50 protein-coding genes and 2 pseudogenes (2 of these 52 only partly in view) are annotated in these 56,707 nt (G+C 71.1%); 25 read left to right on the forward strand and 27 right to left on the reverse strand.

The annotated features are described in order from the left end of the window. The 6 genes from ACFU95_RS05360 to ACFU95_RS05385 form a co-directional block, all read right to left on the reverse strand. Positions 1–774 carry the 5' portion of a ribokinase gene (locus ACFU95_RS05360; RefSeq protein WP_383821988.1) on the reverse strand. Its footprint begins 129 nt before the window's first position, so the window shows 774 of its 903 coding nt (coding positions 1–774); the start codon lies at positions 772–774; the stop codon falls past the left edge of the window. 94 nt (positions 775–868) lie between these two features. Next, a complete protein-coding gene (locus ACFU95_RS05365) occupies positions 869–2,821 on the reverse strand; it encodes a substrate-binding domain-containing protein (protein WP_383821991.1) in 1,953 nt (650 codons plus the stop codon). Continuing rightward, on the reverse strand, positions 2,811–4,337 hold the full coding sequence (locus tag ACFU95_RS05370) for a sugar ABC transporter ATP-binding protein (protein ID WP_383821995.1): 1,527 nt from the start codon (positions 4,335–4,337) through the stop codon (positions 2,811–2,813). The genes ACFU95_RS05365 and ACFU95_RS05370 overlap by 11 nt, the downstream gene beginning before the upstream one ends. Further along, on the reverse strand, positions 4,334–5,371 hold the full coding sequence (locus ACFU95_RS05375; protein ID WP_383821998.1) for a LacI family DNA-binding transcriptional regulator: 1,038 nt from the start codon (positions 5,369–5,371) through the stop codon (positions 4,334–4,336). Before ACFU95_RS05375 ends, ACFU95_RS05370 begins: the two co-directional genes overlap by 4 nt. 400 nt (positions 5,372–5,771) lie before the next feature. Beyond that, positions 5,772–7,121: a VanZ family protein gene (locus tag ACFU95_RS05380; protein ID WP_383822001.1), complete on the reverse strand. Its 1,350-nt coding sequence runs from the start codon at positions 7,119–7,121 to the stop codon at positions 5,772–5,774. An 85-nt stretch (positions 7,122–7,206) separates the two neighbouring features. After that, positions 7,207–7,677: a hypothetical protein gene (locus ACFU95_RS05385; RefSeq protein WP_383822004.1), complete on the reverse strand. Its 471-nt coding sequence runs from the start codon at positions 7,675–7,677 to the stop codon at positions 7,207–7,209. Between the two features lie 432 nt (positions 7,678–8,109). Between ACFU95_RS05385 and ACFU95_RS05390 the strand changes: the two genes are divergently transcribed. Together ACFU95_RS05390 and ACFU95_RS05395 are read left to right on the forward strand one after the other, a co-directional pair. Further along, complete coding sequence (locus ACFU95_RS05390; RefSeq protein ID WP_383822007.1) at positions 8,110–10,365, forward strand: ATP-dependent RecD-like DNA helicase; 2,256 nt, start codon at positions 8,110–8,112, stop codon at positions 10,363–10,365. A gap of 284 nt (positions 10,366–10,649) precedes the next feature. After that, a complete protein-coding gene (locus ACFU95_RS05395; RefSeq protein WP_383822010.1) occupies positions 10,650–11,939 on the forward strand; it encodes a citrate synthase in 1,290 nt (429 codons plus the stop codon). A 920-nt stretch (positions 11,940–12,859) separates the two neighbouring features. On the opposite strand, the gene ACFU95_RS05400 is transcribed toward ACFU95_RS05395, so the two are convergent. From ACFU95_RS05400 to ACFU95_RS05410, 3 genes are all read right to left on the reverse strand, one after another. Beyond that, the gene (locus ACFU95_RS05400) at positions 12,860–15,184 is read right to left on the reverse strand and encodes a heavy metal translocating P-type ATPase (protein ID WP_383822013.1); all 2,325 of its coding nucleotides are present in this window, start codon (positions 15,182–15,184) and stop codon (positions 12,860–12,862) included. Positions 15,185–15,192: 8 nt separating this feature from the next. Further along, a complete protein-coding gene (locus tag ACFU95_RS05405; protein WP_383822016.1) occupies positions 15,193–15,432 on the reverse strand; it encodes a heavy-metal-associated domain-containing protein in 240 nt (79 codons plus the stop codon). A 70-nt stretch (positions 15,433–15,502) separates the two neighbouring features. Further along, the gene (locus ACFU95_RS05410) at positions 15,503–16,186 is read right to left on the reverse strand and encodes a TetR family transcriptional regulator (protein WP_383822018.1); all 684 of its coding nucleotides are present in this window, start codon (positions 16,184–16,186) and stop codon (positions 15,503–15,505) included. Between the two features lie 233 nt (positions 16,187–16,419). On the opposite strand from ACFU95_RS05410, the gene ACFU95_RS05415 reads away from it, so the two are divergent. Continuing rightward, positions 16,420–18,660 carry an MMPL family transporter gene (locus ACFU95_RS05415; RefSeq protein ID WP_383822021.1) on the forward strand — a complete coding sequence of 747 codons (2,241 nt, stop codon included), beginning with the start codon at positions 16,420–16,422 and terminating at the stop codon, positions 18,658–18,660. Between the two features lie 137 nt (positions 18,661–18,797). Then, positions 18,798–19,841 carry a zinc-dependent alcohol dehydrogenase family protein gene (locus ACFU95_RS05420; RefSeq protein WP_383822024.1) on the forward strand — a complete coding sequence of 348 codons (1,044 nt, stop codon included), beginning with the start codon at positions 18,798–18,800 and terminating at the stop codon, positions 19,839–19,841. Here the strand turns inward: ACFU95_RS05420 and ACFU95_RS05425 are convergent. Then, positions 19,822–20,388, reverse strand: a complete 567-nt coding sequence (locus tag ACFU95_RS05425) for a GNAT family N-acetyltransferase (RefSeq protein WP_383822026.1) — start codon at positions 20,386–20,388, stop codon at positions 19,822–19,824. The genes ACFU95_RS05420 and ACFU95_RS05425 overlap by 20 nt on opposite strands. 88 nt (positions 20,389–20,476) lie before the next feature. Continuing rightward, positions 20,477–20,677 (reverse strand): helix-turn-helix transcriptional regulator, encoded by a 201-nt coding sequence (locus ACFU95_RS05430; RefSeq protein ID WP_383822029.1) that lies wholly within the window; start codon positions 20,675–20,677, stop codon positions 20,477–20,479. A 478-nt stretch (positions 20,678–21,155) separates the two neighbouring features. Here ACFU95_RS05430 and iolC point away from each other — a divergent pair, with 478 nt between their 5' ends. The 10 genes and pseudogenes from iolC to ACFU95_RS05480 all read left to right on the forward strand — a co-directional run bounded on the left by iolC (position 21,156) and on the right by ACFU95_RS05480 (position 33,708). Further along, complete coding sequence (iolC, locus tag ACFU95_RS05435) at positions 21,156–22,121, forward strand: 5-dehydro-2-deoxygluconokinase (protein WP_383822032.1); 966 nt, start codon at positions 21,156–21,158, stop codon at positions 22,119–22,121. Then, positions 22,118–22,999 carry a deoxyribose-phosphate aldolase gene (locus tag ACFU95_RS05440; RefSeq protein WP_383822035.1) on the forward strand — a complete coding sequence of 294 codons (882 nt, stop codon included), beginning with the start codon at positions 22,118–22,120 and terminating at the stop codon, positions 22,997–22,999. The genes iolC and ACFU95_RS05440 overlap by 4 nt, the downstream gene beginning before the upstream one ends. Positions 23,000–23,078: 79 nt before the next feature. Continuing rightward, positions 23,079–23,192: pseudogene (locus ACFU95_RS05445) on the forward strand (5-deoxy-glucuronate isomerase); the annotation flags it as partial. An 88-nt stretch (positions 23,193–23,280) separates the two neighbouring features. Continuing rightward, a pseudogene (locus tag ACFU95_RS05450) lies at positions 23,281–24,051 on the forward strand (thiamine pyrophosphate-binding protein). A gap of 102 nt (positions 24,052–24,153) precedes the next feature. Then, on the forward strand, positions 24,154–25,656 hold the full coding sequence (gene mmsA / locus ACFU95_RS05455) for a CoA-acylating methylmalonate-semialdehyde dehydrogenase (protein ID WP_383822039.1): 1,503 nt from the start codon (positions 24,154–24,156) through the stop codon (positions 25,654–25,656). A gap of 206 nt (positions 25,657–25,862) precedes the next feature. Beyond that, complete coding sequence (locus tag ACFU95_RS05460) at positions 25,863–27,362, forward strand: APC family permease (protein WP_383822042.1); 1,500 nt, start codon at positions 25,863–25,865, stop codon at positions 27,360–27,362. Between the two features lie 90 nt (positions 27,363–27,452). After that, on the forward strand, positions 27,453–30,110 hold the full coding sequence (locus tag ACFU95_RS05465; protein WP_383822044.1) for an alpha/beta fold hydrolase: 2,658 nt from the start codon (positions 27,453–27,455) through the stop codon (positions 30,108–30,110). Next, entirely contained in the window at positions 30,107–30,973 is an 867-nt protein-coding gene (locus tag ACFU95_RS05470) for an ABC transporter permease (RefSeq protein ID WP_383822046.1), read from the forward strand. Before ACFU95_RS05465 ends, ACFU95_RS05470 begins: the two co-directional genes overlap by 4 nt. A 147-nt stretch (positions 30,974–31,120) precedes the next feature. After that, positions 31,121–32,668, forward strand: a complete 1,548-nt coding sequence (locus tag ACFU95_RS05475) for a von Willebrand factor type A domain-containing protein (protein ID WP_383822048.1) — start codon at positions 31,121–31,123, stop codon at positions 32,666–32,668. Positions 32,669–32,778: 110 nt separating this feature from the next. Further along, a complete protein-coding gene (locus tag ACFU95_RS05480; protein ID WP_383822050.1) occupies positions 32,779–33,708 on the forward strand; it encodes a hypothetical protein in 930 nt (309 codons plus the stop codon). 140 nt (positions 33,709–33,848) lie between these two features. Here the strand turns inward: ACFU95_RS05480 and ACFU95_RS05485 are convergent, their stop codons facing one another. Together ACFU95_RS05485 and ACFU95_RS05490 are read right to left on the reverse strand one after the other, a co-directional pair. Beyond that, entirely contained in the window at positions 33,849–34,283 is a 435-nt protein-coding gene (locus ACFU95_RS05485) for an ATP-binding protein (protein ID WP_383822051.1), read from the reverse strand. 31 nt (positions 34,284–34,314) lie between these two features. Next, the gene (locus ACFU95_RS05490; RefSeq protein WP_383822053.1) at positions 34,315–34,656 is read right to left on the reverse strand and encodes a hypothetical protein; all 342 of its coding nucleotides are present in this window, start codon (positions 34,654–34,656) and stop codon (positions 34,315–34,317) included. 565 nt (positions 34,657–35,221) lie between these two features. Between ACFU95_RS05490 and ACFU95_RS05495 the strand changes: the two genes are divergently transcribed. Genes ACFU95_RS05495 through ACFU95_RS05505 form a run of 3 tightly spaced genes read left to right on the forward strand, consistent with a single transcriptional unit; the run spans position 35,222 to position 36,497 of the window. After that, the gene (locus tag ACFU95_RS05495) at positions 35,222–36,052 is read left to right on the forward strand and encodes a helix-turn-helix domain-containing protein (RefSeq protein ID WP_383822057.1); all 831 of its coding nucleotides are present in this window, start codon (positions 35,222–35,224) and stop codon (positions 36,050–36,052) included. Further along, on the forward strand, positions 36,049–36,258 hold the full coding sequence (locus ACFU95_RS05500) for a DUF397 domain-containing protein (protein WP_383822060.1): 210 nt from the start codon (positions 36,049–36,051) through the stop codon (positions 36,256–36,258). Before ACFU95_RS05495 ends, ACFU95_RS05500 begins: the two co-directional genes overlap by 4 nt. Positions 36,259–36,290: 32 nt before the next feature. Next, complete coding sequence (locus tag ACFU95_RS05505; protein ID WP_383822063.1) at positions 36,291–36,497, forward strand: DUF397 domain-containing protein; 207 nt, start codon at positions 36,291–36,293, stop codon at positions 36,495–36,497. A gap of 100 nt (positions 36,498–36,597) precedes the next feature. Here ACFU95_RS05505 and ACFU95_RS05510 read toward each other — a convergent pair whose 3' ends face one another. Beyond that, on the reverse strand, positions 36,598–37,896 hold the full coding sequence (locus ACFU95_RS05510) for a helix-turn-helix domain-containing protein (protein WP_383822066.1): 1,299 nt from the start codon (positions 37,894–37,896) through the stop codon (positions 36,598–36,600). Positions 37,897–38,078: 182 nt separating this feature from the next. Here ACFU95_RS05510 and ACFU95_RS05515 point away from each other — a divergent pair, with 182 nt between their 5' ends. Further along, complete coding sequence (locus ACFU95_RS05515) at positions 38,079–38,546, forward strand: hypothetical protein (RefSeq protein ID WP_383822068.1); 468 nt, start codon at positions 38,079–38,081, stop codon at positions 38,544–38,546. A gap of 101 nt (positions 38,547–38,647) precedes the next feature. Continuing rightward, positions 38,648–39,391, forward strand: a complete 744-nt coding sequence (locus ACFU95_RS05520; RefSeq protein WP_383822071.1) for a methyltransferase domain-containing protein — start codon at positions 38,648–38,650, stop codon at positions 39,389–39,391. Here the strand turns inward: ACFU95_RS05520 and ACFU95_RS05525 are convergent. After that, entirely contained in the window at positions 39,381–40,001 is a 621-nt protein-coding gene (locus ACFU95_RS05525) for a chorismate mutase (RefSeq protein ID WP_383822265.1), read from the reverse strand. The genes ACFU95_RS05520 and ACFU95_RS05525 overlap by 11 nt on opposite strands. A gap of 140 nt (positions 40,002–40,141) precedes the next feature. On the opposite strand from ACFU95_RS05525, the gene ACFU95_RS05530 reads away from it, so the two are divergent. Then, on the forward strand, positions 40,142–41,383 hold the full coding sequence (locus ACFU95_RS05530; RefSeq protein WP_383822073.1) for a glycoside hydrolase family 26 protein: 1,242 nt from the start codon (positions 40,142–40,144) through the stop codon (positions 41,381–41,383). On the opposite strand, the gene ACFU95_RS05535 is transcribed toward ACFU95_RS05530, so the two are convergent. The 8 genes from ACFU95_RS05535 to ACFU95_RS05570 are packed head-to-tail and all read right to left on the reverse strand — an operon-like array spanning position 41,380 to position 50,834. Continuing rightward, positions 41,380–42,513, reverse strand: a complete 1,134-nt coding sequence (locus ACFU95_RS05535) for a GNAT family N-acetyltransferase (RefSeq protein WP_383822076.1) — start codon at positions 42,511–42,513, stop codon at positions 41,380–41,382. The genes ACFU95_RS05530 and ACFU95_RS05535 overlap by 4 nt on opposite strands. Beyond that, positions 42,510–43,187, reverse strand: coding sequence for a lipopolysaccharide biosynthesis protein (locus ACFU95_RS05540; RefSeq protein WP_383822079.1), 678 nt, complete (start codon positions 43,185–43,187; stop codon positions 42,510–42,512). Before ACFU95_RS05540 ends, ACFU95_RS05535 begins: the two co-directional genes overlap by 4 nt. Next, positions 43,184–44,326, reverse strand: a complete 1,143-nt coding sequence (locus ACFU95_RS05545; protein WP_383822082.1) for a glycosyltransferase — start codon at positions 44,324–44,326, stop codon at positions 43,184–43,186. The genes ACFU95_RS05540 and ACFU95_RS05545 overlap by 4 nt, the downstream gene beginning before the upstream one ends. After that, entirely contained in the window at positions 44,323–45,111 is a 789-nt protein-coding gene (locus ACFU95_RS05550) for a polysaccharide deacetylase family protein (protein WP_383822084.1), read from the reverse strand. The genes ACFU95_RS05545 and ACFU95_RS05550 overlap by 4 nt, the downstream gene beginning before the upstream one ends. Then, positions 45,101–46,837 carry a murein biosynthesis integral membrane protein MurJ gene (murJ, locus tag ACFU95_RS05555; RefSeq protein WP_383822087.1) on the reverse strand — a complete coding sequence of 579 codons (1,737 nt, stop codon included), beginning with the start codon at positions 46,835–46,837 and terminating at the stop codon, positions 45,101–45,103. Before murJ ends, ACFU95_RS05550 begins: the two co-directional genes overlap by 11 nt. 11 nt (positions 46,838–46,848) lie before the next feature. Further along, complete coding sequence (locus tag ACFU95_RS05560; protein WP_383822090.1) at positions 46,849–48,228, reverse strand: O-antigen ligase family protein; 1,380 nt, start codon at positions 48,226–48,228, stop codon at positions 46,849–46,851. Positions 48,229–48,234: 6 nt separating this feature from the next. Further along, entirely contained in the window at positions 48,235–49,698 is a 1,464-nt protein-coding gene (locus tag ACFU95_RS05565; protein WP_383822103.1) for an exopolysaccharide biosynthesis polyprenyl glycosylphosphotransferase, read from the reverse strand. Beyond that, positions 49,695–50,834: a glycosyltransferase gene (locus ACFU95_RS05570; protein WP_383822106.1), complete on the reverse strand. Its 1,140-nt coding sequence runs from the start codon at positions 50,832–50,834 to the stop codon at positions 49,695–49,697. Before ACFU95_RS05570 ends, ACFU95_RS05565 begins: the two co-directional genes overlap by 4 nt. Positions 50,835–51,085: 251 nt before the next feature. On the opposite strand from ACFU95_RS05570, the gene ACFU95_RS05575 reads away from it, so the two are divergent. Further along, positions 51,086–51,391: a hypothetical protein gene (locus ACFU95_RS05575; RefSeq protein WP_383822268.1), complete on the forward strand. Its 306-nt coding sequence runs from the start codon at positions 51,086–51,088 to the stop codon at positions 51,389–51,391. A gap of 354 nt (positions 51,392–51,745) precedes the next feature. Here the strand turns inward: ACFU95_RS05575 and ACFU95_RS05580 are convergent, their stop codons facing one another. The 4 genes from ACFU95_RS05580 to ACFU95_RS05595 all read right to left on the reverse strand — a co-directional run bounded on the left by ACFU95_RS05580 (position 51,746) and on the right by ACFU95_RS05595 (position 53,684). Further along, positions 51,746–52,066, reverse strand: coding sequence for a hypothetical protein (locus tag ACFU95_RS05580; protein ID WP_383822109.1), 321 nt, complete (start codon positions 52,064–52,066; stop codon positions 51,746–51,748). Between the two features lie 61 nt (positions 52,067–52,127). After that, complete coding sequence (locus ACFU95_RS05585; RefSeq protein WP_383822112.1) at positions 52,128–52,448, reverse strand: hypothetical protein; 321 nt, start codon at positions 52,446–52,448, stop codon at positions 52,128–52,130. A 63-nt stretch (positions 52,449–52,511) separates the two neighbouring features. Further along, positions 52,512–52,847 (reverse strand): hypothetical protein, encoded by a 336-nt coding sequence (locus ACFU95_RS05590; protein WP_383822115.1) that lies wholly within the window; start codon positions 52,845–52,847, stop codon positions 52,512–52,514. A 444-nt stretch (positions 52,848–53,291) separates the two neighbouring features. After that, positions 53,292–53,684 carry a hypothetical protein gene (locus ACFU95_RS05595; RefSeq protein WP_383822117.1) on the reverse strand — a complete coding sequence of 131 codons (393 nt, stop codon included), beginning with the start codon at positions 53,682–53,684 and terminating at the stop codon, positions 53,292–53,294. Between the two features lie 292 nt (positions 53,685–53,976). Between ACFU95_RS05595 and ACFU95_RS05600 the strand changes: the two genes are divergently transcribed. The 4 genes from ACFU95_RS05600 to ACFU95_RS05615 all read left to right on the forward strand — a co-directional run. Further along, on the forward strand, positions 53,977–54,699 hold the full coding sequence (locus ACFU95_RS05600; protein WP_383822120.1) for a beta-glucanase: 723 nt from the start codon (positions 53,977–53,979) through the stop codon (positions 54,697–54,699). 106 nt (positions 54,700–54,805) lie between these two features. Continuing rightward, positions 54,806–55,423, forward strand: coding sequence for a vitamin K epoxide reductase family protein (locus ACFU95_RS05605; protein WP_383822123.1), 618 nt, complete (start codon positions 54,806–54,808; stop codon positions 55,421–55,423). 90 nt (positions 55,424–55,513) lie between these two features. Further along, positions 55,514–56,011, forward strand: coding sequence for a tyrosinase family oxidase copper chaperone (locus tag ACFU95_RS05610; RefSeq protein WP_383822127.1), 498 nt, complete (start codon positions 55,514–55,516; stop codon positions 56,009–56,011). Then, a protein-coding gene (locus ACFU95_RS05615) for a tyrosinase family protein (RefSeq protein ID WP_383822131.1) crosses the window boundary here: on the forward strand, positions 55,995–56,707 show its 5' portion. Its footprint extends 148 nt past the window's final position; only the first 713 of its 861 coding nucleotides appear in the window; its start codon is at positions 55,995–55,997; its stop codon lies beyond the right edge, outside the window. The genes ACFU95_RS05610 and ACFU95_RS05615 overlap by 17 nt, the downstream gene beginning before the upstream one ends.

The following is a 56,707-nucleotide window of genomic DNA, read 5'->3' on the forward strand; positions in this document are numbered from 1 at the left end:
GGCCAGCGCGGCCGTGAACGCGTCGCCCGCGCCCGTCGTGTCCACCGCGTCCACCCGCACGGACGGGACCCGGGTCACGCCCTCGGCGGAGGCCACCAGCGCGCCCTGCGCACCGAGGGTCACGACCACCGAGCGGGGGCCCTTGGCGAGCAGGATCCGCGCCCAGTCCTCGGGGGTGTCGCCGACCGCGGAGTCGCCGAGGATCACCTTCGCCTCGTGCTCGTTGACGATCAGCGGGTCGCAGGCCGCCAGCACCTCGGCCGGCAGCGGGCGCGGCGGCGAGGGGTTCAGGACGAAGCGGCTGCCCTCCGCGAGGCCGCGCACCACCTCGACGACCGTCTCCAGCGGGATCTCCAGCTGGACCGACACCACCCGCGACGCCTGGAAGAGGCTCGCGGCGGCCCGCACGTCCTGGGGGGTGAGCCTGCCGTTGGCCCCCGGCGAGACCACGATGCTGTTGTCCCCGGACGGGTCCACCGTGATCAGCGCGACGCCGGTCGGCGCGCCGCCGACCAGGACGCCCACCGTGTCGACGCCGGCCGCCCGCTGCGAGTCGAGCAGCAGCCGGCCGTGCGCGTCGTCGCCGACCCGGGCCAGCAGGACCGTACGGGCCCCGAGCCGGGCGGCGGCGACCGCCTGGTTGGCGCCCTTGCCGCCCGGGTGGACGGCCAGATCGGAGCCGAGCACGGTCTCGCCGGCCCCCGGCCGGCGCTCGACGCCGATCACCAGGTCGGCGTTGGCCGACCCTACGACCAGGAGGTCGTAGTCGTACATGAGGTTGCTCCCCTGATAGGTCCCCGTGGTGCGTCGAGGCGGGCGGCCCCGTGCTGGTGCAACGGCCGCCCACCCGTTCGCCGTTCCCCTTGTGTCAGCCGCCGAAGCCGGCCACGTTCTCCTTGGTGACCACCTTCACCGGCACCATCACCGACTTCTCGACCTTGTCGCCCGCGGCGGCCTTCACCGCGTTCTGTACGGCGATCCTGCCGAGCTCCGTCGGCTGCTGCGCCACCGACGCGTACAGCGTGCCCGCCTCGACGGCCTTGAGCCCGTCCGCGGTTCCGTCGAAGCCGATGACCTGGACGGACTTGCCGGCCTTGGAGCCGAGCGCCTTGAGCGCGCCGAGCGCCATCTCGTCGTTCTCCGCGAAGACGCCGTCGATGTCGGGGTGGGCCTGCATGAGGTTGGTCATGGCGTCCAGGCCCTTGGTGCGGTCCCAGTCGGCGGGCTGCTTGGCGACCACCTTGATGCCCGGGTAGGCCTTCAGCCCCTCGGCGAAGCCGGCGCCGCGCTCACGGCTGGCGGAGGTGCCGGCCTGGCCCTGGAGGATCACGATCCTGCCGGTGCCGCCGAGCTTCTCGGCGAGCGCCTTCGCGGCCAGCTTGCCGCCGGTGATGTTGTCGGAGGCGACGAACGACGCGCTGTCCGCGTTGTTCACCGAGCGGTCGACGGCGATCAGCGGGGTGCCGGTCTTGTTCACTGCCTTGGCCGCCGGAGTGACGGCGTCCGAGTCGACGGCGTTGACGATGACCACGTCGAGCGCCGAACTGGTGAAGTTCTGGAGCTGGTTGGCCTGCTGCGACGCGTCGTTCTGGGCGTCGGTGACGGTGAGGTCCACCCCCAGCTTCTTCGCCTCGGCCTGGGCACCCGCCCGCAGCGACACGTAGAAGGGGTTGTTCAGCGTGGAGATGGCGAGCCCCACCCGCGGGGTCGTCGAGGACGAGCCGCCGTTGTGCAGCAGCGAGGTCGCGCCGATCACGGCCACGGTCGCCACGGCCGCGAGCCCGTATGTCGCCGCCTGCCTGCCCTTGCCGCCACCACCGAGGCCCGAGGTCACCGGGGTCGCGCCCGCCTTGCGGCGCACCGTGTCCAGCAGCACGGCCAGCGCGATGACGACACCGATCACGACCTGCTGCCAGAAGGTGGACACGTTGAGCAGGTTGAGGCCGTTGCGCAGCACCGCGAGGATCAGCGCGCCGATCAGGGTGCCGGACGCCTTGCCGGTGCCGCCGGCGAGCGAGGCGCCGCCGATGACGACCGCGGCGATCGCGTCCAGCTCGTAGCCGTTGGCCGCCTGCGGCTGCGCCGAGGAGAGCCGGGAGGCCAGCACGATGCCCGCGACGGCCGCGAACAGACCCGACAGGGCGTAGATGGCGAGCTTCTGCCGCGACACCCGCAGCCCCGAAAGCCGCGCCGCCTCCTCGTTGCCGCCGATCGCGTACATGGACCGGCCGATGTACGTCCGGCCGAGGACGAAGGCCGCGACCAGGCCCATGACGATCATGACCAGCACCGGCACCGGAAGCCAGTTGCCGAGGGTGTCGCCGAGGTGGGAGACCGAGTCGGGGAAGGCGATCGGGTTGCCCTCGGAGATCACCAGGGACAGACCGCGGCCCACCGACAGCATGGCGAGCGTCGCGATGAACGGCGGCAGCTTGCCGTAGGCGATCAGGAAGCCGTTGACCAGCCCGGCCGCTATGCCGACGACGACCGCGAGGACCACCGCGAGGGCGACCGGGACGCCCTGTTCGGCGGCGCTCCAGGCCAGCACGGTCGCGGAGAGCGCGGCCACCGAGCCGACCGACAGGTCGATGCCCGCGGAGACGATCACGAAGGTGACGCCGAAGGCGAGGATGGCCGTCACGGCCGCCTGGACGCCGATGTTGAGGAGGTTGTCGGTCGTCAGGAAGTTCCCGGAAAGCGCCGACAGGGCGACGACGAGGATGATCAGCGCGGTCAGCGCGCCGTTGTCGAGCAGCAGTCGGCGCAGGCCGCCCGAGGCGCCACGCGCGCCCGTCGTGCTCTTGAGCGTGTCAGTGGCCACGGAGGGCCTCCTTCTCGGTCTGTGCTGTGTTCGTGCTGACGGCGAGGGACATCACCGCGTCCTGCGTGGCCTCGTCGGCGGAGAGTTCGCCCGCGATCCGGCCCTGCGCCATCACCAGGACCCGGTCGCTCATGCCGAGGACCTCGGGCAGATCGCTGGAGATCATCAGTACGGCGGCGCCCGCGGCCGTGAGTTCGTTGATGAGCTGGTAGATCTCGACCTTGGCGCCGACGTCGATGCCCCGCGTCGGCTCGTCGAGGATCAGCACCTTGGTGTCGGCGAGCAGCCACTTGCCGATGACGACCTTCTGCTGGTTGCCGCCCGACAGCGTCCGTACGTGCTGGCCGAGTCCGGCCATCCGCACGCCCAGCTGCTCGGCGATCCGCGCGGCTGCCGCCCGTTGCCCCTTGAGGTCGACGATCCCCGCGCGTGTGGCCGACCGCAGCGTCACCAGGCCCAGGTTCTCCTCCACGGACGCGTCCAGGACCAGCCCCTGGCCCTTGCGGTCCTCGGGGATGAGCCCGATCCCGGCGGCCATGGCGGAGTTGACGTCATGCCCCTTCAGGGGCGCCCCGGCGACCTTCACCGTGCCCTTGTCGTAGGGATCGGCCCCGAACACCGCGCGCACCACCTCGGTGCGGCCGGCCCCGACCAGTCCCGCGATGCCGACGACCTCACCGGCGCGCACCTCGAAGCTGACGTCGTGGAAGACGCCGTCACGGGTGAGCCCCTCGACGGTGAGCAACGGGGCACCCTTCTCGGGCACTTCGCGCGGGCACTGCTGCTCGATCGAGCGCCCGACCATGAGCCGTACGAGTTCGTCCTCGGGCGTGGCGGCGGGTACCCGCCCGACGCTCTTTCCGTCCCGGATGACCGTCACCCGGTCGCCCAGGGCGGCGATCTCCTCCAGGTGATGCGTGATGAAGACGATGCCCACACCGTCCTCGCGCAGCCTGCGCACGATCGCGAAGAGCTTGTCGACCTCCTCGGAGGTCAGCACGGCGGTCGGCTCGTCCATGATCAGCACGCGCGCGTCCAGGCTCAGCGCCTTCGCGATCTCGACCATCTGAAGGCGCGCGATGCCGAGTTCGCGGACCCGCGCGCGTGGCGACACCTTCACGCCCACGCGCGCGAGAAGGACCTCGGCGTCGGCTTCCATCTTCTTCCGGTCGATCATTCCGAAGCGGCGCGGCTGGCGCCCCAGGAAGATGTTCTCGGCGACCGTCAGATCGGGAACGAGGTTGAACTCCTGGTAGATCGTGGCGATCCCGAGGCGCTCGGAGTCCTGCGCACCATGGATGCGCGTCTCCTCACCGCCGACCAGGATCCGTCCGGCATCGGGCGTGTAGGCGCCGGAGAGCATCTTGATGAGGGTGCTCTTGCCCGCGCCGTTCTCACCGAGCAGCACATGCACCTCGCCGCGGCGCAGCTCGAAGTCGACGCCGTCCAGCGCGACCACGCCCGGGAAGGCCTTCCTTATGCCCTCGATGCGCAGCAACTCGTCCGCGTTGCTCACGACTGGCTCCTGTTCGTTACGGGGGACGGCTCCGTTGAAGCCGGTGGTTCGCCGCAGGAGCGGCGTACGACGAGACGGGCGGGGAGGGTGACGGACTCGCCGGGCCGTCCCTCGATGCGGTCGACCAGGGCCCGTACGGCGGCCCGGCCCAGCTCGCCCGTCGGCTGGGCGATCGCGGTGATCGGCGGATCGGTGTGCACGAACCACCGGATGTCGTCGAACGCGGCCAGCGCGAGGTCCTCCGGTACGCGCAGCCCACGCGCGCGTACGGCGTCCAGCGCGCCGAGCGCCATCAGGTTGTCGGCCGCGAACACGACCTCGGGCGGCTCGGGCAGGTCGAGGAAGCCGTCGGTGACCCGGCGCCCGCTGTCGGCCTGGAAGTCGCCCTGTCCGATGTAGGCGTCGGGGAGTTCGAGCCCGTACGCGCCGAGCGCCTCCCGGAACGCCTCGACACGTTCCCGTCCGGTGGTGGTCGCCGCCGGTCCCGCGATGATCGCGAGCCGCCGGTGCCCGAGCCCGTGCAGATGCGCGACGAGATCCCGTACGGCGCCCCGCCCGTCCGAGCGCACCACCGGCACGTCCATGCCCGGGATCCACCGGTCCACGAAGACCATCGGCGTCCCCGCGCGCGCGGCGTCCAGCATCAGCGGCGAGCCGCCGTCGGTGGGGGAGACGAGGAGTCCGTCGATGCGCCGGTCCAGCAGGTTGCGCACATGATGGTCCTGAAGATCCGGCCGCTCGTCGGCGTTGCCGATGATGACGCTGTAGCCGAGCGCGCGGGCCTCCTCCTCGACGGAGCGGGCCAGCTCGGTGAAGTAGGGGTTCAGCACGTCGCTGATGACCAGGCCGAGGGTGTGGGTCTGGTCGGTGCGCAGGGAGCGGGCGACGGCGTTCGGGCGGTAGCCCAGGCTCTCGACGGCGGCCAGCACGCGTGCGCGTGCCTCGGCGCTGACCGACGGATGGTCGTTCAGGACGCGCGAGACCGTGGCGACGGAGACGCCCGCCTCGGCAGCGACGTCCTTGATGCTCGCCATCGCCGCTCCACCTCCTTGTGGATCGTTCGTGCGATCGATGTTCGTGGAATCGATTACATCGATGTGTACGAAGGATTGGAATCGATTACACGGGCGGCTGGCAAGACCCCGAGACCGGATCGTGATGATGCTGTCGCCGGGGTGGAGCGACGGGCTGGGCGAGGGGCCGGGCGGCGAGTCGGGTGGCGGTCCCGGGTAAAAAGAAGATCATTACTGGGCGCCCGGTCATGCCCCCGTGGCCATGGAGGACTGCGAGTTCGTGGAGTTCGCGCCGACCGAGGACTTCCAGAAGGTGATCGACCACGTGAAGTCGCAGGCGGGGTGACCGCCGGGGAGCCCTTTGTCCACAGCCCGCCCGCGCTGTCCGGACCCGGGCGGTAGGCGTCGGGTCCCGCACGAGTCACTCGGCGTGGATCTCACCGGTACCAGCGTCGACCATCACCTGCGACGGTTCACAGCCGTCACCGTCCCGGTCGGGCGTGCACCGTACATCGCCGACGCTCACGGACCACATGACGCGCCAAGGACCTTGCCAGCCCTTGACGCGGTCGGCTTTCAGCACGTCTGCCTGGATCCGGAGCGCGCCAGGATCCACCCCGTTCTCGGCTTCGTCCCTCCTGACGATCTCCTCAGCCCGCTTGGCCGGGAGCAGGTCGGCAGGGAGTTTCACGTGCTGGGGGCCGAAGTCGACCAGCAGCTGGGAGACACGTCCGGCCCGGTTGATCTGCACGTCGAGGCTTCGCGGCATCACCACACCGCGCTCCTTGAACCGCCAGGAGGTGAGCCATCCGAACCCGGCCTTGGCACCCACGGGTACCGTCTCGTGCCAGGAGGCCGCCTCAGCCCATGGGTAGTGCGTCTTCATGTAGGTCTGGGCCACGCGGTACGCACTCTGGGTGTCGTGGGGCGTCGTGGAGCCTTGGACAGGGAAGCTCGCCTCTGTCGGGCGGCTGGAATCCTCAAGGCTCACGCTCAGTTGACGGCCGCCGGGCCACATCAACTGGCCGGTGTATCCGCCCGCCATCTGGATGGACAGCCAGCCGTTGTAGCCGTCGACACCCGGGCTTGCCTGCACGGTGTCGACCCGGTACCGGTCGCCGAACGCCTGGCGTATGGCGCGCTCGGCGGCTTCGCGCTCATCGTCGTGCACACCCCGGACGCTGGAACCGTCCACGCTGTAGGGCGTGATCGCGGTCTGGAAGACGGCCAACCCGGCCACACCCGATGCCCCGGCAACTGCCAGCGTGCGCTTGGCCCATGAACGCCACGCGACATGACCTCGCGTCAGCGCGACCCCACCGACGACGCCGAGCACACCGCCGCCGACGTTCATTGCCACATCCGCGCTGTCACAGAGTCCGCCCCCGAACGGTGACAGAGCCTGGGCGAGCTCGATCAGGCAGGGCAGAGCCAGGACACCAGCCAACACGGGAAGGGGACGCCGCAGAGCCAGAACGCCGAACAGCCCGAGCGGGACGAACATCGCCAGGTTCCACAGGCCCTGCGTGGTGTGCAGCGGCTCGGTGACCTGATGGCTGATCACACACTCGGCCCGCCCCGGTTCACCGGTCCGGAGTGCGAGGGTGACGCCGAGGACTCCGGTGAGGCAGAACCCGAGCGGCGACCACCAAAGAGCATGGGCGGTCCGGCGTCGACGAGCGACGGCCGACGCGATCAACCCTGCGACGGCGGCGGCGAGGGTGAGTCCGACCAGAAACCAGGTGTGATCGTCGAAGGCTGCGGCAAACACATCCTTGCTCTTTCTCCGCTAGTTGCCCGGAAAAGCGCCCCCGAGCAAATACTCAGGGGCGCCAGGAAATGCCTACAGGTTCAGGTCAGCACTTCTGAATGGGAGTCTGACGCTTGTCGCTCCCCCGCTCCTGAAGGAGACCGATGGACGACTTGCACTCCTGGTTGCGAGGGCCGAAGCGCCAGGACCTCGACTTCGTTTCGCCCTTCTTCTGCGTGAAGTAGGCGCTCCAGTGCTCGGAGCCGTTCTTGCTGTAGCCGAGCCGGAGTGTGACACTGCCGCCGGCGTTCTTCTCGTAGGAGGTGGTGGCCCTCGTTTCGGTGTCGTTGGTCTTCTTGCCGTGGACCAGCACGCCGTTGTCGAGCCTGGTGCACCGCGACCAGGGGAAGCCGGTAGATCCGCTGCCTGAGCAGTCGGTGGCGCGGACGGCAGCGGCACTCGACGGCTCGTCGGTGGACGTGTCGATGTCAGCGGCGTATCCGACGGCCGGGGTCAGAGCGAAAAGGAGCGCCACGCCGATGGTCGAGACCCGGCGGGTGTGGACAAGGGTACGCATAAGAGATCCCTCCCGTTTTCCATGGGGACACAGGACGCCCACGGACCCGAGCGATCGGGGCCGTCCGGAACGCAGGGAATGCTCAGGCGCGACGAGGCCGAGTCGGCGCACCAAAAATGCCGGAGTTCGGCATGTGAATTCCCCCTGTTGAGGCGCCGCCGCCTTCTGCGTCGGCGCATGTTCCGATGGCCTGGTCAGGGCCACGGACGTCGTGATCACTATACGACATGTCCACGACTTGTCTACTTGTAATCGAAAGCGGAAAGTGGTTCGCCGCATCGTAAGTTCGGGATCGGGATGTGCAACGGAGCTTTGAGGCCGATGGATTCCAACCCGCTGTGAGCTCTGGACGCCCTGGCTGTTGAGTCCTGGGACGAGGAGACCGCGTTGCTGTCTCCCCCCGTTGTCGGACCCGGGCGGTAGCGTCGGATCATGTCCAATCAGGCGGGGAGCTCCACGGGTGAGCGACGACTGGCCGTCCTCGAAGGCGTCCTGGAGCGGATCACCTATGCCAACGAGGAGAACGGCTACACGGTCGCCCGGGTCGACACCGGCAGAGGGGCGGGCGACCTCCTCACGGTCGTCGGCGCGCTGCTCGGCGCCCAGGTCGGCGAGTCCCTGCGGCTGGAGGGGCGTTGGGGCTCCCATCCGCAGTACGGCAAGCAGTTCACGGTGGAGAACTACACCACCGTCCTGCCGGCCACCGTCCAGGGCATCCGCCGCTACCTCGGCTCGGGGCTCGTCAAGGGCATCGGCCCGGTCTTCGCCGACCGCATCACCCAGCACTTCGGCCTGGACACCCTGACGATCATCGAGGAGGAGCCGAAGCGGCTCATCGAGGTCCCCGGCCTCGGCCCCAAGCGGACCAAGAAGATCGCCGACGCCTGGGAGGAGCAGAAGGCGATCAAGGAGGTCATGCTCTTCCTCCAGACGGTCGAGGTCTCGACGTCGATCGCGGTCCGCATCTACAAGAAGTACGGCGACGCCTCGATCTCCGTCGTGAAGAACCAGCCGTACCGGCTGGCGGCCGACGTCTGGGGCATCGGCTTCCTCACCGCCGACAAGATCGCCCAGTCCGTCGGCATCCCGCACGACAGCCCGGAGCGCGTGAAGGCGGGCCTGCAGTACGCGCTGTCGCAGGCCACCGACCAGGGCAACTGCTATCTCCCCGAGGAGCGGCTGATCGCGGACGCGGTGAAGCTGCTCCAGGTCGACACGGGGCTCGTCATCGAGTGCCTCGCGGAGCTGGCCCAGGTCCCCGAGGACGGCGGCGACCCCGGCGTCGTGCGGGAGAGGGTCCCCGGTCCCGACGGTGCCTCGGAGCCGGTGACGGCCATCTACCTCGTTCCCTTCCACCGGGCCGAACTCTCCCTCTCCGCCCAGCTGTTGCGCCTCCTGCGCACCGACGAGGACCGCATGCCGGGCTTCCGTGACGTGGCCTGGGACAAGGCACTGGCCTGGCTCAAGGGCCGTACGGGCACGGAGCTGGCCCCGGAGCAGGAGGCCGCCGTCAAGCTGGCGCTGACGCAGAAGGTCGCCGTGCTGACCGGTGGCCCCGGCTGCGGCAAGTCCTTCACGGTCCGCTCGATCGTGGAGCTGGCCCGCGCGAGGAAGGCCAGGGTCGTGCTGGCCGCCCCCACCGGCCGCGCCGCCAAGCGCCTCGCGGAGCTGACCGGAGCCGAAGCCTCCACCGTCCACCGCCTCCTGGAGCTCAAGCCCGGCGGTGACGCGGCGTACGACAGGGACCGCCCGCTCCAGGCCGACCTGGTGGTGGTCGACGAGGCGTCCATGCTGGACCTGCTGCTCGCCAACAAGCTGGTCAAGGCCGTACCGCCGGGCGCGCATCTGCTCTTCGTGGGCGATGTGGACCAGTTGCCCAGCGTCGGCGCGGGGGAGGTTCTCAGGGACCTGCTCGCCGACGGCAGCCCCATCCCCGCCGTCCGTCTCACGCGCGTGTTCCGCCAGGCCCAGCAGTCGGGTGTGGTGACCAACGCGCACCGGATCAACGCCGGGCAGCACCCCGTCACCGACGGCATGAAGGACTTCTTCCTCTTCGTCGAGGACGACACGGAGGAGGCCGGACGGCTCACCGTGGATGTCGCGGCCCGTCGCATCCCGGCAAAGTTCGGTCTCGATCCGCGCCGGGACGTCCAGGTCCTGGCACCCATGCACCGGGGGCCGGCCGGCGCGGGCACGCTGAACGGACTGCTTCAGCAGGCCGTCACCCCGGCCCGCCCCGACCTGGCGGAGAAGCGGTTCGGGGGCCGGGTGTTCCGTGTCGGCGACAAGGTCACCCAGATTCGCAACAATTACGAGAAGGGGGAGAACGGTGTCTTCAACGGCACCGTGGGCGTGGTCACCTCGCTCGACCCGGTCGACCAGCGCCTGACGGTGCTGACGGACGAGGACGAGGAGGTTCCGTACGAGTTCGACGAACTGGACGAACTGGCGCACGCGTACGCGGTGACGATCCACCGTTCACAGGGAAGTGAATATCCCGCAGTGGTGATCCCCGTCACCACCGGGGCATGGATGATGCTTCAGCGAAACCTGCTGTACACCGCGGTGACCCGCGCCAAACGGCTGGTCGTCCTCGTGGGTTCACGCAAGGCGATCGGCCAGGCGGTGCGCACGGTGTCGGCGGGGCGGCGCTGTACGGCGCTCGACTACCGGCTCGCGGGTGCCTGACCCGTTTTCCGGTCAGGCACCCGGTTTTCCGACCCGTCCCGGTACCCCCTTCTGACCTGGCGATTCGTGAGGCATCGAAAAAAATGATCGATCAAACGAGTCGTGAAGGTCACAGAGCACTTCCAGATGGGGAAAACAGGGGGCAGGATGACAGGTTGGCGGCACTGAGTGCCGCCAATAGGCCCAATGGTCGACCCCGAGTGCACTCTCCTGAGCCGAATGGGGGAGGGTAGAGACAGTCAGGGCAACCTCGAAGATGAGGCACAACGTCGGTGAGGGAAGACGTGAGCGACAACTCTGTAGTACTGCGGTACGGCGACGGCGAGTACACCTACCCGGTGATTGACAGCACCGTCGGCGACAAGGGCTTCGACATCGGCAAGCTCCGCGCCCAGACCGGTCTGGTGACGCTGGACAGCGGCTACGGCAACACCGCCGCCTATAAATCCGCCGTCACGTACCTCGACGGCGAGGCGGGCATCCTCCGCTACCGCGGCTACCCGATCGAACAGCTGGCCGAGCGCTCCACCTTCCTGGAGGTGGCCTACCTGCTGATCAACGGTGAGCTGCCGACCGTCGACGAGCTCTCGGTGTTCAAGAACGACATCACGCAGCACACCCTGCTGCATGAGGACGTCAAGAACTTCTACAAGGGCTTCCCGCGTGACGCCCACCCGATGGCCATGCTGTCGTCGGTCGTCTCCGCGCTGTCCACGTTCTACCAGGACAGCCACAACCCGTTCGACGAGACGCAGCGCAACCTCTCGACGATCCGTCTGCTCGCCAAGCTTCCGACGATCGCCGCCTACGCGTACAAGAAGTCGATCGGCCACCCGTTCGTCTACCCGCGCAACGACCTCGGCTACGTCGAGAACTTCCTGCGGATGACCTTCTCGGTGCCGGCGCAGGAGTTCGAGCTCGACCCGGTCGTCGTCGCCGCGCTCGACAAGCTGCTGATCCTGCACGCGGACCACGAGCAGAACTGTTCGACGTCGACGGTCCGCCTGGTCGGCTCGTCGCAGGCGAACATGTTCGCGTCGATCTCCGCCGGTATCTCCGCGCTCTGGGGCCCGCTGCACGGCGGCGCCAACCAGTCCGTCCTGGAGATGCTGGAGGGTATCCAGGCCTCCGGCGGCGACGTCGACTCCTTCATCCGCAAGGTGAAGAACAAGGAGGACGGCGTCCGCCTGATGGGCTTCGGCCACCGGGTCTACAAGAACTTCGACCCGCGCGCCAAGATCATCAAGGCCGCCGCGCACGACGTCCTCTCGGCCCTCGGCAAGTCCGACGAGCTGCTGGACATCGCGCTGAAGCTGGAGGAGCACGCGCTCTCCGACGACTACTTCGTCTCGCGCAGCCTCTACCCGAACGTCGACTTCTACACCGGCCTGATCTACCGGGCCATGGGCTTCCCGACCGAGATGTTCACGGTCCTCTTCGCCCTCGGCCGCCTCCCGGGCTGGATCGCCCAGTGGCACGAAATGATCAAGGAGCCGGGCTCCCGCATCGGCCGCCCGCGCCAGATCTACACCGGCGTGGTGGAGCGCGACTTCGTGCCCGTCGAGCAGCGCTGACACCTGCCGGTGGGGGCGCCGGGTTTGCCGGTGCCCCCGTTGTGGTGCCGCGGTTCCGGGGCTTGGGGTGCCTTGGCCGGGTCTGTCCGGCCGGGGTGCGGTCTCGGGGTCTGAGGCATGGGGTCCGGGGGTCGTTCCCCCGGTCCGCACGGGCGCGGATGTGACGGAGCTCGGCATGGTTTCCGTCGAGCGGCGCTGACACCTGCCGGTGGGGGGGCCGGGTTTGCCGGTGCCCCGGTTGGTTGTGGCTTCGGTGTTCTCTGGGAGCGCTGAGTCCGGTTTGTTTTCAGAGCCTCGTGCCCGGCTTCGGTCGGGTGCGGGGCTCTTGTGTTGGTGGGTGTGTTCGGGGGTTCGCGTCCGCGCGGGCGGCAGAGAGATGCGCGGATAGCAGAAGGCGCCCTGGCGGCGGTCCCCCCACGGGCCGACGTCCAGGGCGCCTTCCCATGTCCCGGTGCGGATTCCCCCCACGGGATCCGGCCGGGCGTCTGAGAGAGCAGCGCCTGAATCGCTGTCTTTCGGTGTTGCTGTTTGAGCAGAACGAGCAAACTCGTCGTACTCATGTACGGGGCTGTGCTGTGCGGTCTGCCGGGACAGCGCACGCTCGGGAGGGCCGCTCAAAGCTTCCCGAAGTGCCTGCCCCGGCAACGCAACTCTGAGGAAGTCCCCCAAGACATCCTCAGATGCCAGTTGGCGCCCCCCAAGACGCCGTCTGACATCGTCAACTTAGACCTTCGAACCCCTTCGATGGTTACCTTCACATCACTGTGATCTGCGTCTCTTGCATATGTCCGTTAGGTACGCAAGAGCCCCGATATGCCGATCGGGACCCAAGCGTAAGGATGATGCGCGAGCCTTGTGAAGAGCTTATGTGAGCCGGGCGTCGGACTCCAGAGGGGCCCAGCGGGGTTCTTACTACGAATTCACCGGAACGTCCGCAGCCGCAGGCTGTTCGTCACCACGAACACGGACGAGAAGGCCATCGCGGCCCCCGCGATCATCGGGTTCAACAACCCCGCCGCGGCCAGCGGCAACGCGGCGACGTTGTACCCGAAGGCCCACACGAGGTTGCCCTTGATCGTGCCGAGCGTCCGCCGCGACAGCCGGATGGCGTCCGCCGCCACCCGCAGATCGCCGCGCACCAGCGTCACATCGCTCGCCTCGATCGCCGCGTCCGTCCCCGTCCCCATGGCGAGACCCAGATCAGCGGTGGCAAGCGCGGCCGCGTCGTTGACGCCGTCGCCCACCATGGCCACGCACCGCCCCTCGCGCTGCAGCCGCCGTACCGCCTCGACCTTGTCCTCGGGCAGGACCTCCGCGATCACCTGGTCGATGCCGACCACGCCCGCCACCGCCTCGGCGACCGCCCGGTTGTCCCCGGTCAGCAGCACCGGAGTGAGCCCCAGCGCCCGCAGCTCGCGCACCGCCTCGGCGCTGGTCTCCTTCACCGCGTCCGCGACGGCGACGATCCCGCGCGCCGTTCCGTCCCACCCGACCACGACGGCCGTACGACCGTCCCTCTCGGCCTCGTCCTTGGCGCGGGCCAGCCCGGTGGGCAGCACGTCGTAGAGGCGCCCCACGGCCACGTCACGGCCCTCCACGCGGCCGCGTGCGCCGCGCCCGGGGACGTTCTCGAAGCCCGTGACCTCCGGCAGCCGCCCGACCTGCTCCTCCGCGCCCACGGCGACCGCCCGGGCGACGGGATGCTCGGAGGCGTGCTCGACGGCGCCCGCGAGCCTCAGCACCTCCTCCTCGTCGGCGCCGTCGGCGACGTACACCTTCTGGAGGGTCATCCGGCCCGTGGTGACTGTGCCGGTCTTGTCCAGGACGACGGTGTCGACCCGGCGCGTGGACTCCAGCACCTCGGGGCCCTTGATGAGGATGCCGAGCTGTGCCCCTCGCCCCGTGCCGACCATCAGGGCCGTGGGCGTGGCGAGGCCCAGCGCGCACGGGCAGGCGATGATCAGCACCGCGACCGCCGCGGTGAACGCGGCGACCGCGTCGTCGGTGATGCCGAGCCAGGCCCCGAAGGTCGCGACCGCGAGGACGACGACCGTCGGGACGAACACCGCGGAGATCCGGTCGGCGAGCCGCTGCACCTCGGCCTTGCCGTTCTGCGCGTCCTCCACCAGCCTCGCGATCCGCGCGAGCTGTGTCCCGGCGCCGACCCGGGTCGCCTCGACGACCAGCCGGCCCCCGGCGTTGACGGTCGCCCCGGTCACCGCGTCCCCGACCGTCACGTCCACCGGCACCGACTCGCCGGTCAGCAGGGCCGCGTCCACCGCCGACGCGCCCTCGACGACGGTGCCGTCGGTGGCGATCTTCTCGCCGGGCCGGACGACGAACCGGTCTCCTACGGCCAGTCCGTCCACGGGGACGCGGACCTCGCGGCCGTCCCGCAGTACCGACACGTCCTTCGCGCCCAGTTCCATCAGCGCCCGCAGCGCCGCTCCCGCGCGGCGCTTGGCCCGCGCCTCCAGGAAGCGGCCGAGGAGGATGAACGTGACGACCCCGGAGGCCACTTCGAGATAGATCTGCGAGGCGCCGTCCACGCGCGCGACCGTGAACTCGAAGGTGTCGTGCATGCCGCTCATGCCCGCGTCGCCGAGGAACAGCGCCCACAGCGACCAGCCGTACGCGGCCAGCGTGCCCATCGAGATCAGTGTGTCCATGGTCGCCGCGCCGTGCCGGGCGCCGGTGAACGCGGCCCGGTGGAAGGGCAGGCCGCCCCAGACGACGACCGGCGAGGCGAGGGTGAGCGCCAGCCACTGCCAGTTGTCGAACTGGAGGGCCGGGATCATCGACAGCAGGATGACCGGGGCGGTGAGCAGGGCGGAGACGGTGAGGCGCCGGCGGTAGCCGGTCGGGTCCGGGTCCTCCGGGTCCTCCGGGGCTTTCGTCGCCTCCTGCGGATCCTGCCGCGCGGGTTCCGGGGGAGCGGGTTCCGCCGCGGTGTAGCCCGTTTTCTCCACGGTGGCGATCAGGTCGGCGACCTGGATGCCCGCGGGGTAGCTGACCTTCGCCTTCTCCGTCGCGTAGTTCACCGTGGCGGTCACGCCGTCCATGCGGTTGAGCTTCTTCTCGACGCGGGCCGCGCAGGAGGCGCAGGTCATCCCGCCGATGAGCAACTCGACCGCGGAGGCGCCGGCGGCTGTGCCGGACGTGCCGGGGCCGCCGGCGGCCGGGTCGTTCGTGTCGACGGCACCGGTCGTCCCGGCTATCGGAGGCTCGTCGGTGGTGCGGGGCATGTCCTTGCTCAGATCTTGGCGACCAGCTCGAAGCCCGCCTCGTCGACGGCCGCGCGCACGGTCTCCTCGTCCAGCGCGGCCGCGGAGACGACGGTGACCTCGCCGGTCGAGGCGACGGCCTTCACCGAGCTCACGCCGGGGAGTTCGGAGATCTCACCGGAGACGGCTCCCTCGCAGTGTCCGCAGCTCATGCCGCTCACCTTGTAGACGGCGGTGACGGAACCCGGGGTGTCGGTCTGCGCGGTCATGTCGTTCTCCTCGTCGAGGCATGTGGGGTTGCCGGGACCCGCGGGGTCCCTCCCTTACCACGGTATACCCCTACGGGGTATTTCTCCAAGAGAGGTCGGTGCGGTCGGGAAGCGGGTCGGGCAGGCCGAGTCTGTCGCCCACCAGCGGGTCGAGGTAGCGGATCAGGGCGTACTTCAGCTCCTGGACGTAGGCGTCGCGTTCGGCGCCCTCGTGGGCGAGGACCAGCTCCAGGCCCGCCTTGTACAGGCCCAGGCACATGTGGGAGGTCCGGGTGAGGTCGGCCGGGGCGGCGTCGGGCAGGAAGGAGGAGAGCAGGGCCTCGATCCGGGACAGCAGGGTCGCGTGCAGGGCGTCGTGCTCCTCGGCCATGCGGCCGGGGATGTCGGGGCCGTGCATCAGCGCGAAGAACACCGGGTGGTCGCAGTTGAAGGCGATGAACCGGTCGACGGCCGAGCCGACGGCCTCCTCCAGCGGGGTCGCGGGATCGACCGGGGCGAGCGCCTCGCCGAACGTCTCGCGCATCTCGCGCATGAGCCGGTCGCCCAGCTCGATCGCGATCGCTTCCTTGTTCGGGAAGAACTGGTACAGCGTGCCCGGTGAGACGCCGGCCTCGCGGGCGATGGCGTTGGTGCTGGCGGCCGTGTAGCCGGTGGTGGTGAAGACGGCGGCCGCGGCCTCGAGCAGCTGGGCGATACGGCGCTCGCCGCGGGCCTGGCGGCGGCGCGGCTGTTCCTTCTCCTGGTTTGTGGGCACGCGTTATCCCCAGTTCTCCGAACGCGATTGACAAAGGCGAGTGGTCGCTCGCATTCTGGAGGAACGCGAGCGATGTCTCGTGTTTGCCAGTCTATGGCAGTGACGGCTCCATGCTGCCTTGCTGCGCACCGCAGGAATTCAGAGCGACGGCACGGATCAGGGCGACGGCGCGGATCGGGCGACGGCACGGATCGGGGCGTCGGAACGAATCAGGGTGAAGGGGACACCGCACAATGACCGAAGTCAAGAAGCCGCCGCGCGTCGGAGGCTGGACCCGCTTCGTGACGGCCCGGCCCCGGTTGTCGCTGCTCGTGGCCCTGGTGATCACCGCGCTCGCCGTGCTGGCCGGCAGCGGCGTCGCCGACCGGCTGGGCAGCGGCGGCTGGGAGGACCCGGACGCGGAGTCGACGTACGCGACCAAGGCGCTGGAGCGCGAGTTCCCCGCCTCCCAGCCCAACCTCCTGCTTCTCGTGGACGCGGGCGACGCCTCGGTGGACGACCCCGCGGTCGCCGCGGAGGCCCGGCGTATCACCGCGCGCCTGGCCGCCGAGAAGGGCGTCACGGGGGTCGGCTCCTACTGGCAGGCGGACCCCTCGGCGGCCCCCGCCCTGCGCGCCGAGGACGGCCACGAGGCGCTGATCACCGCCCGCATAACCGGCGAGGAGAAGGAGGCGGGGGAGACCCTGGACCGCATCGCGCCCGAGTTCCGGGGCGCGCACGGCCCGGTGGAGGTCGGCGTCGGCGGTCCGGTCGCGGTGCGGCACGAGATGCAGACGACCATCCAGGAGGACCTGGTCCGCGCCGAGGTGATCGCTCTGCCGGTCACCCTGGTGCTGCTGGTGATGGTCTTCGGCAGCGCCGTCGCGGCCCTGCTGCCGCTCGGCATCGGCATCGTCGCGATCCTCGGGACGAACGCCCTGCTGCGCGGCCTGACCGAGGTCACCGACGTGTCCGTCTTCGCCATGAACCTCACGACGGCGCTGGGCCTGGGCCTGGCCGTCGACTACGCCCTGTTCATCGTCCGCCGCTTCCGTGAGGAACTCGCCACCGGCGCCGAACCGCTGGCGGCGGTCGGCACGACCCTGCGCACGGCCGGCCGCACCGTCCTCTTCTCGGCCCTCACGGTCGCGGTGTCCCTCGCGGCGATGCTGCTCTTCCCGCAGTACTTCCTGCGGTCCTTCGCCTACGCCGGGATCGCGGTGGTGCTGCTGGCCGCGGCGGCCGCGCTGATCCTGCTCCCCGCCGCACTGGTCCTGCTCGGTCACCGGGTCAACTCCGCGGACCTGCGCCGCCTGTTCCGACGCGGCCGGCCGAAGCCGGCGGACCCGGCCCCCGCCGCGACGGACGGCAGGGCCTGGACCCGCACGGCGAACCTCGTCATGCGCCGCGCCCCCTTCTTCGCCCTGGGCACCACCGCCGTCCTGGTCCTGCTCGGACTGCCCTTCCTGGGCGTGAAGTTCGGCACCGCCGACGACCGTCAGCTGCCGTCGACCGCCGAGTCCCATGTCGTGCAGCAGCACATCCGCGACGGCTTCCCGGGCAGCCCCGGAGGCGGCCTCGAGGTACTCGCCGAGGGCCAGGCGACGCAGGCGCAGTACGTCGCCTACAAGGAGCGGATCGCCGCTCTCCCGGAGGTGCTGCGGGTCGACGGACCGCTGGTGAAGGGCGAGTCGGCGTACTTCACGGTGCTGCCGAAGGGCGAGGCCGTGGACGACCCGGCCCAGGGCCTGGTGGACGAGCTGCGCGCGACACCGGCGCCGTTCGACACCGAGGTGACCGGCGCTGCGGCGGTCCTGGTCGACTCCAAGGACGCGATAGCCGAACGCCTGCCCCTGGCGGCCGCCTTCATCACGATCGTCACCCTGCTGCTGGTGTTCCTGCTGACGGGCAGTGTCCTCATCCCGATCCAGGCCGTGGTGCTCAACGCGCTCAGCCTGACGGCGATGTTCGGCGCGGTGGTCTGGGTCTTCCAGGACGGCCATCTGTCCGGCCTGCTCGGCTTCACCAGCCCCGGTTCGATCGAGACGACCCTCCCGGTACTGATGTTCTGCGTCGCCTTCGGCCTGTCCATGGACTACGGCGTGTTCCTGCTCTCCCGCATCAAGGAGGAGTACGACACGAGCGGCGACCACGACCAGGCGGTCCGCCATGGCCTTCAGCGCACGGGCGGCCTGATCACCGCCGCCGCCGTGATCCTCGCGGTGGTGATGGTCGCGATAGGCACCTCCCGGGTGACCAACACCAAGATGCTCGGCCTCGGGATCGCCCTGGCGGTGCTGATGGACGCGATGATCGTCCGCAGCCTTCTGGTCCCGGCGGTCATGCGTCTCACGGGGCGGGCGACCTGGTGGGCCCCGGGTCCGTTGCGGCGGTTCCACACCCGCTTCGGCTTCAGCGAGGGCGAGTCGACAGCCTCGACGGCCTCGACAGCCGAGCCGGCACGGGAGCGGGACAAGGCGAGCACACGCGGCTGACTTTGTCGGCGGAACCTCGGAGGGCGCCCCAAAGGGGCGCGGGGAACTGCGCGACCAGCCACGATGTAGTCCGCAGACAATCGACGACCTCTCGCGGCCGATCCCGCGAAGCGTGTCGGCCGAAAGGAGACACAGGCATGCGGGCAGTGGTGTTCGAGCGTTTCGGGGAGACGGCCGAAGTGTGTGAGGTGCCCGACCCGCACCCCGCCCCCCACGGAGTGACCGTGCGGGTCGAGGCCACCGGGCTGTGCCGCAGCGACTGGCACGGCTGGCAGGGGCACGACCCGGACATCACGCTGCCGCATGTGCCGGGCCACGAACTCGCCGGTGTCGTCGAGGCGGTGGGCGACCGGGTGACCGGCTGGCGCCCCGGCGACCGGGTCACCGTGCCCTTCGTCTGCGCCTGCGGCGGCTGCGCCGCGTGTGCCGCGGGCGACCAGCAGGTGTGCGAACGGCAGACCCAGCCCGGCTTCACCCACTGGGGCTCCTTCGCCCAGTACGTCGCGCTGGACCACGCCGACGTCAACCTCGTCGCCGTGCCCGAGGAGATGTCCTTCGCGACGGCGGCCTCGCTGGGCTGCCGGTTCGCCACGGCGTTCCGGGCGGTCGTGCAGCAGGGCCGGGTGGCGGCGGGGGAGTGGGTCGCCGTGCACGGCTGCGGCGGGGTCGGCCTGTCGGCGGTGATGATCGCGGCGGCCTCGGGCGCGCGGGTCGTCGCGGTGGACGTCTCACCGCAGGCCCTGGACCTGGCGCGGAAGTTCGGGCCGGCGCAGTGCGTGGACGCGTCGAGCACGCCGGACACCGCGGCCGCCGTCCACGCCCTGACCGGCGGCGGCGCCCATCTCTCCCTCGACGCCCTCGGCTCGCCCGTCACCTGCGCCGCCTCCGTCAACGGCCTGCGCCGCAGGGGCCGGCACATCCAGGTGGGCCTGCTGCCCTCGGCCTCCGGCAGCTCCCCCGTCCCCATGGCCCGTGCGATCGCCCTGGAGCTCGAACTCCTGGGCAGCCACGGCATGGCGGCGCACACCTACCCGACGATGCTGGAGCTGGTTCGGGCGGGCGTGCTGCGGCCGGATCTGCTGGTGACGTCGACGATCGCGCTGGACGCGGTGCCGGCCGCGCTGACGGCGATCGGGACGGCACCGGGGGCGGGGGTGACGGTCATCGAGCCGTGGAGGTGAGGGCGGCCCACTCGTGGTCGAGGACGGCCATGAGCACCTCGTCCAGCCACTCGCCGTTCCTTGACTGGGCTTCGCGGCGGATCCCCTCCGTCACGAACCCGACCTTCTCGTACACGCGCAGGGCCCGGTGGTTGTGGCCGTAGGCGCCCAACTCGATCCGGTGCAGGTCGAGTTGCTCGAAGCCGTAGCCGACGATGAGCCGGGTGGCCTCGGTGCCGATGCCGCGGTCGCGGCCGCGCGGGCCGATCAGTGTGCGGAAGGTGCAGCTGCGGGCATGCGGGTCCCACTCGTGCAGGACGACCTCGCCGAGGAGTTCGCCCGTGGCGCGGTCGGTGACGGCGAGGTCGAGGCGGTCGGGCTGCTCGGACAGTGAGCGGTACCAGGAACGCACCCGCTCCAGGGTGAGTTCGTTGCCCGGCGAGAAGGTGAAGCGCTCGACCTCGGGATCCTCGATGATCTCCCACATGGTGTCGGCGTCGGCCCCGGTGAACGGCCGGAGCACGGTCTTGTCGCCGGTGAGAGTGGGTTTGACGGAGAAGCTGCTCATGCGAGGACTGTGCCCCACGGGTCAGGTGGGGCACAGCTTGATTTCCGGAAGGCCGCGGGGGCCGGGGGGCGGGGAGGCGGCCGGGAGGTCAGTCCACCTTTCTGCCCCGGTTGCCCGGGCGGGACTCCACCCAGGCCCGCACCGTGTCCGGGTACCAGAAGGGCTTGCCGCCCTCCACATGGTCCGGCGGTGGCAGCAACCCGTGCTTGCGGTATGACCGCACGGTGTCCGGCTGCACCTTGATGTGCGCCGCGATCTCCTTGTAGGACCAGAGCATTCGGTCGGTCATCGGTTGCACCTCCCTGCGCGCGCCGCGGCGGCGACCGGGGGCGGTCGTCGGGGGTACCGTGCGCTGCGCTGGTGATCACAAAGCCTGTGCCCCCTCAACGACGCGCACTGAGAAGGAGACAGGGGCTGTGCACCGGGTGTGACGCAGGTCCTGCGTACATGCGACATGTGTGACAGGGAAGACGCCTTTGTGACACAGGTGACGCAAAGGCGCACGCGAGAGCAAGGGCGCGGCGCGTTGACAGGGGCTCCTGTCGCAGGCCGCGACACGACAATGGGCCGGAACGCGACGGTGGTCCGCAACGCGCGAGAACTGAGCGACCCGGCGGCTGCCCGGGCGCCCGGCTTCCCTCGGGCCGTCTTCGTTCGAATGTCTGGACAAAACATTGACAGGCCTCCCCTCGCAGGGCTACAAAACCGTGGAGGGCCGATCCGCGCAGTCGGCACCGGAGCCGCGACGAGGAGACCGAGGGACACCGATGGCGTACGACCTGATCACCATGGGCCGGATCGGCGTGGACCTCTATCCGCTCCAGACCGGCGTCCCGCTGCCGCAGGTCACCTCCTTCGGCAAGTTCCTCGGCGGCTCGGCGACGAACGTCGCCGTCGCCGCCGCGCGCCTGGGACGGCGGACCGCGGTGATCACCCGCACCGGCGACGACCCCTTCGGCACCTACCTCCACGAAGCCCTGAAGGGATTCGGCGTCGACGACCGCTGGGTCACCCCGGTCACCGGCCTGCCCACCCCGGTCACCTTCTGCGAGGTCTTCCCGCCGGACGACTTCCCGCTGTACTTCTACCGGCAGCCCAAGGCCCCGGACCTGGAGATCGACGCCCATGAGCTCGACCTCGACGCCATCCGCGACGCCCGGATCTTCTGGATCACCGGCACCGGCCTGAGCGAGGAGCCCAGCCGTACGGCGACGCTCGCGGCCCTCGCCCATCGCGCCAAGTCCGGTACGACGGTCTTCGACCTCGACTGGCGCCCCATGTTCTGGAAGGACACGGCAAGGGGCGGCGCCGACGCGGCCCGCTCCTTCTACGCCGAGGCCCTGAAGCACACCACCGTCGCCGTCGGCAACCTCGACGAGGTGGAGGTCGCGACCGGCGTCCGCGAGCCGCACGCCGCCGCCCGTGCCCTGCTCGACGCCGGAGTCGAGGTCGCCGTCGTCAAGCAGGGCCCCAAGGGTGTCCTCGCCGTCAACAGCAAGGGCGACCAGGCCGAGGTGCCGCCGCTGCCCGTGAACGTGCTCAACGGACTCGGCGCCGGTGACGCCTTCGGCGGCTCCCTCTGCCACGGGCTGCTCGAAGGCTGGGACCTGGAGAAGATCATGCGGCACGCCAACGCCGCGGGTGCCATCGTCGCCTCCCGCCTGGAGTGCTCCTCCGCGATGCCCACGCCGGACGAGATCGAGGACGCCCTCGCCGCCGGGGCCGTCAAGTGACCGTCGACATCGCGGAACTCGTCCGCACCCGCACCCGGCATCCCGAGCGAATCGCGGAGGCCGCCGCCGGCCGTGTACGGCGTCCCCTGCTCGGCGACTCCGGCCGGCTGATGATCGTCGCCGCCGACCACCCGGCCCGCGGCGCGCTCGGCGTCGGCGGCCGCGGCCTGGCCATGGCCAACCGTGCCGACCTGCTGGAACGCCTCTGCCTCGCACTGTCCCGCCCCGGCGTGGACGGCGTCCTCGCCACCGCCGACATCCTCGACGACCTGCTGCTCCTCGGTGCGCTGGACGACAAGGTCGTCATGGGCTCCATGAACCGCGGCGGCCTCCAGGGCGCCAGCTTCGAACTCGACGACCGCTTCACCGGCCACCGCCCCGAGGACATCGAACGCTTGCGTTTCGACGCCGGCAAGCTGCTCCTGCGCGTCGACTACGACGACCCGGGCTCCCTCACCACGTTGGAGTCCACCGCCCGTGCCGTCGACGAGATGGCGGCGCGCCGGCTCCCGGTCTTCGTCGAGCCGTTCATCAGCGGCCGCACCCCCGAGGGCAAGGTCGCCAACGACCTGTCCGCCGAGGCCGTCACCAAGTCCATCGCCATCGCCTCCGGCCTGGGCGGCACCTCGGCCTACACCTGGCTGAAGGTGCCGGTCACCGACAACCCCGACGACATGGCCGAGGTCATGGCGACCTCGACGCTGCCCGCCGTACTCCTCGGCGGTGAGGTCGGCGAGGACCAGGACGGGGCATACGAGAAGTGGCGGGGCGCCCTCCAACTGCCCACCGTGCAGGGCCTGGTGGTGGGCCGGTCGCTGCTCTACCCGGCGGACGGGGACGTCGCCGCCGCGGTGGACACCGCCGTAGGACTGTTGTGAGACCCCATGACCAGGAGCCGTCGTACGTTCCGAACGACCTGTACCCGAACGACCCGTGATTCCCCGTCGGTTCTCCCAGCGGAGCGCCGACGCACAGAACGCCTCCGGCGCGGGTGGCCGCTTTGCTTTGGCAGGAGCGAAGTGCGAGCGAAGACTCCCCGCCCGCTACGGCCCCGCGCCGGAGGTCCAGCTCGCTGACCCGCGCCGTCGAGTCGGACGGGGCGACTGAGCCGTACGGAAGTGGCGGATCTGCTTCCATCCGGACCACACGGAGGTAACCGATGACCTCGACGACGAGGCTCACGGTCGCACAGGCGCTCGTCCGCTTCCTGTCCGCCCAGTACACCGAGCGTGACGGCGTACGGCACCGTCTGATCGGCGCCACCTGGGGCATCCTCGGCCATGGAAACGTCGCCGGGATCGGCCAGGCGCTCCTTGAGTACGGCGATGTCATGCCGTACCACCAGGGCCGCAACGAACAGGCGATGGTGCACGCGGCGGTCGGCTACGCCCGCCAGTCGAACCGCCTCTCCACGCACGCGGTGACCACGTCCATCGGCCCCGGTGCGACCAACCTCGTCACCGGCGCCGCCCTCGCGACCGTCAACCACCTCCCGGTCCTGCTCCTCGGAAGGGATCGCGATCAAGGTGCTGCTCGTGCAGAACCACGGGTACGCGTCCATCGGCAACCTGTCGCAGGAGACGGGCGCCGAGCGCTTCGGCACGGCGTACCGGTATCGCGCGGAGGACGGCACCTTCACCGGCGCCCCGCTCCCCGTCGACCGGCCGCCAACGCCGCCAGCCTGGGTATGCGCGTGCTGCGCGCGAAGACCGTACGTGACCTGCGCGAGGCGCTCGCCGAGGCACGCGCGGCCGACACTCCCACATGTGTCTACGTCGAGACCCAAACGGCAGACACAGTGTCGGGCGCGCCGCCCGCGCAGGCCTGGTGGGATGTTCCCGTGGCCGAGACCGCGACCAGAGCGTCGGCGGTCAAGGCACGTGAGCTGTACGAACGGCACGTCTCGACCCGTCGCCGCCATCTGTGCTGAATCTCCCGGGGGACAACCCCCGGACCCCCGGCAGAAAAGCAGGTCGGCCCGCATGACCGGCGGGACATCGTGAGGCGGACCTGAGCGAAGGAGTAACCGGTCATGACGAAGATCGTCAACCACTGGATCGGCGGCAGGACCGCCGAAGGCGCGTCGGGCACGTTCGGGCCGGTCACCGACCCGGCCACCGGCGCGGTCACCACGAAGGTCGCCTTCGCCTCGGTCGACGAGGTGGACGCGGCGGTCGCCGCCGCCAAGGAGGCGTACCTGACCTGGGGCCAGTCCTCGCTGGCCCAGCGCACCTCGATCCTGTTCAGGTTCCGCGCGCTGCTGGACGCCCACCGCGACGAGATCGCCGAGCTGATCACCGCCGAGCACGGCAAGGTGCACTCCGACGCCCTCGGTGAGGTGGCGCGCGGCCTGGAGATCGTCGACCTGGCCTGTGGCATCAGCGTGCAGCTGAAGGGCGAGCTGTCGACGCAGGTCGCCAGCCGGGTGGACGTCTCCTCGATCCGTCAGCCGCTGGGTGTCGTCGCGGGCATCACGCCGTTCAACTTCCCGGCGATGGTCCCGTTGTGGATGTTCCCCATCGCCGTCGCGTGCGGCAACACCTTCGTGCTGAAGCCGAGCGAGAAGGACCCGTCGGCGGCGGTCAGGATCGCCGAGCTGCTGACGGAGGCCGGTCTCCCCGACGGTGTCTTCAACGTCGTCCACGGCGACAAGGTGGCCGTCGACCGCCTCCTGGAGCACCCGGACGTCAAGGCGGTGTCCTTCGTCGGCTCGACCCCGATCGCCCGCTACATCCACACCACCGCCTCCGCCAACCACAAGCGCGTCCAGGCCCTCGGCGGCGCCAAGAACCACATGCTGGTCCTGCCGGACGCCGACCTGGACGCGGCCGCCGACGCCGCCGTGTCGGCCGCCTACGGCTCCGCGGGCGAGCGCTGCATGGCCATCTCGGCCGTCGTGGCCGTCGGTGCCATCGGCGACGAGCTGGTGGAGAAGATCCGCGAGCGCGCCGAGAAGATCAAGATCGGCCCCGGCAACGACCCGACGAGTGAGATGGGCCCGCTGATCACGGCCGTCCACCGCGACAAGGTGGCGTCCTACGTGGCGGGCGCCGCGGCCGAGGGCTGCGAGGTCGTCCTCGACGGCACCGGCTACACGGTCGACGGCTTCGAGGACGGCCACTGGATCGGCATCTCGCTGCTCGACAAGGTGCCGACCACCGCCAAGGCGTACCAGGACGAGATCTTCGGCCCCGTCCTGTGCGTGCTGCGCGCCGAGACGTACGAGGACGGCGTGGCGCTGATCAACAGCTCGCCGTTCGGCAACGGCACCGCGATCTTCACCCGGGACGGCGGCGCCGCCCGCCGCTTCCAGCTGGAGATCGAGGCCGGCATGGTCGGCGTGAACGTCCCGATCCCGGTCCCCGTCGGCTACCACAGCTTCGGCGGCTGGAAGGACTCGCTCTTCGGCGACCACCACATCTACGGCAACGACGGCACGCACTTCTACACCCGCGGCAAGGTCGTCACCACCCGCTGGCCGGACCCGGCGGACGCCCCGTCCGGCGTCGACCTCGGGTTCCCGCGCAACCACTGACGCGCCGACCTGAGCGTCTGGGGCCGTCCGGATCGCGGACGGCCCCATTTTTCTGCGGGGCCGCGCTGCGGTTCCCGCATGCTCGAAAGCCGCGCTGTACACGGCTTTGACGCAACGTTAACACGCGTCAAGAGGCCATTCGGCAACGAATTCCGTAGGTTGCGAGCCATTGACGTGACGGTTTCCGTCAATGTTGCATCCCCCTCGTGACCGACACCCTCACCCCTGTCGAGGGCGCCGTCGTCGAGGCGTCGGACGGCCCCCAGAACAGCCCCCAGAACAGCCCCCAGGACAGCCCCCGCAAGCTCAAGCGCTCGATCGGCGTGGTCGGCGGCACGCTGCTCACGCTCTCCTGCGTGGCCCCGGCGTCCACCCTCTTCGTGGTCGTCCCCGACCTGTTCGGCTCGCTCGGCACCGCCACCGCCCTGACGATCGCCATCGGCTCCCTGCTCTGTGTCGCCGTGGCGTTCTGCTACTCCGAGCTGGGCACCCTCGTCCCCAGCGCGGGCGGCGAGTACGCGATGGTGTCCACGATGACCGGACGGCTCGCGGGCTGGCTGGTCTTCGTGCTCTCCCTGCTGGTCGTCATGATCGTCCCGCCGGTGATCGCGATGGGCACGGCCGACTACCTCGCACCGGTCGTCCACCTCGACCCGTCCCTGGCCGGCGCCGGCGTCATGCTGCTCGCCACCCTCGCCGGCCTGCTCGACCTGCGCGCCAACGCCTGGATCACCGGCGTCTTCCTGGTACTGGAGGTCATCGCCGCGGCCGTGGTGGCGGTGCTCGGGTTCACGCACGCCGAGCGCGGCCCCGGCAGCCTGGTCTCGATGGAGGTGGCCGGCGCGGACGGCCGTACGGACACCGTGACGGCTCTGCTGGTCGTCTCCGGACTCGCCATCGCCCTCTACGTCACCCAGGGCTTCTCGACCGCCGTCTACCTGTCCGAGGAGATGGAGAACCCGCGCCGCAACGTCGCCCGCACCGTCCTCGCCACCCTCGCCATCTCCGCCGTGATCATCCTGGTCCCGGTCGCCGCCATCACCCTGGGCGCGTCGGACCTCGGCGAACTCACCGGCGGCGACATCGGCGCCATGGTCACCGCCTGGTCCAACTCCGCGGTCGGCACCTTCGTCAGCCTCTGCGTGGCCCTCGCGATCATCAACGCGGGCATCGTCATGGTCATCCAGAACTCCCGCGTGCTGTTCGCCTCGGCCCGCGACAAGGCCTGGCCCGAGCCGGTGAACCACGTCCTCGCCAGGCTCGGCCGATTCGGCTCCCCCTGGGTCGCCACCCTCGCGGTCGGCGTGCCCGGCGCCGCCCTGTGCTTCGTCGACCTCGACACCCTGTACGGGGTGACGGGGGTCTCGGTGACGGGGATGTACCTGCTCGTCGCCGTCGCAGCCCTGGCGGCCCGCCGCGACCCGCACAAGCACACACCGGCATGGCGGATGCCGCTGTGGCCGGCGATGCCGGTCCTGCTGATCGCGGTCCTGGTGTACGTCCTGAGCCAGCAGGAGATGGCATACCTGCTGTGGACGGGTGGCACGACGACGGTGGCCACCCTGTACTGGGCGCTGTACCTGCGCCCGCGCCGGGACACACGCTGGCTGGTCTCGATACCGGCGGATGAGCAGACGCCCCTCCAGGGGCGCGGGGCTGTATCCATGGGGCCCGGGCCCTCACCCGCCGTACCACGAACGCGGTAGACAAATCCCCCGCCGTACCCCCACGGAAGGGGCCGGGATTCAGCCCTCGGTCGATAACTGACCGACAGCTTCACCCCGTACCGTTGAAACATGGATCTTCGACTGCCCGGCCTGCGAGGGCGCGTACGGAGGCCGCGCCGGTGGATCGCCGGCGCGGCCTCCGTCGTCGTCCTCGCCGGTGCCGGTACATGGACGGCCGTCGCCGACGACGGCGCGCCGCCGGTGCGCGGCACCGACCGGGTCATGGACATGGGCGACGGGGTACGGATCGACACCTCGTACTTCACGACCGCCGGGAGCGGCCGCCGCCCCGCCGTCCTCCTCGCGCACGGCTTCGGCGGCAGCAAGGACGACGTACGGCAGCAGGCCGAGGACCTCGCCCGGGACGGGTACGCCGTCCTGACCTGGTCGGCCCGCAGCTTCGGCAAGTCGACCGGCAAGGTCGGGCTGAACGACCCGAAGGGCGAGGTCGCCGACGTCTCCAAGCTGCTCGACTGGCTGGCGAAGCAGCCCCAGGTCGAACTCGACAAGGCCGGCGACCCGCGGGTGGGCATGGCGGGCGGCTCCTACGGCGGTGCGATCTCGCTGCTGGCCGCCGGGTACGACGACCGGGTGGACGCCATCGCCCCGGCGATCACGTACTGGAACCTCTCGGACGCCCTGTTCCCGAACGGTGTCTTCAAGAAGCTCTGGGCGGGCATCTTCGTCAACTCGGCCGGCGGCTGCGAGAAGTTCGAGAAGCAGATCTGCGAGATGTACGAGCGGGTCGCGGAGTCCGGAACCCCGGACGCGCGGGCCGAGCGGATGCTTCAGGAGCGCTCGCCGTCCGCCGTCGGCGACCGCATCAAGGTCCCCACCCTGCTGATGCAGGGCCAGACCGACTCCCTCTTCCCGCTGGACCAGGCCGACGCCGCCGCGAAGGCGATCCGCGCCAACGGCGCCCCCGTGGACGTCGACTGGATCGCCGGCGGCCACGACGGCGGCGACATGGAGACGGGCCGGGTCCAGGAGCGGGTGCGGTCCTGGTTCGACCGCTACCTCAAGGACGACAAGGGCGTCGACACCGGCCCCGCCTTCCGCGTCACCCGCACCCTCGGCACCGGCAGCGGAGACGGCGAGCCCCGGCTGAACGGGGTCAGCGCCGACAAGTACCCCGGCCTGGAGAGCGGCCCGCGCTCCATCGCCCTCACCGGGCGGGAGCAGAGCTTCGAGAACCCGGCCGGCGCCAGCCCGCCCGCCGTGTCGGCCCTGCCCGGACTCGGCAGCGCCGGCGGCCTGTCCCAGCTGTCCTCCCTCGGCATCGGGGTGTCGCTCGACTTCCCGGGCCAGTTCGCCTCCTTCGAGTCGGCGCCCGTCCGGGAGGACCTCCAGATCACCGGGTCGCCGACGGCCACCGTCCGGGTGAAGTCCACGAGCGACGACGCCGTGCTCTTCGCCAAGCTCTACGACGTCGGCCCGGGCGGTCAGGCCAGTCAGGTGCTGCCCTCGCAGCTCGTCGAGCCTCTCAGGGTCGAGGGCGCGAAGGCCGGCAAGGACGTCAGGATCACCCTCCCCGCCATCGACCACGAGGTCGACGACGGCCACCGCCTGCGACTGGTCCTCGCCTCCACGGACCTCGGCTACGCCTCCCCGGCGGCCCCCGCGACCTACACCGTCTCCCTGAAGGGCGACCTCAAGGTCCCGGCGGCGCTCGGTGACACGAACTCGCCCGCGTCGCTGCCCGCCTGGGTGTGGTGGCTGCCACTGGCCGGCGCGGCGATCGCGCTGGCCCTGCTGGCGACCGGACGGCGCCGCACCGCGGCACCCGCCGCCCCCGAACCCGCACTGGCCGAAGTGCCGCTCCAGATCACGGACCTGAGCAAGCGCTACGCGAAGTCCGCCGACCGTTACGCGGTCAAGGACCTGTCCTTCCGGGTGGAGAAGGGCCAGGTACTGGGCCTGCTCGGCCCGAACGGCGCGGGCAAGACGACGACCCTGCGCATGCTGATGGGCCTGATCAAGCCGGACGGCGGCGAGATCCGCGTCTTCGGCCACGCGATCGCGCCGGGCGCCCCCGTGCTCTCCCGCGTCGGCGCCTTCGTCGAGGGCGCGGGCTTCCTCCCGCACCTGTCCGGCCGCGCGAACCTGGAGCTGTACTGGCAGGCCACCGGCCGCCCGCCGCAGGACGCCCACCTGGACGAGGCCCTGGAGATCGCCGGCCTCGGCGACGCCCTCGCCCGAGCCGTCCGCACCTACTCCCAGGGCATGCGCCAGCGCCTCGCCATCGCCCAGGCCATGCTCGGCCTGCCCGACCTGCTGATACTCGACGAGCCGACGAACGGCCTCGACCCGCCACAGATCCGCGAGATGCGCGAGGTCATGATCCGCTACGCGGCCGCGGGCCGCACGGTCATCGTCTCCAGCCACCTGCTGGCCGAGGTCGAGCAGACCTGCACCCACCTCGTGGTGATGGACCACGGCCAACTCGTCCAGGCGGGCCCGGTCGGGGAGATCGTCGGTTCCGGCGACACCCTCCTCGTGGGCACGACCGAGCCCGTGGACGAGCCCCTCGTCGAGAAGGTAGCCGCGCTGCCGGGCGTGGCCTCGGCGGTGCGCGCGGACGGCGGCCTGGTCGTCCGGCTCGACGCGGACGGCAGCGCGCGGCGCCTGGTCGCCGAACTCGTCCGGCTGGAAGTCCCCGTCGAGTCGGTGGGCCCGCACCGCCGCCTCGAAGATGCCTTCCTCACCCTGATCGGAGACTCCGCATGAGCAGCACGACGACCGAGCGCGCGGAGGTCGCCGACGGCTACCGCGCGGGCCGCACGCTGCCGATCCGGGTCGAGCTGGTCCGGCAGCTGAAGCGGCGCCGCACCCTGGTCATGGGCGGCATCCTGTTCGCCCTGCCGTTCGTCCTGCTGATCGCCTTCCAGGTGGGCGGCGAACCGGGATCGGGCAACAGCCAGGCCGGTCTGATGGACACGGCCACGCTGTCCGGGGCGAACTTCGCCGCGGTCAACCTGTTCGCCTCCGCGGGCTTCCTGCTCGTCGTGCCCGTCGCCCTCTTCTGCGGGGACACGGTCGCCTCGGAGGCCAGCTGGTCCTCCCTGCGCTATCTGCTGGCCGCGCCCGTGCCCCGGGCCCGGCTGCTGTGGTCCAAGCTCGTCGTCGGCCTGAGCCTCAGCCTGGCCGCGATGATCCTGCTCCCGCTGGTGGCCCTCGCGGTCGGCACGGCGGCGTACGGCTGGGGCCCGCTCCAGCTCCCCACCGGCGCTTCGCTGGCCCCCGGAACCGCCGCGCAGCGCCTGCTGATCACGGTGGCGTACATCTTCATCTCCCAACTCGTCACCGCCGCCCTGGCGTTCTGGCTGTCCACGAGGACCGACGCCCCGCTGGGCGCGGTCGGCGGCGCGGTCGGCCTGACCATCATCGGCAACGTCCTCGACGAGGTGACGGCCCTCGGGGACTGGCGCCACTTCCTGCCCGCGCACTGGCAGTACGCCTGGCTCGACGCCGTACGTCCCCAACTCGACTGGTCCGACATGATCCAGGGCACGTCCCTGTCGGTAACGTACGCGCTCGTGCTGTTCGCGCTGGCCTTCCGGGGTTTCGCCCGCAAGGACGTGGTGTCGTAGGTCACCGGAAGATCACCCACCGGTCTCGACGGACGGCCCTCGTGCCCTCTTCGAGACGCATCCGCAACGCTCCGTAACGCACGTTCCGGCCCCCTGGCCCGTCACAGTCACAGAAGTCGACGTCAACGGACCAAGGGGGAACGGCCGATGGAGCGGTACCGCACACGACGGCTGCACGGAGCACTCCTGGCACTCACCACCGCGGGCGCCCTGCTGCTCACGGGATGCAGTGCGGGCGACAGCGGCAGTTACGCGGAGGACAGCAGCAAGGGAGGCGGCAAGGGCTTCCCGGCCCCGGCGTACAGCGGAGGTCAGGGCGACCGGCGCGAGCGAGCGGAGGGCGAAGGGGAGGACTCCCGCGAGTTCGCCCCCGAGCCCGACTACCTCTCCACCTTCGCCCTCGACGTCGACACCGCCTCCTACGGCTACGCGCGCCGGTCCCTCGCCGACGGCCGGCTGCCCGACCCGTCGACGGTCCGCCCCGAGGAGTTCGTCAACAGCTTCCGCCAGGACTACGACCGCCCCGACGGCAACGGCTTCACGGTCACCGTCGACGGCGCCCGCACCGCCCGCGAGGACTGGTCCCTGGTCCGCGTGGGCCTGGCCACCCGCCCCGCCTCGGACCCCGGCGAACGCCCGCCCGCCGCCCTCACCTTCGTCATCGACATCTCCGGCTCCATGGCCGAACCGGGCCGCCTGGACCTCGCCAAGGACTCCCTGGGCGTCATGACGGACCGGCTCCGCGACGACGACTCGGTCGCGATCGTCACCTTCAGCGACGAGGCCGAGCGGGTGCTGCCGATGACGCGCCTGGACGGCAACCGGGACGAGATCCACGACGCGATCGACAGCCTGGAACCCACCGACTCCACCAACCTCGGCGCGGGCATGGAGACGGGCTACGAGACGGCGGAGGACGGCCTGCGCGAGGGCGCCACCAACCGCGTCGTCCTGGTGTCCGACGCCCTCGCCAACACCGGCGACACCGACGCGGACACCATCCTCGAACGCATCGCCTCCGAGCGCCGCGAACACGGCATCACCCTCTTCGGCGTGGGCGTCGGCAGCGACTACGGCGACGCCCTGATGGAACGCCTCGCCGACAAGGGCGACGGCCACACGACGTACGTCTCCTCCGAGGACGAGGCCCGCGAGGTCTTCTGCGAGGAACTCCCGAAGAACATCGACCTCACGGCCCGCGACGCCAAGGCCCAGGTCGCCTTCGACGAGACGACGGTCTCCGAGTTCCGCCTCATCGGCTACGACAACCGGCAGGTCGCCGACGAGGACTTCCGTGACGACAGCGTCGACGGCGGCGAGGTCGGCCCCGGCCACACGGTGACCGCCCTCTACGCCGTCCACACCCGCCCCGGCACGGAGGGCCACCTCGCCACGGCGACCGTCCGCTGGCTGGACCCCGACTCCCGCGCCCCGCACGAGAAGTCGGGCCAACTGGAGACCGGTTCCTTGGAGGACTCCGTCCGGAGCGCGCCCCCTCGCTTCCAGGTCACGGCGACGGCGGCGTACTTCGCCGACGCGTTGCGCCGCGGCGACGACCGCTGGAGCTCCCTCCCTGCCGCTCCGTCCCTCCGCGACCTGGAGGAACACGCCGAGGAGCTGGCGGGGGAGACGGAGGACGGGGAGGTGCGGGAGCTGGCGGAAGCGATCGGCCGGGCGGGCGGGTTGATGGACTGAGGGGCCGGCCGGTGCCCCGAGCCGCGCTGATCACGGCCTGATTATGATCAGTCGGCTGACGCCCGGCGGGTGATCTCGCGTCCGCCGGTGAGAGAAAGTGAGCGGCCCCTGTGAAACTCCCGATATCGCGACGCGTGGCCTGGCTGGCCGCGGCTGCCGCGCTGCTGACGATCCCCGGCATCACCCCGGCCGGGGCGGCCGACGACTGGCACAAGGTGGGCGACGACGCCCGCGCCGGTGTCAGCGGCATCGCGTTCGAAGGCCCCACCGCCGATGGAGCCGGGGTGCAGGCACTGGCCGTGCACGACAACAAGCAGACCGGGCAGCGGCGCCTGTCCCGGATCACCCACCGGGCAGGTTCCGACGAGGTCTCCCCGATCACCTGGGACGGACCGGAACCCGTCGACCTGGAGGCCGTCGAGGCCATCCCCGCGATGCCAGGGGAGTTCCTGGCGCTCGCCTCGCGCGGCATCGTCTACCGGCTGAAGGTCACCGGCTCCGCGGCGACGGTCGTCGACTACTCGCCGCTGCCGGCCATCAACCAGGGCGCCGACTTCGAGAGCTTCGCGCTCGTGGCTCGCGGCGGGCACCTCGCCGCCCTGTGGGCGGACCGCGGTGCGGGCGCGGACCGCCCCGCCACGCTCTACGCGGCCCCCCTCACCTTCGCCCCGTGGGGCCAGCCGCAGTTCGGGAGCGTGACCCGCCGGGCCTACCGGGCGACGAACCCCACCGCCGACGGCACCCGGCACATCTCCGACATCTCGGTGACCGCCTCCGGCCGGATCCTCGTCAGCTCGGCGGCGGACGGCGGCGACGACGGTCCGTTCGACTCGGCGGTCAGCGACGCCGGCCGGGTGACCGTGTCGGCGGCCGGCCGGGTACGGGTCAGGCTCACCCGGACCCCCTACGTGCTGGCCGCGTTCCCCCAGCACAAGGTCGAGGCTGTGGAATGCCTGCCGGGATCCACCCGCGCCCTGCTCGGCACCGACGACGAGAACCTCGGCGGATACGTGCGGACCATGCGCGTGTGCGGGGCCTGACCCCGGGCGGTCGGCATGCCGACGGAGTGCCATGGTGCCAGGCTGAGATCAGGATCGAGTCGGTCCGGGAACCTCGGCCGGCCCGATGGCGCTCCGCCCCGAGGCAGCCCCGTCGTTCGCCCGCTTGAAGGCCGGTGTCATCAGGCGTCCCCCTCCGGCGGTACCAGGAGGATCAGGGCCCATACGACTTTGCCGACGACCTTGCGTTGTTCGACTCCCCACGCGTCGGCAAGCGCGGCTACCAGCGCCAGCCCTCGCCCGGACTCGTCGTCGTCGCTCGCCCGCCTCCTCACCGGCTGCTCGTCGCTCGCGTCCGCCACCTCGACGCGCAGCTCCCGGCCGGACAGCACGAACCGGACCCGGACCTCCCGTCCGGGCGTCGTCTTCGCGTTGACGGCGTTGGCGGTCAGCTCCGAGAGCAACAGCGTTGCGCGGTCGATGAGTTCGCCCGCGACGTGCCATATGGCGAGCTGCTCCCGAAGAGCCGCGCGGGCCCGGCGGACGCTGCGGCGGTGCCGGGGGAACTGATGCGTCGCCATCTGCGCGGTGGCCGGCGGTACGGCTCTTGTGGGCATGGCTCATCCCCTTGGAGCGAGTGAGGGCACGTCAAGCTGACTGATTCGTCACGGCTCGGGTCCGACTGCCGTCCCGCTGCGCCTCCGCGGGCGATGCCGCCCTGGACAGCCGGACCGGCCGGACGGACAGGGCGTAGGTGCAGTCCGGGTCGGAAACCCTGACGAAGAGTGCGTGTCCGCCCTTGATGTGTACGCGGGCTTCGCGGTCGTTCCGGAGGTCGGTGGCCCACGCGCGTAACTCGGTGGGGGCGTCGGGGCCGGGCGGGAACGGCTGCACATCCGGTCGGTGCAGCCACGGTGAGCGTGCCGGGTCGGGGTCGAGCCGGTCCGCGATGCGCAGCGCCTCGCCTCTGAGCCAACGGAGCGCCAGCATGGGGGAGATGGTCTGGAAGGTGCCCAACACGTACGGCGCTGTCCCGCCCGTGCCGTAGCCCGGTCCTTCGGCGCGTACCTCTGCCCGGTAGCCCGCTGGCTCCGGTCCGCGGGGCACCTCGACCACCGGCGTTCGATCACGTTGTCGTCCCCTTCTCGGCGGCAACGTCCGCCAGGCGCGACGGAACAGGCGGCGGGCCGCCGTGATCACAGGAGTTCGCCCCGGCTTCGCGCGTTCGCGCGGGCGGTCCGGGCGCGCAGACGCTGCTCGGGGCTGGTCGGCGTCAAGTCCGCGGGATTCACGGTCCATTCGGGCCCGCCGCAGAGGGGACTCAGGGACCACAGGCCGCACGACGTGCCACGGAACACGCCGACCCGGCCCCGCGCGTCGACGATGAGTGTGCCGGGGGCCGGGGTGTGTGGGGAGTTCCGCGGTTCCTGGGGAACGCTCTTTCCGGGCACGGCTGTTCCTCTCCGTAGCGGTTTCACTACCAAGCGGGTTCAGCGTGACCTACAGTCGGGGTGTCATCAACTTTTACGGTTTGAGCGGAGAGTTGGGCGCCTAGATGGTGAACCGCAAGGAACTGGACCCTGATAAGTCACCTGGCGAGCGCTTCGGTCAGCGTTTACGCACGTTGCGGGACGAACGCGGCTGGACGCAGGACGAGTTGGGGGAGCGCATGGGGTGCTCAGGCACACATATTTCAGCCGTGGAAACTGGTCGCCGCCCTCCAACTCCCCGCTTCGCGCACAGTGCTGACAGGGCGCTTGGCACTGGCGATCTGTTCGAGCGCCAAGGGCGTGCCGCACGGCATACAGCGCTACTGGAGGGGTTCCCGGAATTCGTCGCCCATGAGGTACGCGCGGCAGAGATCAGGCTCTTTGAGTTGGGCATCATTCCGGGGTTGCTCCAGACCCCGGAGTACGCCGCCGCCATCACGATGGGCGCCGTGCGGCGAGGAGCGATCACGGAGCACCAGGCAGAAGAACGGCTGTCTCTGCTCGCAGAGCGGCAAGCATCCCTGGAGCGCACGCCAGCCCCCATGGTTTACGCGGTTCTGGACGAGAGCTGCATACGGCGCCCTGTGGGTGGCCCTGGGGTGATGGCGGCGCAACTGGACCGGATCGTGGCGTTCGCTGAACTGCCCTCTACGGTCCTCCAAGTGGCGCCATACGATCTCGGCGAACGGCGAGCATTCGACCTGCCCGTAACGCTCTTGGCCCTTGCCGATCGGTCCCACATCGCGTACGCCGAGTCCGCGCAACAAGGACGACTGGAGCGAGATATGAGGTTCGTACAACCCCTGTTGACGGCCTACCATCAGCTACAGGCCGAGGCGCTGTCGCAAGTGGCATCCGTGGCCATGATCGAACAGCTTCGAAAGGGTTCCCCGTGACGACCGAAAACCCGCGTTGGTTCACGTCTTCGTACAGCAGCAATGGCGGCCAGTGCATCGAGGTCGCCACCAACCTCGTCGTCTCACGCGGCGTGGTCCCCATCCGTGACTCCAAGGACCAGCGCGGCCCGGTGCTGGACTTTCCCGCCGACGCGTTCTCGTCCTTCGTGACGGGTGTCAAGGCCGGACAGTTCGGGGCCGTCTGACCTCCCGGTCCGCACACACCGAAGGGCACCCCGTGACGACCGAATCCCCCCGTTGGTTCAAGTCCTCGTACAGCGACAACGGCGGCGCCTGCGTCGAGGTCGCCGCGAACCTCGTCGTCTCGCGCGGCGTGGTCCCCGTCCGTGACTCCAAGAAGCAGGACGGCCCGGCCCTCGGCTTCGAGACGGCCGCTTGGTCGTCGTTCGTCGGCGCCGTCAAGGGCGGGGACCTCACCGCCTGAGCCGCGAGCAGACACCCGAGCAACCCGGCCCTCGCCATCGCGGCGGGGGCCGTAGCCGTCCTGGTCTCCGACGCCTCGCGTGACGGTGCTCTGCCGGTTCTCAGCCCACTGATCTCTGCGGGTATACAGCCGCATGCAACTCGCGAACCCCGGCGACACGCGGGTGATGTGACGCCAGATCGCCCACGATGCTGCGGATGGTGGGCCGATCCCGAACCTCTCCCGGACTGGCCCGATACGCGGACAGCAGGGCCTGGGCGGTCTGTTCGGGGCGCTGCCACGCCCACCAGGCACGCGCCATGTCGGTGCCCAGGCGGGCCTTGCGCTCGGCGGTCGGGAACTGCGCGGGACGCAGGTTCTTCCCAGCCTCCAGCGCGGCGCCCGCGTCCCCGAGAGCCCAGTGCACGCCGACGGCGTACAGGTCGACGGCGGCCGGGCTGATCGGGAAGAGACGGCCTGCGGGTGCCGCCGCCGGCAGCTGCCTGGCGGCACGGCGGGCTTCCTCGGTCATCGCCAGGGCCCCGGCGCGGTGTCCGCCGCGGGCCGCCGTGTAGGCCAGGGTGCAGAGCATCTGCGCGTACGCCGAGGCCGAAGCGTCGGTACGGAGGCCCGTCGCCTCCACGTTGACCGCTGCCGCCGTCATGATGCGCTGCGCCTCATCGCCGCGGTTCTGGTGGCGCAGCACGATCGCCAACTCACGGACGGCGGCTGCCGAGGCCAATGGCGAACCGGAGACCTCTGCCCAGGTACGGGCACGGTCCGCAGTGAGCCGGGCCTGCTCGTACGAGCCGAGTTTGCTCAGCACCGCAGCGGCCAGGCTGTAGACAGAGGAGAGACGGGCCTGATCAAGTTCGCGACGCGAGGACGCAGCGGCGTGACCGTCGGCGATGAGGCCGGGCAGCACGGTGAGCAGGCGTCCGTGCGTACCTTTGTCGTAGAACTCGCGGGCGGAGGCCAACCGGGCGTCGAGCGGGCCACCACCGGTCGGCGCGGGGGTGTCGGCCAGGGCCTCGTCCAGTCCCATCAGCAGGGCGACAGGTCCCGCGGCCGCCGTTGCGGTGAGCAGTGTGCGGCGGCGCATCGGGTCCTCCTCGGCGTGCGGACTGGCCGTCACTCTAGTGGCCGCCGGTGCCCTGGAGGTCGGTGGCGCCAGAGAACTCACCAAGATTTGTCGCGGAACGCCGACCTCGTCTGCGGCACGGTGAATCAGCGTCAGGTCGACAACCCTGTTGCGGCGTTCCAACCGGGAAACCGTAGCCGGTGAACAGCCGATGCGGTCACCGAGGGCGGCGAGCGTCCAGGATCGGTGCTCGCGGCCGAGACGGATGAGGGCACCAGGGCGCCGTTGCTCGGTTAATTCGCGTGCTTTGGTGGTGTTCCAGAGCGGGTCAACGGGCACAGGCCCCTCCCACGCCACATGAACGGGAACTCCACGGTAGGGACGCTTCGGGCACCTGTCGAGATCGCTTGCACAACGTGCAAACCGCTTGCGCGGCAAGACAGTTGATCACCAGACGCAGGGGCGACGCGGTGTGCTGGGCGCACCGCCCCGAACCGCGGGGCACATCGATCGGAGGCACCATGGCAACGGCTGTTGCACTCCAACCGCCCACCGACCCGACAACTGGCCGCCCGATTCGCTCCGTGCGGGAGGTCGTGCCGACCGACCTGTGGGACAAGCAGGTCGGGCTGCTCATGCGGGACTACCCGTACGACTCGATCATGGCGGCCCGAATCCTCGGCCAGGGCTACGCCTACCTGCTGACCGCGATGCAGCATCGGCAGGAGTCCCTGGGACTCGCCCCCAGCAGGCTTGTGGACATCGGTGTCCACACGATCATCCTCGACACCGTGGCCTACGCCGAGTTGTGCGACCGCTTCAACGACGGGCGCTTCCTCCATCACGTTCCCAAGGTCGCGATGAAGAATGACGGGTCGGTCATGAAGACGGCCCACCGGATCGCAGGCGACGGCTGGGAGGTCGACCTGTCGCTCTGGGCGGACGCCGCCGAATGCGGCCCCTGCCACCCCGGCAACGACTCCCACTGACCGAAGGGGAGGCCGGGCCCGCGCAGACTCCGGCCGGGGCCCGGCCATCTCCTGGGTGAGATTCCCAGGAACCAGCCCGGCCCCGGGGGGCGCCCGTCAGGATGGTGCGGGTGACACTCCCCCCAGACCTCTGGCACCACTACGGCCGGGCACGCGCCGAGCACGACCGCGCCATCCCCGGCGCTTTCCACTGGATCTGGAGCCAAGACAGCGGCCCCGGCCCTGAAGCCCTGGGCGACCTCACGGGCAAGGTCGTCTGCGACCTCGGCGCCGGAGCCGCACGACATGCGGCTCACCTGGCCGCCCACTATCAGCCCGCCCGGATCGTTGCCGTCGATGCCTCTCCCGCACAATGCGAGATGGCCACCGACCTCTACGGTCACCTGGCGCCAGGTCTGCGCATCGTCCCGTGCGATGCTGTGTCGCATCTGCGCACGGCGGCCGGCGCATACGACGTGATCTACAGCGTCTTCGGGGCGGTCGACTTCACCGCCCCGCACGAGCTCCTGCCCGCCGCGGCGGCAGCACTCAGACCTGGCGGGCGGCTGGTGTTCTCCACCCTGGCCCACTACCTGAACGGCGCCCCCGCCCAACCTGACCCGGTGGCAGTAGACCTCCCCGTGAAGACCCCAGCCGGCGAGGCGGCCACCATGCGGCGCTGGGTACTCCAGGAGCATGTCTGGGTGAAGGCTCTCGACGAGGCGGGGTTCTCCAGCATCGTCACAGAGATGTTGCCGTCGGCCGTCGATGGACCACGGATGGCAGACACCCTGCTGGTGACCGCTGCCCGACAGGCCCGAACCCAGCCCACGCCGACGAGCCCAGTGAGATCGCTCAGTACCTGAAGGTCTCTTGAGGAGCCGCGGAGCACACCGAGGGCACCGCCCGCTGAAGCCCCTTCAGATGCAGGACGTCCAGGTTATGGCCGTACGCCGACCGCGCCGCGGCGACGACCAGCCGCGGCTCGCACGACGGCGGCATACGCAGCCGCTCCGTGTCCTTCAGAGCGGTCAGCAGCTCGGTGGTGATGCGGTCGAGCACCGGGCGCACCTCCTTGACCAGGTCGGGGCGCTCCATGGGCTGCTCCTCGGGGTGCGCGTCCCAGCGCGCGTACAGCCCTCGCTGCACCAGCTTGTTGGCCTCGATCTGGTCCCGGAAGACGGCCTTCACCCCGTCCGGATCCAGGCCGAGCCCGGTCGCCCGCGCGGCCACGTCGTCCAGGATCTGCCGCTCACGCACCGGGTCGTCGATCGGCTTGTCGGTGCCGTACTTGGCGGCGGCGACCTTGTCGGCGAGCAGCAGCCGTTCGGCGAACAGGTCAGTCAGCGGGGTGAGTCCGGGGGCGGACGCGAAGGCGGAAGGGTGTGCCGGGGCCTTGCCCTGGGCGACGGCGGGCACGGAGCCGGCACCGGAGAACAGCACCGCCGCGGAGACGGCGGCCACCACGTACCGCATACGTCGGATTCGCACTGGGTCTGACCTTTCGGAGGGGGCGGCTGAGGGCCCGTTCAGACGCATTGGGTTGGTGCGAGCCGGGCGCATATGACTATGTATCACTTACGGAAGGAGCTGCGAAGCCGCACCAAGGAGGACGCATGGCCCCTGCCCCGCGCCGGACCGCTCGCCGGGGACCGGCGTTCCTCACGGCCGCGGTGGTCGCCTCGGCGACGCTCGCTCCGCCCACGGCCTTCGCGGCCTCCTCCCCGCCCCCGCCGCCCCCGGGCGGCGCGCACGCACCGCCGGGCGTGGTCGCGCGTGGCCCCGCGTTCGGCGCGTTCCTCCACTACGGGCCCACCGGAGTGCGGCGCATGAAGGAGCTCAGCCGCTGGCTGGACGGCCGGGAACCGCGCGTCGGGCACACCTATCTGCCGGGGGACGTGTGGCACAACATCGAGGGCGCGCCCGGCTTCCTCGACAGCTGGGCCACATGGCGGCGGGCCAAGGCCGACCGGATGCTCGTGCTCAACGTGCCGATGATGGAGCGCAACGAGGGGAACGTCCCCGACACCGAGGTGCGCGAGCTGCTGCGGCGCGGCGCTGACGGCGCGTTCGACGCCCACTTCGAGGTGCTGGCCGAGCGGCTGGTCGGCCTGGGCGTGCCGGACACGGTCATCGTGCTCGGCTGGGAGATGAACGGCGTCACCTACACCCATCGCTGCGGCCCCGACCCGGACAGCTGGAAGCGGTACTGGAAGCGCGTCGTCACCGTCATGCGCTCGGTCGAGGGCCAGAGGTTCACCTTCGACTTCGCCCCGAGCCGCGGCATGGACGCGATCCCCTGGCCGGAGTGCTACCCCGGCGACGACGTCGTCGACATCATCGGCATGGACTCCTACGACCAGCCGCGCGGGGTCGGTTTCGACGAGCAGGTGTCCGAGCCCTACGGCCTGCGGCACCACGTGGACTTCGCGCGCCGGCACGGCAAACCGATCTCGTATCCGGAGTGGGGCCTGTTCCACAACGGCGACAACATCACGTACATGCTGCGCATGCTCGCCTGGATGGACGAGCACAAGCCGCTGTACAACACCATCACCGACTACTGCCCGCACGGCGTGTGGCTGTGCTCCGACAACCCCCGTGCCGCCGCCCTGTACCGCGTGCTGCTGTCCACCCCGCTCACACCGAGGCCGGAGCCGGGGCCGGAACCGGGGCCGTCGGCCCCCGTCCCGGCCCCGGGCAACGCCGCGGCCGGAGTGGCGGGGCCGGAACCGGACCCGACTCCGCAGGCCATGCCGTCCAGGCTGCCGCGGTGCACCCCGCTGGAGCTCGCGAAGTGGCTCAAGCACCAGGTCGGCGGCAAGCTCCGCGTCTGCCTGAAATGGGAGGAGCGCTAGCGCTGATCCTCGGAACCGGAACCGGAACCGGCCTCTCGGCGCAGGGCGTTCTTGATCCGTTGCCGCGCGGTCGCCTCGGTGACGGCGGCCGCCAGCAGCGGTGCGGTGCGGCGCCGGGCCAGCAGCAGGCGCTGGTTGACGACCGTCTCGGGATGCCACCGGTACTTGTACGGTTCGGCGCCGCGCAGCAGGCTCAGCACCCGGTGTCCGACGCCGGACATGAGGTGCTCGGTGGACGCGTGCAGCAGCATCGCCGCCACGTCCACCTTCCGCTCCCGCAACCGCGGATGAAAGCCGTACAGATACGTCCCCGCCAGTCCTCCCGGGCCGCCCGACAGCAGATTCAGATTGACCGCCACCACCGCCCCGTCGAGCAGGAACTCCATCACCGCCGCCTGGCCGGACCGGGTCATGGGCGCCGCCGACCGGACCAGGTGCTCAAGGAACCGCGGCCGCGCGTGCTCCGACGACATCCTCCTGCCCTGCCACTGGAGCCGGTGCAGCGCGAGGAGCCGGCCCAGCGCGGCCTCGGTCTCGTCCTCGCCCACCACGCGCCACTCGACGCCGAGCCGCGCCAGCCGGTTCACCTTGTTGCGGACCCGCTGGGCGTGCCGCGACGACAGCCGGCCGACCAGCTCGTCCATGGGCACAGCGGGCAACTCCAGGCACACGGAGTCGGGCAGCCGGTGCCGCGGGCCCCGCCAGCACAGGTAGACCCGCTCCATCGCGCCGCCCGGCCGCACCTCACGGAAGTCGACCAGGGCGGTGCGCGCCAGCTCGGCCAGGCCCTCCGCCAGCGCCCCGGCACCCTGGGCGGCCACCTCCTCGTCGATGAGCACATCGCAGATGTCGGTGATGGCACCGCCGATCGGCACGAGCGCCGGCAGCGGACGGTGCACCCGCATCAGCGGTGCCGCCGCCACCAGTTCACCGTGCCGGCGCACCAGGACGAGCCGCAGCCGGCCCCGCCTGCCGTACGACTGCCACCACGAGTGCAGCCAGGGGTGACTCTGGAACGCCGTCGCGGACGGGCACGCCCCGTGCAGGCGTGCCCATTGCGGGGCCAGCTCCGCGAAGGCGCGCTCGTCGGTGCACACCTCCACCGACAGCGCGCGCCCGGACGCGGTCACCCAAGAGTCCCGCGGGCGTCGGCGGCGCCGGCCGGACCGGGGACCGAGGCGCGGCTCTGCTCGTCCTCGTCGTCGTCCCCGGTCCGCCGCGGCCTGGCCAGCAGCGCGAGGCCGCCCAGCAGACCGCCGGCACTCGCCCCCACGAGCGAGGTCAGCGCCGGAGACGCGGACGACGGCTCGACCGGCTTCAGGGCACGGGAGAGGCGCTCCAGCCGGATGCCGGTGCGCTCCCTGGTGTGCTCCGCCTCGGTGATCAGCGCGCGGGACACGGCGTTGGCGATGTCGACGGCCTGGGAGGGCTTCGACGAGGTCGCCGACACCGCGACCATCGGCGCGTCCGGCGACGTCGCCACCTCCACGCTCTCGCGCAGCGTCGAGACCGGCACGCCCGCCCACACCTGCGCGTCCCCGAGCACCGCGAGCTGCGTGGCCACCCGGCCGTACGCCTGCGCGAAGCCGAGCGCGTCGGTGCAGTCGGCCTCGGTTCCGCCGTTCGGTACGGCGACGACGGAACTGGTCGCCGTGTACTGCGGCGGTCTCAGCTGGCCGTAGGCGCCACCGGCCGCGGCACCGACCAGGGCGGCGGCCGGCAGCCACCACCACGAGATCAGCCGCGCCGCGCGTGCGCGCGTACGGTCGACCACTCGTGCACCCTCAGTGGGGTTGTCTGTCATGAGGAACTCACTTCCAGGTTCGAGCCGGACAGAGCGGCCGTGTACAGATCCATCAGCTGCCGGGCGGTGCCCGCGATGTCGTAGCGGTGTACGACGTCCGGGACGGACCGCTCGCCCGGTCCCGCATCCCGCAGCCGCAGCAGTTCCCGCGCGTACGCCTCGGCACCGCCCCTGACCCGCCGGGCCCCGGGGGCCGCGTCCGCCGGCAGGTCGTCGACGGCGGGGCAGCTCGCGTACAGCACGGGGAGCCCCGCCGCCAGCGCCTCCACCACCGCCAGGCCGAAGGACTCCTCCGGCGAGGGCGAGGCGAGCACGTCCATCGCGGACAGCAGGGCGACCAGGCCCGGGGCGTCGTCGCCGGGGACGGGCAGATACGGGCGCTCGCCCGTCAGCACCACCCGGTCCGCGACCCCCAGCCGGTGGGCGGTGCGCCGCAGCGCCGCCTCCTCGGGTCCGGCGCCCACCAGCAACAGCCGTACCCGGCCCGGCAGTTGGTGCAGTGCCCGGACGAGCAGGTCGAAGCGCTTGCCCGGGATGAGACGCCCCACCCCGCCGACGACGTAGGCGTCCTCCGGCAGCCCGTGGAACGCCCGGGCCTCCTTGCGGCGGACCTCGTCGAAGCCGAACAGGGGCGCGTCGATGCCGTTCGGGATGACCCGGATGCGCGGCCCGGGCACGCCCCAGTGCCGCAGCCGTTGGGCCACCGTCGGCGAGACGGCGACCGTGGCGCGGCCGAGGCGCTCGCCGGCCAGGTACAGCGCACGCACGCCCGCCGTCAGCGGCCGGCCCTCCAGCCGGCTGTCGCCGATCGAGTGCTCGGTGGCGACGACGGCCGCGACTCCCGCGAGCCGCGCCGCGATCCGGCCGTACAGACAGGCCCGGTACAGGTGGGTGTGCACCAGGTCGTAGCGACCGGCCCGGATCAGCCGGGAGAGGCGGGGCAGCGCGTCGAGGTCGCGGTTGCCGTTCATCCCGAGGTGGGCGACGCGCACCCCGTCGGCGGCCAGACCCGCGGCGACACGGCCGGGGTTGGTCAGCGTCACCACGTCGCACTGCGCGGGGAGGTGCCGCAGCAGCAGCCGCAGCTGCTGTTCGGCGCCGCCGACGCCGAGGCCGGTGATGATGTGCAGGGCCCTCACACGGCCCCCAGGGCACGACCGTAGACCCGGGCCAGGCGGCGCTTCAGCTCCAGCCGCAGCGAGTTGTCCGCCTCCCCGAGGTGGATGCGGGGCAGCGCGAAGTCGCCGGAGCCGACCGGGCCGGGGCCGATCGAGCAGGCGTAGCGGTAGCCGGCGAGGCGCACGGCGTCGACGACACGCTCGTCGAGATAGCCGTACGGGTAGCAGAAGCCGTCGATGTCGCCGCCGGTGAGGGCGGCGAGCCGCTGCCGGCTCTCGTCGACCTCGGCGTGCAGCACCCGGTCCGTGGCCGCGGTCAGATCGAGGTGGGTCAGACCGTGCGAGGCGATCTCCATCCCCGCGGCCGCGGCGTCGTGGATGTCCGCCGCGTCGAACAGCGGCTTGCGCGGGCCGGTCGGCTCCCAGGAGTTCTCGCCGCCGAGCCGTCCGGGCAGGACGAACACCGTGGCCGAGAAACCCCAGCGGTGCAGCACGGGCACCGCGGTGGTGACGAAGTCGGTGTACCCGTCGTCGAAGGTGAGCCCGACCAGGCCGCGCTCCGCGCCCCGGGCCCGCGCCGCGAGCAGCTCCCGCACGCTCACCCCGCGCAGTCCGCGGTCGGCCAGCCAGGCGAGTTGCCGGTTCAGGCGCGCGGGCGTGACGGTGACGTTGTACGGGTCGTCCCGGCAGTCCGAGACGGAGTGGTACATGGCCACCCAGGCGGCCGGGCCCCGTCTCGGGCGTCCCGCGACCGGCTCGGGACCGGGTTCGGCCGTGTGCGGGGCGGCGGTGATGTCAGCGACCATGGCGAAGCCTTCGGGTGAGGGAGCTACGGACGGAGTGCGTGACGGGAAGCAGGAGCGACCGGGCGTCGGCCACGTCGAGGAGCCAGGCCAGCAGCAGGAAGACGGCGGCCACGCAGGAGCAGCCGGCGGCGACGGCGGCCGCGGGGGAGTCGAACTGCCCCGCGCACAGCAGCCCGGCCCCGGCGGCGCACACGGCGGCACGCACCGCCCGGGACAGTCCGCCGACCACCGCCCGGACGCACACGGGCACGCTGCGCCGCCCAGGGGCCCCGGCAGGCGACGTTCGCCCCGTCGCCGGCCGGGGCCCCAGCCCGTGCAGCAGGAGCAGCGCCGTGAGGGTGATGCCGACGGCGTTGGCCGCGGCGAGGCCGCGCGCACCCCACGGATCCACGGCCCAGGCGCTGAGGACGGCGGTGGCGAGTGCCCCCAGGGCCATCGCGCCCAGCGGGAACCACGTGGTGCGGCCGGTCGAGAAGTACGACCGCACCAGCGCCCCCACCAGGGTGTGCCCGAGCAGCCCGACCGCGTACACCCGCATCACGGCGCCGGTCGCCGCGGTGTCCTGTGCTGTGAACGCGCCCCGCTGGAAAAGGAGTTGGATGATCTGCGGCGCGCAGGCCACGACCATGGCGGCACCGAGCAGGACGAGGCAGCCCATCAGGGCCAGGTCCCGCTCGACCCGGTCCCGGGCCCGCCGCAGGTCGCCCTCGGCGATGGCCCGCGCCACCACCGGGAAGGTGACGACGCACACCATCAGCGACAGCGACATCGGCAACTGGGCGACCTTCTGGGCGTAGTTGAGGTGCGAGATGGCGCCGGCGGGCAGCCCGGAGGCGAAGTAGCGCTCGATGAGGACCTGCGACTGCCGGCACAGGGTGAAGAGCAGGACCGCGCAGACGAGGGCCGCAGCCAGCGGCGGCGCGAGCGGCGGGCCGTCGCACCCGTCGTCCCCGGACGCCGTCGCGAGACCGGCGGGGGCCCGGCCCCCGGTGATCCGCCGCCACACGGACGGTGCCTGTACGGCGGCCATGACGCACCCGCCGAGCGCGACACCGAGAGCGGCGGCCCGTACCCCCCAGCGTCCGGCGAGGACGAACATCGTCGCGATGATCGCGATGTTGTAGGCGATGTAGATCGCGCCCGGCGCGAGATAGCTCCGGTGGGCCCGCAGCGCCGCGCTGAAGTACCCGGCCAGCCCGAAGCTCAGCACACAGGTCGCGGTCAGCCGGGTGCAGGACACGGCGAGGGACGGGTCGGGCAGGCCGGGCGCGAGCACGGAGACCAGCAGCGGCGCCGTCGCCACGAGCACGGCGGCCGTACCGGCGAGGACGAGGCACAGCCGGGGCAGCGAGGCGGCGACCAGGCCGCGCACCGGGTCGGGGCCGCTGCCCCCGCGCGCCCGCCGCGCCAGCGCCGCACTGAACGCGGGCACGAGCAGGAACGCCATCCCGTCCTCGATGAGCAGCGTCGACGCCATCTCGGGCAGCGTCCAGGCCACCAGGAACGCGTCGCTGTCCACCCCGGCCCCGAAGAGATGCGCGAGCGTCTGGTCCCGCCCGAGCCCGAGCACCGCCCCGGCCATCGACAGCGCGGCGGAGAGCAGCGTCGCCTGGGCGAGGAACCGCCGCGAGGGACCGCTTCCGGCGGCGGGCCGACCACCACCGGCACGCCGCCGTGGCAGGCCGGCGAGGCCGGGCGGGTGCTCGGGAGGCTTCCCGGTCGTCACCGAGCGGGGGCTCACCGCGGAGCCGGTTCCGTGGTCGGCGGCGCGGCGGCGTCGCGGGCCAGCGCCCACCAGGCGGCCAGGCCGAAGCAGATCGCCGCCAGGATGGTGGAGGGCCCGCCGATGTCGGCGTACAGGAAGTTGACGAGCTGCCACAGCAGCAGCCCGCACGCCGGGAGCGCGCAGTCCCGGACATGGCGTCCGCTGCGCCGCAGCCGGCGCAGCGCGCACACCAGCAGGGCGAGCCAGCTGCCCGCCACCGTGAGCAGGCCCAGCAGGCCCTGCTCGCTGAGGACCAGCAGGTACATGTTGTGCGGGGAGAGCAGGGGCTGGCGTCGGAACGCCTGGCCGGCGCCGGCCGTGTCGCTGCCCGACGACAGCGCGAGCGAGGCATGGCCGTCCCGGTGTGCGGGAAACGCCTTCAGCCCCACGCCCGTCACCGGATCCCCGCGCCACATGTCGCCCGCCGCGGCCCACATGGTGTAGCGGTCGACGACCGACTGGTCCGGCGCGTCGGCGACCTGGGTGACGCTGGTCAGCCGCTCGTGCAGCACCGCCGCGCCCATGCCGAGCCCGCCCACCAGCACCACCGTGGCCGCGGCCGCGGCCGCGAACACCTTCACCGCCCGCCGCACCCCGACCAGCAGCAGCTGCACCCCGCAGGCGAACGCCGTGGCGATCCAGGCACCCCGGCTGAAGGACAACGCGAGCGGCACCAGCAGCGCCAGCGCGCACCCGGCGGCCACGACCCGCTGCCGCCGCGCCCGCGTGCCGAGGGCGAGACCGGTCGCGACCACCACTCCGGACGCCACGACGGTCGCCATGCCCATCACGTCGGACGGGCCGAACGTGCCCACCGCCCGGATGTCGGCCCCCTGGTACAGGGCGCCGGTCCCGGTGAGGTTCTGGTGCACGCCGATCGCCCCCTGCCACAGCGCGAGGCCGACCAGGGACCACAGCACCAGCCGGGCGCCCCGCCGGTCGCGCACCAGCAGCAGCACCGCGACCGGGACGAGCACGAACACCTGGAGATAGCGGGCCAGTCCACCGATCGCGTCACTGGTGGTCAGCGCCCCCGCCGCGGCGACCGCGATGCCCACCACGGGCAGCCCGAACAGGAGCGCCGCCGTCCGGGGCAGAGGGCGCCGCGCCCCCCGCACGGTCTGGACGAGGGCACACAGCACGACCAGCCCCGAGGCGGCGTCGGCGGGTGTGGCGGTGCTGCCCGGCGTGACCGGCAGCCCCAGCAGGACGACGACCGCCACGACCGGCAGCACGGACAGCACGGACAGCGGGGACAGGGCGGACAGGGCGGAGCGGGCACGGCGCAGCGGGGGCGGCAGGCTCGGACGCGGCCGTTCGACCGGAGCGGAGATCGCGGGAGACGTACTCATCGGTGCTCAGCTCCCCGTCGGACGGACGAACTGGGCCGCCGTGCGCAGCAGGATGCAGACGTCCTGCCACAGCGACCAGTTGTCGATGTAGGCGTTGTCGTAGCGGCACCGGTCCTCGATCGAGGTGTCACCGCGCAGCCCCTGGATCTGGGCGAGCCCGGTGATCCCGGTCCGCATCCGGTGGCGCGCCGGATAGCCCGGGTGGGCCTGGCTGAACTTGGCGACGAAGTACGGCCGTTCGGGCCGCGGCCCGACCAGGCTCATGTCCCCGCGGACGACGTTCCACAGCTGGAGCAGCTCGTCCAGCGAGGTGCGGCGCAGGAAGTGGCAGAAGGGGCTCATGTCCTGCTCGTTCGCCACGCTCCAGCGGGTCGCCGCCTCATGGTCGCTGGCGGGCCGGTGGGTGCGCAGCTTCAGCATCGTGAACGGCCGTCCGTCCTTGCCGATCCGCTCCTGCCGGAACACCACGCCGGGCCCGTCCGTGACCCGCAGCATCAGCGCGCACACCAGCAGCACCGGCCCGGCCAGCACCAGCAGCGAGCCCGAGAGCACCACGTCGAGCACCCGCTTGCCCACGCTCCCGCGACGCCGTCCGTCGCCGGAACCGAGCAACCGCCTGGAGAACCCGGCCAGTTGACCAGTCCCTTGGCGGCGCCCGCCGAGGCCGTACGACGGCGGATCCGCGTCCAGCTCCCACAGCACGCATCCGTACGCGGCCAGCCCCCGCAGCACGGCGGCCCGCTCCACGCGGGTGGCGGCCCCCACGACGAGGACCGTCTCCACACCGTTCTGGATCACCGCGCGACGCGCGTCCTGCGCCGTGGTGAGCACCGGCAGCCCGGGCTCGTCCTCGGCATCGCCGCGGACGTCCGGGTCGTCCGCGACGAGGCCCACCGGCCGTACGCCGCAGCCCGGTTGGCGCAGCAACGCGGCCGAGACCCGCCGGGCCACCAGGACGGGACCGACCACCAGGGCCGGGCAGGGCCGGCGCCGCAGTGCCCGGCGCCGCAGCCCGTGCACCGCCTCACGGCCCGCGCAGGCCGCCAGGCAGTGCACGGCGACCGCGGCGACCAGCACGGCCGGCGGGAGCGACCGCAGCGGGGAGAGCATCACGATGGCCGCCCAGCCGACGGCGATCCGCCCGCAGACGGCGGGAAGTTCGTCGAGTACGCCGGGGACGACGGAGGTGTCGTACAACGACGCCCGGCGGTTCAGCCCGCTCACGCCGAGGGCGAGCAGGACGATGACCAGCGTGTACCGCTGTGCCGCGGGCAGGACCAGAGCCGCCGGCAGGGTGGCGCAGCCGTCGACGAGCCACAGGGAGACCCGGCAGGCCGGCCGTGGCCGACGGGGCCCCCGGCGGCCGGCCGCCCGGCGCCCGGCGGCGGGCCCGCGCGGGTCGAGCACGGCGACGGCGTCCTGAGACGTCCGCTGCTGCCCGGGTGAGGCGACCGTGCTTTCCGCGGTCATGTGGTGATGCACTTCCTGCCCCCGTTCGGTCCGACGACCCGCGCGGTGGCGAGGCCGAGCAACTCGCGGTAGACGTCGGTCACCGCGTCCGCGGCACGCCCCCGATCGTGGGCGGCGAGCACATGCGCGCGGCCCTGAGCGCCCAGCGCCAGGCGCAGCGGCTCGTCGAGCAGCAGCGTCGTCAGCGCCCGGGCCAGCGCGCCGGGATCCTCCGACGGCACCAGGCAGGACGGCGGATGGCCGGCCGGAAGGCTCTCGCCCGCCCCGGCCACGTCCGTGACGACGACCGGCCGGGCGCACGCCATGGCCTCCAGCGGGGCGAGCGCCATGCCCTCCCACCGGGACGGCAGGACCACGACGTCCGCCGCCCGGTACCAGGGGGCGGTGTCGGCCCTCGCACCGGCGAACTCCACCGACGCGGGCGCACCCGAACGCAGCCGCCCCGCGTCCGGACCGTCACCGACCAGCACCAGCCGTGCTCCGGCCACCTGCCGCACCACCTCGGGCCAGGCCGCGAGGAGCACGTCCTGTCCCTTCTGGCGGCACAGCCGGCCCACGCACACGACGAGCGGGCCCGCCCCGGCCGGCGCGCGCTCTCCCTCCGGTGCGAACCCGCGGGTGTCGACACCGTTGGGGACCACGCGCCACGCGGCGTCGATGCCGGCCCGCACCCCGGTACGCCGCTCGGCCTCGCTCACACACAGCACGCGCGTCGCCCACCGGGCCCCGAACCGTTCCCAGCCCTGCGCCAGCCGCGCGACGACTCCGTCCGCCGCCTCGAACGACCAGGCGTGCGGCTGGAAGACGGTCGGCAGCCCGCCGCGCACCGCGAGCCGGGCCGCGAGTCCCGCCTTCGCGCTGTGCGCGTGCACCAGGTCCGGTCGTACGCCGCGCACCACGCGCGCCAACTGCCGTACCTCGGCGGGCAGTCGGGGGCCCGGCGCACGGGTCGCGTCCCAGCGCGCCACCGTGCAGCCCAGCGCCTCCAGGCCGTCCGTCAGCGTGCCACCGTCCGGACAGGCCACGGACACCCGCAGCCCGGCGGCGAGTTGCGCCGCCACCAGGTCCGTCACGACCCGCGCGACACCGGCCTCGACGGGCTGGGCGACATGCAGGATGTGCGGCGCAACGCGCATGACCGAGGCTGCCCTTTCGAAGAAAAGAGGAGAGGGTCTCTCTGGTTCAACCGGATTCATGGACTAATGGGATGAGCAGCATCAGCCCTTATCCATATTTATCTGAGAAGCAGTCAAGTGTGTTGGAACGGTGGCGTTTTCGAAGTTGTTTCACGCATGGGACCACCCGTTTGGAGCCACGGGGGTTTCCCGGGGCAGCCCCTCTCGTTAGCCCAGGAGAACCGAGACCGAGTTTCCTGGAAAGGAACATGATGAAGAACCTCAAGGCTGCTGCCGTCGTCGCCGGCTCCCTCGCCATCGCTGGTGCCGCCGTGCCCGGCGCCGCGGCGGTGGACATGCCGGCCACGGGCCTCGTCGACAACGGGAAGACGGTCGCCCGCAGCCTCCCCTCGGCCGCCAAGGTGCCGACGGGCTACGTGGGGAACGGTGTGAAGCGCACCGCGGACAAGGTGAAGAAGGGCGTGCAGTCGCAGGGAGTGGTGAAGACCCCCGTCTTCGGCGGCGCCCTGCCGAACCCCGTCGACGGTCAGCTGCTCGGCGGTCTTCCGATCAGGTAGGCAGTCAGGCAGACCGTCTTTCTTTCTGCCGCGCCGTCGCCTTCGGCTCGATGGCCAGGGCCGGCTCCGTTTCACTCGGAGCCGGCCCTTCGGCATGTACGGGAAGGTACGAGAGAGTGCGATTGCCCTTTGGTATTGCAGTTGGGCCAAACGGAGGATTCAGGGTGACCGCGGGGAGAAAAGCACCGTTGGACCTACTGAATGGGCGCTCTTTCCTCCTTGCTGGCGCTCCTTGACCGTGGGCCCTGTCTGCATACTGACGCAGACAGGGCCCACGGTCTTTGCACAACGGGGCGCCAACACAGATGGCGGTCCACCGGAAATCCGGTGGACCGCCATCGGGTGAAGCACTGCTCAGAACAGGAAGCCACCCTGGTAGCGGGCGTTCTGCGCCTGGTCGATCTTGTCCGTGTTGCAGGAGGCGTAGTGCGAGTTCGGAGCAGCGACGCCGCCGAGGACGGCGCCGTTCGACCACGGGGCGAGGCAGCGAGCGTCGAGCAGGGCGCCGTTGACGACGGCGATGCCCTGCTGGGGCTCGTTCACGACGACCGGGGACGCCGAGAAGCCGCTACCGCCCTTGACCGTGGTGGTGTCACCGTCGGCAGCGGCGGAGCCGCCGGTCGCGAGGACGATGCCCGCGGCGATGGCCGAGATGGCCGTAACCTTCTTACGCATGAGTTGAGCCTTTCCGGGCTGCGTTCGGGATTTACCTGCTCCGAATTGCTCGGAGCAGGAGTCAGAACAGGAAGCCGCCCTTGTACTGGGCGTTCTGCGACTGGTCGATCTTGGCCGTGTTGCAGGAGGCGTAGTGCGAGTTCGGGGCGACCACACCACCGAGGACGGCACCGTTCGACCACGGCACGGCACAGCGCAGGTCGACGACCGTGCCGTTCACGATGGCGACGCCCTGCTGGGGCTCGTTCACGACGACCGGGGACGACGAGAAGCCGGTGCCGCCCTTGACGGTGGTGGTGTCAGCGTCAGCCGCGGCGGTTCCGCTGGTCGCGAGGGCGATGCCTGCCGCGAGCGCGGAGATGGCCGTAACCTTCTTACGCATGAGTTGAGCCTTTCGGGGCTGCGTTGGGGTAATTCACGTGCTGCGAACAGTTCGAAGCAGAGGTCAGAACAGGAAGCCGCCCGAGTAGGGGGCGTTCTGCGCCTGGTCGACCTTGGCCGTGTTGCAGGCGGCGTAGTGCGAGTTCGGTGGGACGACGCCGCCGAGCACGGCTCCGTTGGACCACGGGGCGAGGCAGCGACCGTCGACGACGGTGCCGTTGACGACGAGAACGCCCTGCTGGGGCGCGTTCACGACGACGGGGGACGACGAGAAGCCGTCACCGCCCTTGACGGTGGTGGTCTTGCCGTTGCCGTCGTACTCACCAGCGGAGGCAAGGCCGGCGGTGCCGACGACGGTGCTGAGGGCGAGGGCCGTGATGACCGCGAACTTCTTGTGCAACTCGGTTCCTTCCTAATTCACGGTTGCGCACGCTTACGAAAAGGAAACCCGTATATGCATGCATAAGTCACGGTGGGAACATTCAAACGCGGCCAGATTCCATCGGATGGCGCAACGTGACCTGCCCGCCGGTGCGCCAGGCTTTCGCCCGAGTAGGAATCCGTGTGGCGTTCCGGGGAATTTTCGGCCCGATTGAATAGAGCAGGCCGGAACGGACGCCGACATGCGTCCGGCCCACCGGCGGGTGAGGGCCGGTGGGCCGGACGGATGAATCGCGGGAGCCAGTGGGTGCGGGCCCACCGCAATGCGGAGGTGGCGCCGGCGGGCCCGGATCCGTATGTCCGGGACGGCCGACGGTCTCCGGCTGTCGAGAACCGGATCAGAGTCTCAGAATTCCGGGGCCGGCATGCGCCGGTACGGCCGACTCAAAGGTTTGCCGGGTCGTCACTTGTTGGGGAGCAGGGTGCCGAGACCGGAGGCCGTCGGCGCGTGCAACGGGTGGATCTGGACCTCACCGCTTCCGGCCGGGTTCTTCACCGGAATCGTGGGCCGCTTGGCGGCGTTCGGGTCCATGCCGTCCAGGTAGACACCGGACATGCCCCCCGACTTGTTCTTGTCGAACGCGCTGCCCTTGGCGACACCGCCGTCACGGGCCAGCCGCGTCACGACATCGGCCGCGGGCACGACCGCCGGCGCCACCTTGGTCGGGGACATGAGCCCGCCGATCGGGCTGGTGGAAACACCCGAACCCCCGGCGGCGACCGCCGCGGCGGCGGAGCCACCCACAAGACCCGCACCGATGGCCAACGCCGCAGTGGTGAAAACTGCCTTCTTCATGATTCACCTCGCTTGAAAGTACCTCTGATCCGACGGTTGGAGAACATAGCAGTCCAAGGACACCGCAAATGCGACTCGCTACTCCATACGCATGAAAGTCGCGGGAGTGAAGAATGTAATGCGCAGGGGGATTCCGAGGGATTGACATCTGGTCGGCGAATCAATTGATCGTATGGTTCACGCGGCTCGGTTGGGCCGCCTGCGCGACCTGAAAGATGAATTTCAGAATTGTCGTCGGAGCCACCGCCGAGCCGGTCCGGCAGGGCGTCCCGCGCGGCCTACCCTCGCCGCCATGACCACCCACAGCGGCACCTTCACGCCGACCACGACCGCGGGCAGGTCGCTCATCTGGTCCGAGGAGTTCGACACCCCGATCGCCTGGGGCGCCAGATGGGTCGGCGACAGGACGAGTGCCTACCGCTACTGCGACCACAACCCGGACGACAACAAGCTGGACTGGCTCACCCCCGACTGCGTGACCGTCTCGAACGGCGTGGCCACCTTCACCGCCGTACCGGCCGGCCGCACGCTGGAGAACGGCCGACAGGCCTGGCACACCGGCCTGCTCACCACCGAGTACTCCGCCGAGGGCTTCCAGGTACGCACCGGGGACTACGTCGAGACCGGCGTCCGACTGCCCCGCGGGACCGGAGCCTGGCCGGCGCTGTGGACCTGGAAGGACGGGGAGAACGAGGTCGACTCCTTCGAGTACCACCCGGACAACCCGCACCTGCTGGAGCTGTCCAACCACGTCAACCGCGCCGAGACGTACCACACCGACGTCGACGCGATCGGCCCGGACAGATGGGTCACCATCGGGACCGACTACGGCGCGACGTGCGTCGACTGGTACGTCAACGGCGAGCGCGTCTTCTCCGACGGCACCGGCGTCGGCCCCCACTGGTCGGCGTACCTGATCCTGAACCTGTCGCTGAGCGCCGGTGAGTACCACCCGGCCCCCTGCGGCCCGGCCCCGATCACCTTCGACGTCGACCACGTCCGCGTCTACCGCTGACCACGTCGGCGGTCGTCCCTCGAACGGGCGGGATGGCCCCCGCCATGTCGGCCGGTCGGGTGAGCGCGCCCCGGGGCGTTCTCCGGAGCGTCGATAAGGTCGCGCGATGGCCCCTGACTCAAGTGCCTCCGCACGGCCGAAGCGCCCAACCGCCGGTGGCAGCCGGGCGTTCGCCCTGCTGCTGGTGCTCTGCGGGGCGGCCGGGCTGGTGGCCTCCTGGGTCATCACCCTCGACAAGTTCAAGCTGCTGGAGGACCCGGGCTTCACGCCGGGCTGCAGCCTGAACCCCGTCGTCTCCTGCGGCAGCGTGATGGAGAGCGACCAGGCCGAGGTCTTCGGCTTTCCCAACCCGATGCTGGGCCTGGTGGCCTACGGCATCGTGATCTGTGTCGGCGTCAGCCTGCTGGCCGGGGCGACCTGTCCTCGCTGGTACTGGCTGACCTTCGCGGCCGGATGCCTCTTCGGGGTCGGCTTCGTCTCCTGGCTCCAGTTCGAGTCCCTGTACCGGATCAACGCCCTGTGCCTGTGGTGCTGCCTGGCCTGGCTCGGGACGATCCCGCTGTTCTGGTACGTGACGTCCTTCGTCGTACGCCATGACTTCCTGCCCGCGCCGCGCCCGGTGAAGTCGTTCTTCACGGAGTTCACCTGGGTGGTTCCGGTGCTGCACATCGGGATCGTCGGGATGCTCGTCCTGACCCGCTGGTGGGACTTCTGGACCAGCTGACCATTGCACCGTACGGGCGCCTCGGTGGTGACCGTGGGCCGTCTCGCTCGGTTACTCGTACGAACAGCCGAACCGTACGAGGAGTGAGCGATGGCCGTCAGTGCAGACGGAGTGTCGGTGGGTGCGGTGCAGGGGGCGGACGCCCCGGTGCGGAGCGAGCCGGAGAGTCGGACCCGGCGGGAGGTCGCGCGGGTGCTGCTCGCCTCCGCCGCCGTGGCGCTCGCCCCGGTCGTCACCGCGTCCCGGCCCGCGCGGCCCGCGGACGGGAAGCGGGACAGCGGCACCCCCTTCGACGAGACCTACCGGGGCCGCCGCATCCAGGGCGCCCCCCTTCCCCTCCAGGGGCTCTCCGCCCTCGGAGCCGAATGGCAGGTCACGGTGGACGGGCGGCCGCTGCATCTGATGCGCCGTGCCGACGGCACCTGGCTGAGCATGATCGATCACTACAGCTGGTACCGGACCCCGCTGGAGGCGACCCGCGCCGCCGTCGACGAGCTCGGTCCGCTTCGGCGGTTGCGTGACGTGGCTCCGGGGCCGTTCGGCGGCGGTCACCCGCACGGGGAGGCACAGCATGGTGTACGTGCGTAAGAACGTGAGCAAGCTGACGGCCGGCGAGCGGCGGCGGTTCGTCGAGGCGCTGCTGGAGGTCAAACGGCGCGGCGAGTACGACGAGTTCGTACGGCTGCACATCGAGCACTTCCGTGGGGACGGCGACCGGGGTCTGCGCGCCGCCCACATGACGCCCTCCTTCCTGCCCTGGCACCGCCAGTTCGTGCTGGACCTGGAGAACGCCCTGCGCAGCGTCGACGACTCGGTGACCGTGCCGTACTGGGACTGGACCCGGGACCGTTCGACCACCTCGGTGCCCTGGACCGACGATCTGCTCGGCGGCAACGGGCGGCCCGTGGACCGGCGGGTGATGACCGGGCCGTTCGCCTACGCGACGGGCAACTGGACCCTCAGGACGAACATCACCAACGTCGAGTTCCTCACCCGGGACCTCGGCCGCTCCCGCCGGCCGATCGCCCTGCCCACCCGGGACGATCTGAACTGGGCGCTGAAGGACCCCGTCTACGACGTCTCCCCGTGGGACTCGACGGTCACCAAGGGCTTCCGCAACAAGATGGAGGGGTGGGGCAGGAGCAACAACCCCTGGCGCAACCACAACCGGGTCCATCGCTGGGTCGGCGGCGTCATGCTCGGCGGCGCGTCCGTCAACGACCCCGTCTTCTGGCTGGTCCACGCCTTCGTCGACATGCAGTGGCAGCGCTGGCAGCGACGCCA

Source organism: Streptomyces sp. NPDC057623 (assembly GCF_042800355.1).
In the GTDB taxonomy this organism is placed as follows: Bacteria; Actinomycetota; Actinomycetes; order Streptomycetales; family Streptomycetaceae; genus Streptomyces.

What these genes read in the sequence shown, in the direction of transcription:
- ACFU95_RS05420 (WP_383822024.1), top strand. Translation starts at nt 18,798, where the DNA reads ATGCGGGCAGTGGTGTTCGAGCGTTTCGGGGAGACGGCCGAAGTGTGT.
- ACFU95_RS05605 (WP_383822123.1), top strand. Translation starts at nt 54,806, where the DNA reads ATGGCCCCTGACTCAAGTGCCTCCGCACGGCCGAAGCGCCCAACCGCC.
- ACFU95_RS05385 (WP_383822004.1), bottom strand. Translation starts at nt 7,677, where the DNA reads ATGCGTACCCTTGTCCACACCCGCCGGGTCTCGACCATCGGCGTGGCG.
- mmsA (WP_383822039.1), top strand. Translation starts at nt 24,154, where the DNA reads ATGACGAAGATCGTCAACCACTGGATCGGCGGCAGGACCGCCGAAGGC.
- ACFU95_RS05580 (WP_383822109.1), bottom strand. Translation starts at nt 52,066, where the DNA reads ATGCGTAAGAAGGTTACGGCCATCTCGGCCATCGCCGCGGGCATCGTC.
- ACFU95_RS05540 (WP_383822079.1), bottom strand. Translation starts at nt 43,187, where the DNA reads ATGACAGACAACCCCACTGAGGGTGCACGAGTGGTCGACCGTACGCGC.
- ACFU95_RS05425 (WP_383822026.1), bottom strand. Translation starts at nt 20,388, where the DNA reads ATGAGCAGCTTCTCCGTCAAACCCACTCTCACCGGCGACAAGACCGTG.
- ACFU95_RS05465 (WP_383822044.1), top strand. Translation starts at nt 27,453, where the DNA reads ATGGATCTTCGACTGCCCGGCCTGCGAGGGCGCGTACGGAGGCCGCGC.
- ACFU95_RS05400 (WP_383822013.1), bottom strand. Translation starts at nt 15,184, where the DNA reads ATGCCCCGCACCACCGACGAGCCTCCGATAGCCGGGACGACCGGTGCC.
- ACFU95_RS05525 (WP_383822265.1), bottom strand. Translation starts at nt 40,001, where the DNA reads ATGCGGTACGTGGTGGCCGCCGTCTCCGCGGCGGTGCTGTTCTCCGGT.
- ACFU95_RS05550 (WP_383822084.1), bottom strand. Translation starts at nt 45,111, where the DNA reads ATGGTCGCTGACATCACCGCCGCCCCGCACACGGCCGAACCCGGTCCC.
- ACFU95_RS05600 (WP_383822120.1), top strand. Translation starts at nt 53,977, where the DNA reads ATGACCACCCACAGCGGCACCTTCACGCCGACCACGACCGCGGGCAGG.
- ACFU95_RS05610 (WP_383822127.1), top strand. Translation starts at nt 55,514, where the DNA reads ATGGCCGTCAGTGCAGACGGAGTGTCGGTGGGTGCGGTGCAGGGGGCG.
- ACFU95_RS05390 (WP_383822007.1), top strand. Translation starts at nt 8,110, where the DNA reads ATGTCCAATCAGGCGGGGAGCTCCACGGGTGAGCGACGACTGGCCGTC.
- ACFU95_RS05530 (WP_383822073.1), top strand. Translation starts at nt 40,142, where the DNA reads ATGGCCCCTGCCCCGCGCCGGACCGCTCGCCGGGGACCGGCGTTCCTC.
- ACFU95_RS05475 (WP_383822048.1), top strand. Translation starts at nt 31,121, where the DNA reads ATGGAGCGGTACCGCACACGACGGCTGCACGGAGCACTCCTGGCACTC.
- ACFU95_RS05515 (WP_383822068.1), top strand. Translation starts at nt 38,079, where the DNA reads ATGGCAACGGCTGTTGCACTCCAACCGCCCACCGACCCGACAACTGGC.
- ACFU95_RS05570 (WP_383822106.1), bottom strand. Translation starts at nt 50,834, where the DNA reads ATGCGCGTTGCGCCGCACATCCTGCATGTCGCCCAGCCCGTCGAGGCC.
- ACFU95_RS05520 (WP_383822071.1), top strand. Translation starts at nt 38,648, where the DNA reads ATGGTGCGGGTGACACTCCCCCCAGACCTCTGGCACCACTACGGCCGG.
- ACFU95_RS05595 (WP_383822117.1), bottom strand. Translation starts at nt 53,684, where the DNA reads ATGAAGAAGGCAGTTTTCACCACTGCGGCGTTGGCCATCGGTGCGGGT.
- ACFU95_RS05490 (WP_383822053.1), bottom strand. Translation starts at nt 34,656, where the DNA reads ATGCTGGCGCTCCGTTGGCTCAGAGGCGAGGCGCTGCGCATCGCGGAC.
- ACFU95_RS05495 (WP_383822057.1), top strand. Translation starts at nt 35,222, where the DNA reads ATGGTGAACCGCAAGGAACTGGACCCTGATAAGTCACCTGGCGAGCGC.
- ACFU95_RS05560 (WP_383822090.1), bottom strand. Translation starts at nt 48,228, where the DNA reads ATGAGTACGTCTCCCGCGATCTCCGCTCCGGTCGAACGGCCGCGTCCG.
- ACFU95_RS05585 (WP_383822112.1), bottom strand. Translation starts at nt 52,448, where the DNA reads ATGCGTAAGAAGGTTACGGCCATCTCCGCGCTCGCGGCAGGCATCGCC.
- ACFU95_RS05575 (WP_383822268.1), top strand. Translation starts at nt 51,086, where the DNA reads ATGAAGAACCTCAAGGCTGCTGCCGTCGTCGCCGGCTCCCTCGCCATC.
- ACFU95_RS05415 (WP_383822021.1), top strand. Translation starts at nt 16,420, where the DNA reads ATGACCGAAGTCAAGAAGCCGCCGCGCGTCGGAGGCTGGACCCGCTTC.
- ACFU95_RS05485 (WP_383822051.1), bottom strand. Translation starts at nt 34,283, where the DNA reads ATGCCCACAAGAGCCGTACCGCCGGCCACCGCGCAGATGGCGACGCAT.
- ACFU95_RS05430 (WP_383822029.1), bottom strand. Translation starts at nt 20,677, where the DNA reads ATGACCGACCGAATGCTCTGGTCCTACAAGGAGATCGCGGCGCACATC.
- ACFU95_RS05470 (WP_383822046.1), top strand. Translation starts at nt 30,107, where the DNA reads ATGAGCAGCACGACGACCGAGCGCGCGGAGGTCGCCGACGGCTACCGC.
- ACFU95_RS05375 (WP_383821998.1), bottom strand. Translation starts at nt 5,371, where the DNA reads ATGGCGAGCATCAAGGACGTCGCTGCCGAGGCGGGCGTCTCCGTCGCC.
- iolC (WP_383822032.1), top strand. Translation starts at nt 21,156, where the DNA reads ATGGCGTACGACCTGATCACCATGGGCCGGATCGGCGTGGACCTCTAT.
- ACFU95_RS05565 (WP_383822103.1), bottom strand. Translation starts at nt 49,698, where the DNA reads ATGACCGCGGAAAGCACGGTCGCCTCACCCGGGCAGCAGCGGACGTCT.
- ACFU95_RS05405 (WP_383822016.1), bottom strand. Translation starts at nt 15,432, where the DNA reads ATGACCGCGCAGACCGACACCCCGGGTTCCGTCACCGCCGTCTACAAG.